Source organism: Rhizobium oryzihabitans (genome assembly GCF_010669145.1).
In the GTDB taxonomy this organism is placed as follows: domain Bacteria; phylum Pseudomonadota; class Alphaproteobacteria; order Rhizobiales; family Rhizobiaceae; genus Agrobacterium; species Agrobacterium oryzihabitans.
Genome location: NZ_CP048635.1, coordinates 1660857 through 1718328, shown reverse-complemented (window position 1 = coordinate 1718328; position 57472 = coordinate 1660857). Strand labels below are relative to the sequence as shown.

The following is a 57472-nucleotide window of genomic DNA, read 5'->3' as shown; positions in this document are numbered from 1 at the left end:
CTGATGAAAATCAAAGGCGGCGCGATCCACAAAAAGCTCTTCCACGCTCCAGATCAGCGGGTCGTCGGTCTGAGACACGTCAAAGGAAATACAGCCCGGCTCCGCCCTGGTCAGGCGGAGGTGGTCGGGAAGATGGGTTTTCACACATTGAACATCCTCCACCGATGCGCAACGCAGGAAGCCGGATAGCCTGACCGCACCCGTTCTATTCGTCATATATCCTGTATCCTTTCTTCACCCTGCCACACGAGCAGCGGTACAATCGCCTAAAATCGCCTACAATTGCGACATTGCGACAAAATCTGCCCGCTTATCCTTCCTCCGTCATCCTCGGCTCAAGCCCGAGGATGACGTCGAATATATCGGAGCCGTTATCGATCTCCGACACCTCGCTCAAAATAAATGCACTTGCGCATTTGTAGAGCAGTACACAAAAATTGTTCAACACTATGGACATGATTGTCCGGTTTTGTTAGCTTTTTTGTAAAACAAGGGTGGGGAATACAAGTTCATGCGCATCATCGATTCTGAGGCCGACGCCGTGCATTTTGCTGGCACCGATGAGGTTGCCTGTGGCGCTTGGTCGGCAGCGGCAGACGCGCATCGCGCTGATGGCGCGGCCTGAAACACCATGGACTTTGTTTTAACACTCCCATCCTTCGGTACGGCGTTTTATACTGCGCGCCTGCCCCGCACCCCTGCCCCTTCACCATTTCAGATGGCCGCGCCGGCATTGCCGCGCATGCCGAGCCGGAGACGCTGATATGACTGCCGCAAACCGCAACGCCCTCCTCTCGGTCGAAAGTCTGAGCGTTGAGTTCGGCGACAGCCGCGTCGTGGACGATATTTCCTTCACCGTGGAAGCCGGCAGGACGGTGGCGATCGTCGGCGAGTCCGGATCGGGCAAGTCGGTCACCTCGCTCTCGACAATGCGCCTTGCGGACATGATGGGCGCGAATTACCCGGCAGGTCGCATCCTGTTCGAAGGCAGGGACCTGCTGAAGGCCTCGCAGAAGGAGATGCGATCGATCCGCGGCAAGGAGATCGCCATGATCTTCCAGGAGCCGATGACGTCGCTGAACCCGGTCTTCACCATCGGTGACCAGATCTGCGAAGTGCTTGTCCTGCACGAGAAAATGGGCAAGGCTGCGGCCATGGCCGAGGCAAAAAAGTTGCTCGACATGGTGCGGTTGCCGGATGCGGCTGAGCTTCTGCACCGTTATCCGCATCAGCTTTCCGGCGGCATGCGCCAGCGCGTGATGATCGCCATGGCGCTCGCCTGTCGGCCGAAGCTCTTGATCGCCGACGAACCGACAACGGCGCTTGACGTCACCATTCAGGCGCAGATCCTCAACATCATGCGCGACCTGCAAAAGAAGCTCGGCATGGGCATGGTCTTCATCACCCATGATATGGGCGTGGTCGCGGAAATGGCCGATGACGTCGTCGTCATGTGGAAGGGCAAGAAGGTCGAGGAAGGTCCGGTCAAGGATATCTTCGCCAATCCGCAGCACCCCTATACGCGGGCGCTGCTCTCCGCCGTTCCACGTCTCGGCAGCATGACCGGCGAAGAGTTTCCCAAGCGCCTGCCGCTCACCGTGCTGCAGGATGGCCAGCCGGTCGTGGTTGGCGAGGAACGGGTGCAGAACACCGCGAAGTATGACGAGAAGCCGCTGCTTTCGGTCCGCGACCTGTTCGTTCGTTTCGATATTCGCAAGAACCTGTTCGGCAAGGCGACGCACCGTTGTAGCGCCGTGCAGAAGGTCAGCTTCGACATCCACGCCGGCGAGACGCTGGCGCTGGTCGGTGAATCCGGTTCGGGCAAATCCACCATCGGCCGCACCATCCAGCAGCTGCAATCGGCGGTGTCGGGCGAGATATCCTTCAACGGCCGCAGCTATTCTGAGATGTCGGCGGCGGAACGTTTCCGCATGCGGCAGGAAGTCCAATATATCTTCCAGGACCCCTTCGCCTCGCTCGATCCGCGCAAGACGGTCGGCTTCTCGATTGCCGAGCCGATCAACACCCATGGTTTGATCAATGATCAGAAGGCCGTACGGCGGCGCGTGGATGAACTGCTGGAACGTGTGGGCCTGAGTTCAGAACATGCGTCGCGGTATCCGCACGAATTTTCGGGCGGCCAGCGGCAGCGCGTCTGCATTGCCCGCGCGCTCGCCTCCGATCCGAAGCTCATCATCGCCGACGAAGCGCTGTCTGCGCTCGATGTCTCCATCCAGGCGCAGATCATCAATCTGTTCATGGACCTGCAGGCGGAACGGGGTCTCGCTTACCTGTTCATCAGCCATGACATGGCGGTGGTGGAAAAAATGAGCCACCGCGTCGCCGTGCTTTATCTCGGCCAGATCATGGAAATGGGTAGCCGCCAGCAGGTCTTCGAAACGCCGACGCATGATTATACGCGCCGCCTGCTTTCCGCAGTGCCGGTTGCCGATCCCCTGATCGAGCGCCGCATCGCCATGATCGAGGGCGAAATTCCCAATCCCGTGCGCCGCGTCGGTGATGAGCCCGCCATTCTCGCCCATGAGGAAATCAATCCAGGCCACTTCATCGCGAAGAGCGCCTGAATAACCGCGAAAAAATCGCAACCATCTGAAGAGGAACAGGTAGATGACAAAGATCAAAAAGGGGATGACGGCAACGTTCGTCGCGCTTGCGCTGGCCGGCACGGCCTTCACCGCAGCGCCGGCTTTCGCCGCCGGCAAGATGACCATTTCCAGCCCGCAGGACCCCGGCAGCTGGGATCCGATCGACACCTTCCTCGTGCAATGGGCGGCTGTGGCCACCAACATCTTTGACGGCCTGACCTATCGTGGTCCGGACCTGAAGCTCGTGCCCGGCCTTGCCGAATCCTGGGAAGAGCTGGATGAAGGCAAGCGCATCCGCTTCAAGCTGCGCCAGAACGTCAAGTTCCATAATGGCGAACCCTTCAACGCCGCTGCCGTCAAGTTCACCTTCGAGCGCCTTCTCGGCGAACAGGGTGCCAAGGGCCCGCAGCGCTCCAACTATGTCGCCATCGAAAGCGTCGACGTCATCGACGACTACACGGTGGACATGAAGCTGAAGGCCCCCGATCCGGTTCTTCTGACCAAGCTTGCCGGTTATGGCGGCATGATTGTTCCGCCGAAATACATTCAGGAAAAGGGTGAGGACAATTTCAACCTCAACCCCGTTGGCACCGGCGCGTTCAAATTCGTTTCCTATGCGCCGAAGACCAATATCAAGCTCGAAGCCAATGCGGATTACTGGGGCGGCGCGCCGAAGCTTTCCGAACTGGAATACCGCTTCATCGCCGAGCCCGCGACCGCCGTTGCAGAACTGCAGGCCGGCCGCGTCGATCTCGTCATTCCGCCCACCATCCCGATCGGCATGATCCCGGTTATCGAAGGCGATTCCAAGCTGGAGATCGTCAGCGTTCCCGGCCCGACGGTGGATGCGCTGCGTTTCAACACCCGTGACGGCATCACCGCCGATCCCAAGGTGCGCAAGGCGATCATCATGGCCGTCGATCGCGGCACCATCGTCAAGTCGATCCTTGCCGGTCAGGCCTCGGAAATCGCCAGCTTCCAGAGCGCGCTGTCCTTCGGTTACGACGCCGATCTGAAGCCGCTGCCTTACGATCCGGAAGGCGCAAAGAAGCTGCTCGCGGAAGCCGGCGTCAAGCCGGGTGCGGCGCTGCAGATCGATATCAGAGGCAACGACGCGACGATGAACGAAGTGGCGCAGGTCATTTCCAGCTATCTGTCCATGGTCGGCATCACCGCGACCATCAAGCCCTATGAGACCAACGTTCTCCTGAACGACATCATCCCGCAGGGCAAGACCGGCGCGATGTTCCAGCAGAAATGGGGCGGCTGGACCTTCGATTACGACAACACGGCCTATTCCATGTACCATTCGGGTGAAAAGTGGAATCCTTACGACAAGGACGAAAAGCTGGACAAGCTCCTGGAATCGCAGCGCCCGCTGACCGACCGTGCCGAGCGCGAAAAGATCCTCAAGGAAGTCGGCGCCTATGCTGCCGAGCGCGCGCTGGAAGTTCCGCTTTACAACACCAATGCCATTTACGGCATCAACAAGCGGGTCAAGGGTTTCGTGGCACCGCCGGATAACCGCCTGAAGCTGACCGACGTCACCGTCGAATAATCAGGCTTATCCTCCCTAAAAGCGCCTTGCCCGCCATTCCGCGGGCAAGGTCGGGTCTCTCTTCAAGGTAAAAAACGTGGCCGGTTTCCTCATCAAGCGATTGCTGCAGGCGATTTTCGTCGTCATCGCCATCACCCTTCTCGTTTCCTTCGCCATTCGCCTCACCGGCGATCCGGCTGTCACCATGTTCCAGGGCGGCGGCAGCATGACGGAAGACGATCTGGCGCGCATCCGCGCGGCGCTGGGCACCGACCGGCCGTTCTTCGTGCAATATTTCAGCTTCCTGAAAGGCCTGGTAACGCTGGATTTCGGCCGTAGCTTCACCGGCAGCACGCCGGTATCGCGTCTGATAGCCGACGCCCTGCCCGCCACGCTGCTTCTCGCCTTCATCTCCATGGCGGTGTCGATTGCGCTTTCCATTCCGCTCGGCATCAAGGCCGCGACCTCGCGCGGCAAGACGGCCGATCAGGTGATCCGCATCTTCTCGCTCGTCGGCCTGTCCTTCCCCAATTTCTGGCTGGCCACCATGTTGGTGCTCCTGTTCTCCATCACGCTCGGCTGGCTGCCGCCAAGCGGCATGGGCGGCTTTGCAAGCTACATCATGCCATCAGTTACCATGGGCGTGATCCTGACCGCCACCAATGTGCGCCTGGTGCGCACGGCCATGCTCGATACGCTGCGCTCGCAATATGTCATGGTGGCGCGCGCCAAGGGCCTCAGCGAAAACAAGGTGCTTTACAAGCATGCGCTGCGAAACTGTGCCATTCCGCTGATTACCTATTTCGGCCTGCAATTCGGCGGGCTTCTGGGCGGCATCGTCGTCATCGAGCGCGTCTTCAACTGGCCGGGTCTCGGCACGCTCGCCTTCGATGCGGTGGGCGCGCGCGACTATCCCGTGCTTCAGGCCGTCATCACCGTGCTGTCGCTGATGATCGTCAGCATCAACCTTCTGGTCGATATCGCCTACGGGCTTGTCGATCCGCGCATCCGCACGGAGTAATTGACGATGGCTGCCAAAACCTCGCGCCTGTCGCGCTTCAACAATCTCGAATTCATCCTCGGCGCCCTGCTTACCGTCGTCATCTGCCTTGCCGTTCTTCTCTCCGACGTGCTGTTTCCGGGCGGTGCTGAAAAGATCGACCTGATGGCGCGCCTTGCCAAGCCCTTCACTAGCGCCGCCCATCCGCTCGGCACCGATCCGCTCGGCCGTGACGTGCTGGCGCGTGTCGTGGCCGGCGGCAAGATTTCGCTGCTCGTCGGTTTCACCTCGGTCATCGGTGCCGTGGTCTTCGGCGTGATCGTCGGTCTGGTCGCCGGTTATTATCGCGGATTCTGGGATATGCTGGTCATGCGCTTTGCCGATATCCAGCTCGCCATGCCCTTCATTCTGCTCGCCATCACCTTCATCGCCATTGTCGGCGGCAGCCTCACCAACACCATCATCCTGCTTATCGTGTCGCAATGGGTGCAATATGCCAGGCTTGTGCGCGGCTCGGTGCTGACGCTTCGCGAACGGGAATTCATCCTGTCCGCCCGCGCCATCGGCGTGAAGGACTGGCGCATCATCCTCCAGCACCTGCTGCCGAACCTGATCGGTCCGGTGATCGTGCTGATGACGCTCAACGTCGCCAACAACATTCTCCTGGAAAGCAGCCTCACCTTTCTCGGCCTGGGCGTCGATCCGACCATTCCGAGCTGGGGCGGTATGCTGGCGGATGGCCGCACCTATCTGCAAACGGCATGGTGGGTCAGCGTCTTCCCCGGTCTTGCCATCCTTCTGACCGTGCTTGGCCTCAACCTTCTCGGCGACTGGCTGCGCGACAGCCTCGACCCCACCGGCAGAACCTCAAGGTAACCCAGATGAGCCAGATTTTCGACCAGACCTTCCAGCGTACTCTGGATGCGCTTCTCGCCAATGCCGCGCCCGGCCAGTCCTTCGAGGCATGGACGTTCGATGACGCCAAAAGCCGCCGCGAGGCCGAAGAAAGGCTGAAGAAAAAAGGTGTCAGTGCCCGCATCCGCAGCGCCTACAAGCCGCTTCTCTTCACCTTCCTGGAAGAGATCAATCTGCATGGCGTCGAAGCCATCGAGGTGCATTACCCGGTGCACGCCAATGCACCCGCCAATCGTTTCCGGCTGGAGGCCTATCCGCTGGCGGCACTGGTCGGCGACGCGAAGATCGATTTTATCGCCCGCGACGACGATGCCTTCCATTATGACGTGACGCTCAAGCGTGGCGACCGGACGGAGACGCTGACGGTCCTGGCGCCAAACCGCGTTCACAACGATGTCGTCGGCGAAACCAATGTCTCGCCAACCGGCTGGTTCCGTCCGGCCGGTGACGTTACGGGCGAGCGGCTGGAGACGGATTACGAGCAGCTTTTCGAAGCGGCAATCAATGCCGTTGCCAACCACGGCTGGGGCAATGAAGAGCCCTATTTCGAGGAACTGAACATCCGTGTCGCGCATCCGGCCGAAGACATGGCGCTGTCGGTTGGCGACGAGGTGGTCAGCCTGCGTGAAGCGCTGCACGAGGATTTCTATTTCTCGCTGCTGGAATTCTTTCAGAAGAAGTCCGGACGGCCGCTGGGTGACCGGGGCCTGAAACCCGGCCAGATCGTTCCGGAAATCGTCAGGAGCAACGGCGACGTTTCGGTCCGCATCGAAACCCGTGCGCTCACCACCACTTTCCTTGATGGCAAGGAGCAGCCGGTCGATACGGCCAGCGAACCGGTGGCGGCAGGCCAGATCGCCGCACTGCTGGAGAAAATCGGCGGCGAAGCCTTCGAGGCCCGCTCGCGGTCGGGCCGCGTCCTTGCGGCGCGTTATGTCGCCGGCAGCGATGCCGCGGTGATGATCAGCGGCGGCCAGCATCCCAATGAGACCACCGGCATTGTCGGCGCCATCCGCGCCGCCCGCACACTCGTTGAAAGACAGGGCGCGCATTTCACCATTTCACCGCTGGAAAACCCTGATGGTTATGCCCTGCACCAGCGGCTGCGCGCCGACAATCCGCGCCACATGCACCATGCGGCACGATACACGGCGCTCGGCGACGATCTCGAATATCGCACACGGGAAAATTCGGGCGTTCATCTCAACGAGAAGGAAATCCGTTTCAGCGCGCAGGACATGAGCGGCGCCAGCCTGCATGTAAACCTGCACGGTTATCCCTCGCACGAATGGACCCGACCGCTTTCCGGTTATGTGCCGCGCAACTTCGCCATGTGGACCCTGCCGAAAGGCTTCTTCCTCATCATCCGCCACCATGCGGATTGGGAAAGACAGGCAGAAACCCTGCTCGACCGGGTTACCCGCCATCTCGGTGCCATTCCCGGCCTCCTGGACTACAACAACCGCCAGATCGCGCTTTATGAGATCCACGCCGGCGAAACCGGTTTCCGCATCATCAACGGCTTCCCCTGCCTGTCGTCCATCGACGACCGCCACACCGTGCCGATGACGCTGATCACCGAATATCCCGATGAGACGATCTACGGCGACGACTTCATCACCGGCCATACGGCGCAGATGGAAACGGTTCTCTCCGCTTACGACGCGTGGCAGGAAATCCTGGTCGGCGAAGTGGCCTGATCCAGTAGCCGCCCGCAACGGACGGCTTACTTCTCCGGCGTGACCGCCAACTTGTGGTCACGCTGCTTCTGCAAAAGCCTCTTGCCCTTGCTCAGAATATGCAGATTGGCGGCATCAAGTTTGTTGTATCCGGCCTGAATAATATCGAGATCGGCCACGTGACCGACTGCTGCCAGTTCATGCATCACGTCGCCGATAGCGACATCGACGCTCGGCGTCGGCAGGTTCACCACATCCTCCACCGCAGCGCGCATGCCCTGCGCGTCTCCGCCCATGACGTGATACAGCGCCAGCGCCTTGCGAAGAAATGCTTCGCGGCGTTCGATCTTGTTGGTGAGTATACTTTCGCCAACGCGATTCCGCATCAACTCAACAACTCTATTTTGATATTCGCCCATCAGACACCAAATAAAGTTCACAATATGCTTCGGGAGACTACGGACAATCCCCTTAGAACTGGTTAAGGCACGTGGCTTGCGCGGGTATGACCGCCATTTTCGTGCCGGGCCGCCGAGGCCGTTTTTCATAACGGGATATTTCAGTGCGGCGTGCCGAAACGACCCTCGCCGAGATGGCTGCGGCACCGCTGCACATTGAGAATCACGGGATGATCACTATTGTGAGATCTCGCATAGGAAAGACGCGGCGGGACGGGCATTGATAACCGTCAGGTTATTTATCATCCCCCTTATTTCATTTTACTTTGGCCATCGCACTCATCAATCTGGCAGTCTGGATCGGTGGAGGGAGCCACGGATCAATTGGGAGGAAATCATGAAATTACGGATCACCGCCGCAATCGCGGCCATCTGTTTCAGTTCTGCTGCTTATGCCGAGACGATCAAGGTCGGCGTGGTTGGTCCGTTCTCCGGCCCCTTCGCATTGCAGGGCAAGAACTTCAAGGCCGGCATAGACGCCTGGTTCGCGCTCCACGGCAACAAGGTTGGCGATGACACGGTCGAGGTCGTTTATCGCGACGTGCCGCAGGCCGATCCGGCGCAGTCCAAGGCGCTGGCGCAGGAACTGGTGGTGAAGGAAGGCGTGCAATATCTCGCCGGCTTCTATTTCACGCCCGACGCCATGGCCGTTACCCCGCTTCTGAAACAGGGCAATGTGCCGATGGTGGTGATGAATGCCGCCACGTCGGCCATCGTCACGAAAAGCCCCTATGTGGTGCGCACCTCGTTCACCACGTGGCAGACGTCGAGCCCCATCGCCAAGGTTGCCTTTGATGGCGGCGTCAAGAAGGTCATCTCGCTGGTCAGCGATTACGGCCCGGGCGTCGATGCCGAGAACGCCTTCAAGGCGGCCTTCACCGCCGCGGGCGGCGAAGTTGTCGAAAGCATTCGCATGCCGCTTTCCACCAATGATTTCAGCCCAATCATGCAGCGCGTGAAGGATTCCGGCGCGCAGGGCGTTTTCGCCTTCCTGCCATCCGGCCCGACAACGCTCGGCTTCGTGAAGGCCTTTAACGACAACGGCCTGAAATCATCCGGCATCAAGCTTTTCGCGCCGGGTGACCTCACGCAGGAGTCCGATCTGCCGGCGCTCGGCGAATCCGCACTCGGCATGCAGACGACCTTCCACTATGCCGTCTCGCACGATTCACCCGAGAACAAGACCTTCGTGGAAGCTGCGGCCAAGGCCATCGGCAACCCCAAGGAACTGTCCTTCCCCTCAGTCGGCGCGTTTGACGGCATGTATGTCATCACCAAGATGATCGAGGCGACGGGCGGGAAGCAGGATGCGGAAAAGGCGGTCGAGGCAGTGAAGGGTCTTTCCTGGACAAGCCCGCGCGGCCCTGTCAGCATCGATCCCGAAAGCCGCCACATCACGCAGAACATCTATCTGCGAGAGGTCGCCAAGGGCGATGACGGCAACTATTACAACAAGGAAGTCCAGACTTTCGAAAAACAGGGCGATCCGGGCCTCGCCGCCGCGAAGTAACAAGACATAAACGGCAGCTATTAAAAAACGGTCGAACCGCTCTCGCAGCGGTTCGGTTCCGGCCCGGGTCGGGCATTGCAGCACCGGGAGGAGCTTTTTCAGCATGCAGACGGTCTTCAGCATCCTTGTCGATGCGCTTGCCTATGGCATGGTGCTTTTCATCATCTCCATCGGCCTTTCGGTGACGATGGGGCTGATGCGGGTGGTCAATCTGGCCCACGGCGCCTTTGCCATGATCGGCGGTTATCTCGCCTCCTATGCCGCCCATGGCCTCGGCCTCGGTTACGCCGCGGCAATCCTTGTCGCGATCGTCGGAACGATCGTGATCGCCATACCGCTCGAACGGTTCCTCTACCGGCGTATTTACGGTGCTCCCGAACTGACGCAGGTGCTGATGACCATCGGCATCACCTTCTGCATCATCGGCATCGCCAATTTCGTATTCGGCCCGACGCTCAAGACCATTCCGCTGCCACAGCAGCTGGCCGGCCCCACCGATCTCGGCTTTCGCGCCATCGCCACCCACCGCATCTTTGCCATCGTCAGCGGTCTCGTCGTTGCGGCGGCACTCTGGTTCACATTCGAAAAGACCGCCTTCGGCATCAAGCTGCGGGCGGCGGTGGACAATGCCGCCATGGCCGCGGCGCTCGGCGTGCGCACCGAGGTCATCTATGCCATCAGCTTCGCCATCGCCGTCGGCCTTGCCGCCATGGGCGGCGTCATCGGCGCGGAATTGCTGCCGGTCGAACCCTATTATGCGCTGCGCTACATGGTCACCTTCCTGGTGGTCGTTTCGGTCGGCGGCGCAGGTTCCATTCCCGGCGCTCTGATCGCCTGCCTGCTGCTTGGCGCGATCGACACAACGGGACGTTACCTTGCGCCGGAATATGGCGAATTCTTCTTCTATCTGGCGGTCATCGTGATCATCACCTTGTTCCCGCGCGGCCTTCTTGGAAGGGCGAAATGAGATGGCGGTGCTCATGAACGACCTCACTGAAACGGCAAAGCCCCTGAAGGCCCGCTCACCCTTGCGCGCACTTGGCGGCCCGCTCGTCATCATCGCTGCGGCCATCGCCGGATATTTCCTGTTTCCGGACAATCTGGCGCTTCTGACACGCATCATCGCGATTGCGCTTCTGGTGCTCTCGATCGATCTCGTCACCGGCTATTGCGGCGTCGCGACGCTCGGCCATGCGGCGCTGTTCGGCGCCGGCGCCTATGCAGCCGGCATTGCCGCTGCCCATTTCAATATAACCGATCCGCTTCTGATGACCGTCATCGGGGCTGCCGCCGGCGGCGTCGCCGGCCTCCTGTCCGGCACGGTTCTGTTGCGGGCGCATGGTCTGCCGCAGCTGGTGCTGTCCATTGCCGTCATCCATCTTTTCCATGAGGCCGCCAACAAGGCGTCGAACTGGACCGGTGGCAGCGATGGCCTGGCCGGTGTCTCGCCCGATGCGCTGTTCGGCACCTTCGAGTTCGATCTTTTCGGCCGCACCGCCTATATTTACGGCGTCGTCCTGCTGCTTGTCGTCTTCCTTGCGCTCAGGGTCGTCGTCAATTCGCCCTTCGGCATGCTCTGCCGTGGCGTCAAGCAGGATAGCATCCGCATTCAGGCCATGGGCGGCTCGGTCAATGGCACGATTTTGAAGATGTTCGTCATCTCCGGCATCGTCGCCGGCATCGGTGGCGCGCTGAACGCCATTTCGACCCAGGTGGTCGGTCTCGACAGCCTCAGCTTCACGCTTTCGGCGGAGGGGCTGGTCATGCTGGTTCTCGGCGGCGCAGGCTCGCTTTATGGCGCGCTGATCGGCACCGTCACCTTCATGTGGTTCGAGGATGTCGTTTCTGCCGCCAATCCGTTCCACTGGCTCACCATTGTCGGCCTGCTGCTGATCGCCGTCGTGCTCTTTGCACCGCGTGGCCTTTACGGCGCGGGCGAACAGATCATCACGCGCCTGCGGGGAGATCGCAAATGAGCGCCATTTTCGAAGTATCCGGCCTGCAGAAGAATTTCGGCGGCCTTGTCGTCACCAACAACGTCTCGCTGTCTCTTTCCCCGGGAGACCGCACGGTGCTGATCGGCCCCAATGGCGCCGGCAAGACCACTTTCGTCAACCTTGTGACCGGCAACATCAAGCCATCCGCTGGAAGCGTGCGGATTGCCGGAGAAGACGTGACCGGGCTCAGCGCCAGCCAGCGCGTGAAGCGCGGGCTTGTGCGCTCCTTTCAGGTAACGCGGCTGTTTCAGGACATGACGCCGGAGGAACATGTCGCGCTCGCCATCCTGCAACGGGAAGGCAAAACGGGCCGGATTTTCGGCCGTTACCGTGCCATGCCATCAGTCATGAGCGAGGCGCGCGACATTCTCGGCACGCTTGGCCTGCTTGGCCTTGCCGAAACCCGCGTTCGTGAAATCGCCTATGGCCAGCAACGGCTGATCGAGATCGCGCTTGCCATGGCGCTCAGGCCCAAAATCCTGCTGCTCGACGAACCCGCCGCCGGCGTTCCCTCGACGGAAACGGCGCGCATCGAACAGGCGCTCGACCGCCTGCCCGCCGACCTCGCCATATTGATGATCGAACACGACATGGATCTGGTCTTCCGTTTTGCCAAACGTGTGGTGGTGCTCGCCGCAGGCGCCGTCATCTTCGACGGTTCGCCTGATGAAGTGACCAGCAATGCCGAGGTTCGCCAAGCCTATCTGGGAAGTTACGCCGATGCCCGCAGCGCCGCTTGAAATTGCCAACCTGACCGCCGGTTATGGCCCCACCCGCGTCATCGAGGGGCTGTCGCTTTCCGTTCCCGCCGGTTCGCGTTTCGCGGTGCTCGGCCGCAACGGCGTCGGCAAGACCAGCCTGTTCGCCACGCTTGCCGGGCAGACGAAGCGCTTTTCCGGCGATATCCGCATCGGCGGGCAGGATATCGCTACTCTGCCGAGTGCGGCCCGCGCCCGCGCCGGTCTCGGTTACGTGCCGCAAACCCGCGATGTCTTTCCGACGCTGACCGTCGAGGAAAACCTCTTCGTCGGCCTCAAGGGCCGGCCGAAATCCGCCATCGAAGAAGCCTACACGCTGTTTCCGCGCCTGAAGGAAAGACGCCGCAATCTCGGCTCGCAACTCTCCGGCGGCGAGCAGCAGATGCTCTCCACCGCCCGCACCATCCTCGGCCAGCCCAAAGTGCTGCTTCTCGACGAACCGCTCGAAGGCCTCGCCCCCGTCATCTGCGAGGAACTGATGGCGGCCTTCTCCAAACTGGCGCAATCGGGCGAAATGACCATTCTTCTCGTCGAACAACGCATCCAGATGGCCATCGACTTCGCCGACCACGCCATCATCATGGAACGCGGCCGAATCGTCTGGGAAGGGCCGTCGGTCGATCTTGCGGCGAACCCGGATATTGTTGACACCCATCTTGGTGTGGGTGGGCTGCACTGAGTGCATCCGGTTGAAAACCAGAACAGTTTTCGGTCGGAACGGCTTCTAGATTAAGGGACGCAGACAGCGCCTACATCTCCCCCTCATTCCTGTGCTTGTCACAGGAATCCAGCCAACCCAAGTCCTTGGGCTGAAACGACCCCCTTCGACGCGCAGACGCGCGTCGGCTGGCAACTGTATTGTCAGGTTTTAGCAAAGACGGTTTTATCCCTGAGGATTGCGTTTGCGGCGACGAGGATTTTGCGGGCGATGGCAATGATCATGACCTTGAACGGTTTGCCCTTGGTCTGCATGGTTTGCGCCGTGCGGGCGAAGGCGGTCTTCAGCCTGTAAGCCACCAGCGCCGCCATGTAGAGGGCATCGCGCACGCGCTTTCGTCCGCCGCGAATATGGCGCTGGCCGCGTTTGATGCCGCTGTCGGCATTGAAGGGAGCAAGTCCCGCCAATGCCGCCATGGCTTTGGAAGAGCTGCCGCCCAGTTCCGGCATATGCGCCATCAGCGTGAATGCGGTGACTGGCCCGACGCCCGGAATGGAACGAAGCCTGGTGCTTTGTTCGTTCAGTTCCGCGTTTTCCCGGACATGGGCGTGACAGGCTTTTTCGATCGCCTCGATCTCGCCGTCCAGCCAGATGAGATGGCGCTCCAGACTATCGTGCTCCATGGGTTCTGCGCTGGAAAGGCGAAGCCGCTCCTGCTGGCGCATGGCAACGAGCTGATCGCGCCTTGTATGGAAGCTGGCAAGCGCCTGCCGGGCCGGATCGGGTGGTGTGCTGGTTGCGGGGCCAAGCGTTTCGCCCATGCGTGCCAGCAGGCGGGCATCGATGGCGTCGGTCTTGGCCAGGCGGCCGGTGGCTCTTGCGAAGTCGCGCGCCCGGGCGGGGTTGACCCGGCAATACGGACGCTGTTGCCGATCGAGAGCCGCGCGCAGCTGCCTGTCATAACGCCCGGTCGCCTCCAGAATGACCGTCGCCTCCTGCCCCTCCAGGCTTTGCAGCCATGCATGAATGGCGGCAGCGGTGTTGTCGATGCGGATATGCCGGGATGTCCGGCCGTCGAAAAGATCAAGATGCGCCTTGGCGACGTCGCATCCAATGAAAACAGGGTGTATCATGGCAAGCCTCATCCTGTGCTTCGAGGTCCGCGCTCACGGCCTCAATCAACTGTTCAGGTTGGGATATCAAAGGCGGACGGAGGACCAGAGCCAGCAAGCGGTCTCAAACGACCAGGATCCCGACGGCCTTCCGTCCGCTACCATTCTAGCACAGACGCAATACACAGGATCCCTGTGACAAGCACAGGGATGAGGAGAGTGTGCGGGAACCGTCAGTGGTTCGATCACAAGTCACAGGTCGTGCAAATGACTGGAGATGTCTCTCCACTCCCGGTTCGTTCGCTCGATCAGATTGAGCTTCCACTGCCGCGGCCATTTCTTGATGGTTTTTTCCCGCGTGATCGCACTCGTCAGCAGGTCGAATTCCTCAAACCAGACCAGCATTTTGACGCCATATTGTGAAGTGAAACCGGGCGTCAGTTCATTCTGGTGTTCGAAAAGCCTGGTCGGCAAATCCTTCGTCACGCCAGTATAAAGCGTGCCGTTGCGTTTTGATGCTAAAATATAAACGTAGCCCTTCATGTATAATAAGATGTATTTTATCTGAGTATACCGCAAGGGAGGACATTATACTCGCCCTCATTCCTGTGCTCGTCACAGGAATCCAGCCAGCCCAAGTCCTTGGGTTGCAAAGACTCTCTCGCCACGCAGACGCGCGTCGGCTGGATCCCTGTGACGAGCACAGGGATGAGGAGAGTATGCTGGTCACTCCCGCCCCCGCTCTCACCCATCACGCAAATCTCAAAAAACCCAATGGAATAAAAATTCCATTGCAGTTAAAGTGCACACGATTTCACTCCGCACAAAGGAACGACAATGACGGCAATCGATGCGCCAGAATCCGTAAAGGCTTTTGAGGAGCGGCTGCTCCAGGTCGCGGAGGGGTTGCCCAAGCGATTACGCCAGTGCGCCGATTATGTCGCTTCCAATCAGGATCGCATCGCCGTTTCCACCGTCGCCGAAATGGCTGAAGGCGCCGGCGTGCAGCCTTCGGCCTTCATGCGGTTTTGCCAGATCATGGGCTTTTCCGGCTTTTCGGAGATGCAGCGCCTGTTCCGTGATTCCTATGTCGGTGGCTGGCCGGATTATGCCACCCGGCTCGACCACCTGCGTGAAAAGGGCGACGAAAGCGCGTCCGGGCTGCTGGCGGAATTTGTGGAGGCCGGTCGTTCCTCCCTGGAAATGCTGCTGAAATCGGTCGATACGCGGCAGCTCGACGAGGCGGTCGCGGTGCTCGCAAAGGCGCGTACCGTGCATATCGTCGGTTTGCGACGTTCCTTTCCTATTGCCAGCTATCTGGCTTACGCCTTTGAGAAGATGAAGGTTCCGGCGGTTCTGCACAGCGCCGTCGGCGGGCTCGGCAATATCAGCGCCATCTCCCGCGAGGACGCGCTGATCGCAATCACCTTTTCCCCCTATTCGGCGGAAACCTTGGAATTGGCGGAAACGGCCCGCGCCAACGGCATTCCGGTCGTCGCCATGTCTGATTCCGCCGTCAATCCGCTGCGCAAATCCGGCGCAACGCTTCTTACGGTGACAGAGATCGATTTCGGCGCATTCCGCTCGCTTTCGGCCACGCTCTGTCTCGCCATCACGCTGGCCGTGGCTGTGGGAACCCGCAAAACTGCCTGAATATTTTTATTGAAAACGTAAAAAATAGAATTTATGATCCAAACCCATGAAACGGACATTCCATGATCGTCCGTCTCGTGACGGAGTTACGTGGGCGGAGGAGGCTCACCGCAGCGGGATGACGAAAGGTGCGGGCCAAGTCCCGCGCTGGAATGCCGCTCCACACATGTGAGGCTGACCGCCGCGATACGCGGTCCGAAGGAGGAACCTTTTGAAAAAACTTGATCTCATCACGATCGGGCGCTCGTCGGTCGACCTGTACGGTTCGCAGGTCGGCGGCCGTCTGGAAGACATGGCCTCCTTTGCCAAATATATCGGCGGCTCTCCCACCAACATCGCGGCGGGTGCAGCGCGCCTCGGCCTCAACAGCGCCGTCATCACCCGCGTCGGCGACGAGCATATGGGCCGCTTCATCCGTGAACAGCTGGTGCGAGAAGGCGTGGACGTGCGCGGTGTCAAAACTGACCCGGAGCGGTTGACCGCGCTGGTGCTGCTCGGCATTCGTGACCAGAACCAGTTTCCGCTGATTTTCTATCGTGAGAACTGTGCCGACATGGCGCTCAGCGAAGACGATATCGATCCCGCTTTCATCGCCGAAGCCGCTTGCGTCTGCGCCACCGGCACGCATCTGTCGCATCCGAAGACGGAAGCGGCCGTGCTGAAGGCGCTGAAACTTGCCCGTGAAAATGGCGCCAGAACCGCGCTCGATATCGATTATCGGCCCAATCTATGGGGCGTGGCCGGCCATGGCGATGGTGAAAGCCGTTTCGTCGAATCGCAGAAGGTCACCGCCAAGCTGCAATCCACCCTGCATCTCTTCGACCTGATCGTCGGCACCGAAGAAGAATTCCACATTGCCGGCGGCTCGACCGATACGCTTGCCGCATTGAATGCCGTGCGCAAGGTCTCAAACGCGACGCTGGTGTGCAAGCGCGGGCCAATGGGTGCGTCGGTGTTCGCCGGCGAAATTCCGGCGAGCCTCGACGATGGCGAGACGGGTGAAGGTTTTCCGATCGAGGTCTTCAATGTTCTCGGCGCAGGCGATGGCTTCATGGCCGGGCTGTTCCGTGGCTGGCTGCGCGGCGAGGACTGGCCGACGACGCTGAAATACGCCAATGCCTGCGGCGCCTTCGCCGTTTCCCGCCACGGCTGCACGCCGGCCTATCCGAGCTGGGAAGAGCTGCAATATTTCTTCAAGGCCGGCATTCGCAACAAGGCGCTGCGCAAGGACGAGGCGCTGGAACAGGTGCATTGGTCGACCAACCGCAAGGGCGACTGGGACACGATGCGGGTCTTCGCCTTCGACCACCGCATGCAATTGGAAGCCATCGCCGACGAACTCGGCGTGAAACACGAGCGTATCGGCGCTTTCAAGAAGCTCTGCCTCGAGGCCGCGCAAACGGTTTCCGGTGGCAAGGCGGGTTACGGTGTCCTCTGTGATGGACGCCTTGGACGCGATGCGCTTTTCGCCGCCAGCGGCTCGGGTCTCTGGATCGGCCGGCCGGTGGAATGGCCGGGTTCTCGCCCGCTGACGCTGGAACCAGAACTCGGCAAGGATTTCGGTGGCCTGTCCGAATGGCCGCTTGAAAATGTCGTCAAGGTTCTGTGTTTCTACCACCCCGACGATACGGAGGAGATGCGCGCCGCGCAGGAGGAGACGGTCATGCGTCTGTTCCAGGCGACACGCCGCAACCGTCTGGAAATGCTGCTGGAGGTCATCCCCTCCAAGGTCGGCCCGACCGACGATCTGACGGCCGCCCGCATCGTCGAGCGCTTCTACGAGATCGGCGTTTATCCCGACTGGTGGAAGCTTGAGCCGATGAAGACACGCGCGGCCTGGAAGAACGCCTGTGACGCCGTGCATCGCAACGATCCTTACGTGCGGGGCATCGTCGTTCTCGGTCTCGACGCACCGCAAAGCGAGCTGGAGGAGAGCTTCCGCCTTGCCGCCGGTTTCGATCTGGTCAAAGGTTTCGCCGTCGGCCGCACGATTTTCGCAGATGCTGCCCGGGCATGGCTCGGTGGCAAGATGACAGATCAGGAAGCGGTGAAGGACATGGCGCAGCGCTACACCAGCCTGTGCCGCATATGGGATGAGGCGCGCGCCAAAAAGGGAGAGGCAGCGTGAAGACAATCAGAATGACGGCTGCGCAGGCTATGGTTCGTTACCTCGCCGCGCAGATGAATGAACATGGCGAGACCTATATTGCCGGTGTCTGGGCCATTTTCGGCCATGGCAACGTCGCCGGCATCGGCGAGGCGCTTTATGGCATCCGCGAGGAACTGCCGACCTATCGCGGCCAGAACGAGCAATCCATGGCGCATGCGGCGATTGCCTATTCCAAGCAGCTGCGCCGCCGGCGGGCAATGGCGGTCACCTCTTCCATCGGCCCCGGTGCCGCCAACATGGTGACGGCGGCAGCGCTTGCCCATGTCAATCGCCTGCCGGTTCTGCTGATCCCCGGCGATGTCTTCGCCAATCGCGGCCCCGACCCAGTGCTCCAGCAGCTGGAAGATTTCGGCGACGGCACGATGACGGTGAATGACTGCTTCCGCCCGGTGAGCCGTTATTTCGACCGCATCATGCGCCCGGAACAATTGCTGACCGCCCTTCCCCGCGCCATGCGCACCATGACGGACCCGGCCGATTGCGGCCCCGTCACGCTCGCTTTCTGCCAGGATGTGCAGGCGGAAGCTTACGACTATCCGGCCAGTTTCTTTGAAAAGCGCATCTGGCGGCAACGCCGCCCCGAGCCGGATGTCGTGGAATTCGAGGCCGCCGTCGCCGCACTGAAGGCTGCGAAAAACCCAGTCATTGTTGCCGGCGGCGGCGTGCATTTCGCAGGCGCCACCGAAACGCTGAAAAACTTTGCCGAAAAACATTCCATCCCCGTGGTGGAAACGCAGGCCGGCAAATCGGCGCTCGCCTGGGATCACGATCTCAATTTCGGCCCGGTCGGCGTCACGGGTGCCGAAAGCGCCAATATCGTCAGCGAGAAGGCCGATCTGGTCTTCGGCGTCGGCACCCGCTTTCAGGATTTCACCACCGGCTCCTGGGCGCTGTTCAAGAACCCGGACCGCAAGATCCTGGCGCTCAACGTGCAGCCCTATGACAGCGCCAAGCACGATGCGATCAGCCTGACGGCGGATGCGAAAATCGGTCTCGAAAAACTGTCGTCGGCACTCGGCAGCCACCGTTTCGCGACACCGGATGCGGGCCTGAAGGCGGCATGGTTCAAGAAGGCCGATGCCGATACGGCAGCACCGGGTGAGGACAATGCCAACAGCCTGCCGACGGACATGCAGGTGATCGGCGCGGTGCAGCGCCAGTCGCGGAACAATACCGTCGTCATGTGCGCCGCAGGCACCATGCCGGGCGAGCTTCACCAGCTGTGGAAATCCAAGCTGCCGCTCTCCTATCACATGGAATACGGCTTCTCCTGCATGGGATATGAAGTGGCCGGCGGCCTCGGCATCAAGATGGCGGAACCGGACCGGGACGTGATCGTCATGGTCGGCGACGGCTCCTACATGATGATGAATTCCGAGCTTGCCACATCGGTCGCCATGGGCGTCAAGATCACGCTCGTCATCACCGACAACAGGGGTTACGGCTGCATCAACCGGCTGCAGATGGAAACCGGCGGCGCGGAGTTCAACAACCTCTACGCCCACACCAACGTCAACCCGATCGCCATCGACTTCGTCGCCCATGCCGGCTCGATGGGGGCGGATGCACGCAAGGTCTCCACCATTTCCGAGCTGGAAGCAGCGCTTGCCAGCGCCCGCGCGTCCACCCGCACGACCGTGATCGTCATCGATACCGACCCCTATCCGACGCCGCAGGCCGGTGGTCACTGGTGGGATGTCGCGGTGCCTGAAGTTTCCGAACGCGCCGAAATCGGACCGGCGCGCGCCCGTTATGAAAACCATCTCAAGGAAAGACAGTAAGATGATCCGTTACGGAACCAACCCGATCGCCTGGTCCAACGACGACGACCGCACGCTGGGCGCCCATATCAGCCTTGAACAGTGCCTCGACGAAACCGCCAAGATCGGCTTCGACGGCATCGAGAAGGGCCACAAGTTCCCGACGGAGCCGGAAGGCCTGAAGGGCGTGCTTTCGCCGCGCGGCCTGTCCTTCGTCTCCGGCTGGCATTCGCTGAACCTTTTGACCGACAGCATCGAATCCGAAAAGAAGGCGATGCAGCCGGCGCTCGATCTGCTGAAAGCCATGGGCTCAAAAGTCATCATCGTCTGCGAGACCTCCAACGCCATTCACGGTGCCGACGACACGGCGCTGGTCGACCGCCCGCGCCTTGCGGCTGAAGACTGGGCGAAGTTCGGCGCGGGTGTCGAGGCGCTGGCGGCCTATGCTGCCGAACAGGGCATCACGCTCGTCTACCATCACCACATGGGAACCGTGGTCGAGAGCGAAGACGAGATCGACCTTTTGATGAAGCACACCGGGCCGAAGACCCATCTGCTGCTCGATACCGGCCATTGCCTCTTCGGTGGCGGCGATCCCGTGCGCGTCGCGCAGAAATACATGCACCGCGTTGGCCATATCCACGCCAAAAACGTGCGGCCGGTGATTGCCGATCAGGTTCGGAACGAACGGCTTTCCTTCCTCGAAGGCGTTCGCCGCGGCGTGTTCACCGTGCCGGGTGACAGCGAGGGCGGCGTGAACTTCCCGCCGGTTCTGAAAATTGCCGCCGAGCATAATTACAGCGGCTGGCTGGTCATCGAGGCCGAACAGGACCCGGATGTGCGCAACCCATTCGAATATCAGAGCCTCGGGCTGAAATCGCTGAAGGCTTTTGCCCGGGAAGCGGGGTTGGACAAGGCTCAGGCTGCCTGAACTGAGCAGGGGGCATCAGAGTGTATACGTCTGCGGATCATATGCTCCGGTGCAGCCCCCTCCACCCTCATTCCTGTGCTCGTCACAGGAATCCAGCCGACGCGCGTCGGCGCGGCGGAAAGACTCCTCTCAGCCCAAGGACTTGGGCTGACTGGATCCCTGTGACGAGCACAGGGATGAGGGAAACGCGGGAATAGCCGCCCGATAAATTGAACGACTGACCAAAAAGGAACACCACCATGACCTCACTTCTGCGCAAGCCGGTCGCGACAAGCGGCAAGGTGCACGATATCACGCCCCAAAGCGCGGATTGGGGTTATGTCGGTTTCGGCCTCTATCGCCTGAAGCCGGGCGAAACGGCGGCGGAAAAGACCGGCGATACGGAAGTCATTCTGGTGCTTGTCGAAGGCAAGGCGACGATTTCCGCAGGGGGCAAGGAGTTCGGCGAACTCGGCGACCGCATGAATGTGTTCGAACGCAAACCGCCGCACTGCGTCTACGTGCCCGCAGGCTCCGAATGGTCGCTGACGGCCACGACGGATTGCACCGTCGGCGTCTGCACCGCCCCGGGTGAAAAGGGCAGCCGTGAGGCGCAGCAGATCGGCCCAACCGGTGTGCAGCTGACCGAACGCGGCAAGGGCGCCAATACGCGCTACATCTTCCCCATCGCCATGGAAGAGCGCGATGTGGCCGACAGCCTGCTGGTGACGGAAGTGTTCACCCCATCAGGCAACTGGTCGTCCTATCCGCCGCACCGACATGACGAGGATAACTACCCCGACATGACCTATCTGGAAGAGACCTATTATCACCGGCTCAACCCGGCGCAGGGTTTCGGTTTCCAGCGCGTCTTTACCGAAGACGGCTCGCTGGATGAAACCATGGCGGTGGCGAACGGCGATGTCGTGCTGGTGCCCAAGGGCCACCACCCCTGCGGCGCGCCCTATGGTTACGAGATGTATTATCTGAACGTGATGGCCGGGCCGATGCGCAAATGGCGCTTCAAGAACCATCCCGATCATGACTGGATTTTCAAGCGCGACAATCCGTGAGGCATGCCAGCGTCCACGGCACCCTCCTCATCCCTGTGCTTGTCACAGGGATCCAGCCAGCCCAAGTCCTTGGGCTGAGAGGAGTCTTTCCGCCGCGCAGACGCGCGTCGGCTGGATTCCTGTGACAAGCACAGGAATGAGGGGCGAAGAAGGTCCGTGCCGCGATTGCCGCAGAGAAACAAGCAATCGAACGTATTGATTTCATTCTAACAATTTAGGGAGGAAAGACAATGACCGCTCTTGGCGTTGGCCTTATTGGCACGGGTTACATGGGCAAGTGCCACGCTTTGGCGTGGAACAACGTCACCAGCGTCTTCGGCGATGTGGAGCGCCCGCGGCTGGTCACGCTCGCGGAGGTCAATCCCGAGCTTGCCGCAAAGAAAGCCGCCGAGTTCGGTTTCGCCCGCTCGACAGGCAACTGGCGCGATCTGCTTTCCGATCCCGAGATTGACGTGATCTCCGTCACCACACCGAATGCCTTTCACCCCGAAATGGCGATTGCCGCACTCGATGCCGGCAAACATGTCTGGTGCGAAAAGCCGATGGCGCCCGCCTTTACTGACGCGGTGAAGATGCGCGATGCGGCCCGCCGGTCCGGCAAGGCGGCGGCCATGGGCTACAACTACATCCAGAACCCTATGATCCGCCATATGCGCCGCCTCATCGACGAAGGCGCGATCGGCAAGGTCTATCATGTCCGCGCCGAGATGGATGAGGACTTCATGGCGGATGCCACCCAGCCCTTCTACTGGAAGAGCGAGGCCTCATCCGGCTATGGCGCGCTGGATGATTTCGCCGTTCACCCGCTGTCACTGCTGTTTTCCCTGTTCGGCCATGCCGAAAGCGCGATCACCGATATGGTGAAACCTTATGCGACACGACCGCTTTCCGGCGGTGGCGAGCGCGCTGTCGAGACGCATGATCTTGCCAGCGTTCTCCTGAAGCTCGAAGGCGGCATTTCCGCTGTGCTGATTGCCAACCGCTCGGCCTGGGGCCGCAAAGGCCGCATCGCCATCCAGATTTATGGTTCCACCGGCTCGATCCTTTTCGATCAGGAGCGGATGAACGAATTCCAGCTCTACACAACGGATGGACGCCCGGAGGAGCAGGGTTTCAGAACCATCCTCGCCGCCCCGCACCACAAACCCTATGACCGCTTCATCCCCGCCCCGGCCACGGGCTCGGCTTCAACGACCTGAAAGTGATCGAATGCCGCGAACTCATCGCCGCCATCGAGGGCAAGAAGGCGCATATCATCGACTTCGAGGAAGGGCTGAAGATCGAGCGCAGCATCCATGCCATGGCCCGGTCGTTTGCCGAAGGGCGCTGGGTGGGAAGCGCGGAGATTGCGGAATAGAACGCCCACAAAGGGCGAAAACGTCTCCTCCGTCATGCCGGACTTGATCCGGCATCCAGCCACGGCGCGTCTGCGCCGTGACAGGAGTCTTTTATGATCAAAGAGTTGATCATGCTGGACCCCGGATCAAGTCCAGGGTGACGGTGCGTGGAGGTTCCGGCCTCACCCCTTGACCGGCGTTTCCGGCACCGGCGTCAGTACCTTGCCGTCCTTAAACCAGCCGAGGATATTGTCGGCCACGAGATCGGCCATCGCATTGCGCGTCGGGATGGAGGCGGACGCGACGTGCGGCAGCAGGGAAACATTCGGCAGCGACAGGAATGCTTCCGGCACCTTCGGCTCGGCATAGAAGACATCGAGGCCGGCGGCACCCACGGCGCCACTCTTCAGAGCCTCTAAAAGCGCATCTTCATCAACGCTGGAACCGCGGCCGACATTGACGAAAACGCCCTGCGGCCCAAGCGCGGAAAGGATTTCCGCATTGATTGCCTTATGCGTTTCCGGCGTGCCCGGCACGATGCAGATCAGGATGTCGACGGCTTCCGCCATCTCTTTCAGCGAACCGTAATAGGTATAGTTGAGGCCATCGCGCTTGCTGCGGGTGTGATAACCGATCTCCACCTTGAAAGGCTCCAGCCGCTTGGCGATTTCCTGGCCGATGCGGCCCATGCCGAAGAGGCCGACCTTGCGGCCGCGCAGCGAGAATGGCGAAAGCGCAAAGGGCCCTTCACCAACCCATTTGCCGTCGCGAAGCCAGGTCTCGGCTTGGTAAAGACGGCGCACGGTATTGATCAGCAGCGCAATCGTCGTATCCGCCACTTCGTCATTGAGCACGTCAGGCGTATTGGTCACCACGATGCCGCGTGTGGCAGCGTGTTTGGCATCGACGCCATCGTAACCGACGCCGAAATTGGCGATGATCTCAAGCTTCGGCAGCGCATCGATCCACTTTGCGTTGACGACGCCGGAAACGGCGATGGCATTGACGCGCTCGGCTGCACCTTCAGGCAGAACCGGCTCGGCACCGGCGGGCACAGTCACGATCTCGACCTTGCCTTCGAGGCGTTCGAGGACGCGCGGATTGATCTTGCCGGGAACGAGAACGACGGCTTGTCTGTCAGACATGAGTGGATATTCCTCCTGATTGCATTCCAATATCACCGGAGCCGGACTTCAGGCGAACCACTCGCCATCCCGCTCCTCCGGGCCGCGATCTTTTCAAACAACGGCGGCCGTGAAAAGGGCAATAAGGGGATGCTATGGGGCAGACGGAAGTTTCATGCCTATTTTTTTGCACCACATGCACATCCGTCATGCCGGACTTGATCCGGCATCCAGCCAGCCCAAGTCCTTGGGCTGAAAGGGCTCTTCCCGTCGCGCAGACGCGCGCCGGCTGGGGATCCCGGCTCAGGGCCGGAATGACGGAAGAAGGAAACGTCGCGAACAACCAGGAACAGGCAGCCTGCCGCATCCATACTCCCGGGCGATAGACTCAGACCCGCGGCCGCACAGGCCCCGTCGACTGGCGGATGCGCATTTCCGGCTTGATGAGGTGGATGCCATCCGGTTCGTGGCTGCCGGCCAGCCTGTCCAGCAGCGCCCGCGCCGCGAGACGTCCCACCTCGGCCTGTCCGTTGGACACGGTGGTCAGCGCCGGCGTGGCGATCGCCGCCTCTTCCAGATCGTCATAGCCGGTGACGGAAATATCGACACCCGGCACCAGACCAGCACGCGAAATGCCGTTCATGAGGCCGATTGCGACGAGATCGTTCCAGCAGACGGCGGCGGTGGGCTTCTGCGGCAGGGAGAGGAAATGTACGGCCGCCTCGAAACCGCCCTGCTTCGAGCGGGGCCAGGAATACGCAGGTTCGGATCGACCTCGATACCCGCCTTGCGCAGCGCATTGACATAACCCTGATACCGGTCACGGCCGGTGGATGTCTGGTCGGTGCCGCCAACCATGGCGATGGTGCGGTGGCCAAGGCTGATCAGATGATTTGTCGCCAGCGAAATGCCGTAGCTGTCGTCGCCGCGATAGGTCGGCATATCGACGCCATCCATGGAACGGGCCACCAGAATGGCGGGCATGCCGTTTTCCTCGGCCAGCGTCATATCCTCGATCGGCGTGCCGATGGCGGGCGACATGATGATGCCATCAGAACCCAGCTGCAGCAGCGTTTCGATGAAGGTGCGCTGCTTCTCCACCGAATCGTAGTGGTTGGAAAGAATGAAGGTCTGGCGGCTGCGGTCCAGCTCGCTTTCGATGGCTTTCAGAATTTCGCCGTAGAAGGGGTTCATCACATCGTGGAACACCACGCCGACAATGCCGGAGCGCGAGGTGCGCAGGCTGGCCGCCCGGCGGTTGTAGATGTAACCGAGCGCCCGCGCCTGTTCCTTGATCTTGTCGCGCGTGTCGGAGGCAACCAGCGGGCTGTCACGCAATGCAAGGGAAATGGTGGCGGTCGAAAGACCGAGACTTTCGGCGATCGTGGACAGTTTGACCTTTTGGGCCACGGCATTCCTCCCAAACGCATGTCGTTGACGACGTATCTGTTTAAATTGCAATTAAACAATTTAAACAAAATCCGCAACCCGTTTAAGAGATACCCACAAAACAGAGTTTTATTTTAAAAATTTCAACAAAATTATTGAAGATTGGTGTCGATCGCCTTGAGAAGTTTAACCACGGTCCTGATATCCTTGGCCGAAAGCCCTTCTATCGCCCGTGCACCACAATTGGCGATGGAAACATTGATATGCTCGACGCTTTTCAGCCCCGCCTCCGTCAGCTTCACCAGCGTGACACGGCCATCCTCGTCGTCGCCGCTGCGCTCCACGAAGCCCTGGGCCTCCATGCGGCCGATGGTGCGCGTCATGGTCGGCGCCTTGACGCCGAGTTTCTGGGCGATCTGCCCGGGCGTCAGGCTGCCTTCCTGCGCGAGCGCCAGGATAACGCCGTCCTGCCCGGCATAAAGGCCGCTTTCGGCAAGGCTGTGGCTCAGCGCCGTGCGCATGGAGCGGGCGGCCTGGGTGATGGATTGCGCCAGTTCCTCAGGGTTGAAATTCTCATCCCTTTTTTTGGCGTCCTTTACCTTCTTGCCGCTCTTTTCCTTCTTCGCGCCCTTGTCCTTATGCCCAGTTTTATCCTTGCTCATATGCGAGTGCCTTTTACCCTGTGGCGGAACCGATATATGTTGCTGGAAATCCTTACCGAATGCACGTGCGGACTGCCAGATGCCAAACTCATACACGCAATATCACGACGAAAACGTAACAGACCCGCATCTTCGCGCAACAGGTGTAATTTCCGTGCTGCCTCTGGGTGCGCATGAGCAGCATGGACCGCACCTGCCCTTCGAGACCGATACGCTGATTGCCGAAGGCATCGTCTCCCGTCTCACCGCTGCCTTGCCCGCCCATCTGCCCGTCTCCTTCCTGCCGGTGGAGCCCGTCGGATATTCCATCGAACACATGGATGTGCCCGGCACCCGGACGTTGCGTTACGACGAGGCCGTTGAGCGCTGGCTCGGCATTGCTAAGGCCGAATATGAAAAAGGCGTGCGCAAATTCGTGATGCTGAACGCCCATGGCGGCAATTCACCGTTGATGACCATCGTTGCGACCGAGGCCCGCGCCCGCTTCGGCATGCTGGCCGTCGCCACCAGCTGGACCCGTTTCGGCGTGCCAGCGGATATCGTGAGGCCGGAAGACAAGGCGATCGACATCCACGGCGGCGATATCGAGACATCGGTCATGCTGGCGCTTTGCCCGGAGCGGGTGGCGATGGAAAAAGCGGCCGACTTTCCTTCCCGGCAAAGCGATTTCGCCGACCGCTTCCGGCATCTGCGCGCCTATGGGCCGCATGCCTTTGGTTGGCTGATGAGCGATCTGAACCCTGACGGTGTCGCCGGAAACGCCACTGCCGCCTCAGCCGAAAAGGGTGAAAGGCTCATCTCCCATGCGGTCGGCGGCCTTGTCGAACTGCTTGAAGACGTCCACGATTTTGACATAACGTTATTTCATAACAAAATTTGAACAAGCTGGCAGAATTCGACCAAAATCTCTTTGAACTGCCCGGACGTCGCGCCTATATGGACGACAACACTTCTTCCTTGGGGCCTTCACGGCCTTTCTCCACGCGGGGTTTTCCATGACCGAAACAGCACCAGCCAAGCCCATTCCAGTCACCGTCCTGACGGGATATCTCGGCGCCGGCAAGACGACGCTTCTCAACCGTATCCTCTCCGAGAACCACGGCAAGAAATACGCTGTCATCGTCAATGAATTCGGCGAGATCGGCATCGACAACGATCTGATCGTCGAGTCTGATGAAGAAATCTACGAAATGAACAATGGCTGCGTGTGCTGCACGGTGCGCGGCGACCTGATCCGCGTCGTGGAAGGCCTGATGCGCCGGCCCGGCCGTTTCGACGGCATCATCGTTGAGACCACCGGCCTTGCCGATCCCGTTCCCGTCGCCCAGACCTTCTTCATGGATGACGACGTGCGCGCCAAGACCGAGCTTGACGCCGTTGTCGCGCTTGTTGATGCCAAGCACCTGCCGCTGCGCCTAAAGGACAGCCGCGAGGCCGAAGACCAGATCGCCTTTGCCGATGTCGTGATCGTCAACAAGACCGATCTCGTTTCGCCGGAGGAAGTGGCCCGCATCGAGGATATCGTGCGCGCCATCAATCCTTCCGCACGCATCTACAAGACCACCCGTTCCGGCGTCGATCTCGCCCGCGTTCTCGATCAGGGCGCGTTTAATCTGGAACGTGCACTCGAAAACGATCCGCATTTCCTCGAACACGGCCATGAGGACCATGCCTGCGGTCCCGATTGCGACCACCACCATCACGATCATGACCACCATCATCATGACCACGATCACGGGCATCACCACGATCATGATCATGGGCATGACCACGGCCACCATCACCATGGCGCGGTTTCTGCAATTCACGACGTGACCGTGCAATCCGTTTCGCTGCGCGGCGGCGAGATGAACCCCGAGCGCTTCTTCCCGTGGATCCAGAAGGTGACGCAGACCGACGGTCCAAATATTCTGCGCCTGAAAGGCATCATCGCCTTCAAGGGCGATGCGGAACGTTACGTGGTGCAGGGCGTCCACATGATCATCGAGGGCGATCACCAGCGCCCCTGGAAAGACGGCGAAAAGCGCGAAAGCCGCCTCGTCTTCATCGGCCGCGAACTGGACCGTGAGAAACTGGAAAAGAGCTTCAACGCCTGCCTCGCAACGGCCTGAGGTTTTAAGGGACAGACCGGGACGCTCCTGCTGCTTCCCGGTTCCCTTCCCCACGCTCGACGTCATCCTCGGGCTTGACCCGAGGACCCATTGCCGCCAGCATGTGGATGGTCGGGTCAAGCCCGACCATGACGCCACGGGTTGAAACCGCGACAACGGGTCTTCCCGACCTGGTCAGCGACCGAAATCCACCAAACGAAAAACACATAGACGAAAGACCGATGCCCCATGCCGACTGTTGCCCCGCTTGATATCGAAGGCCACGTGGTCTCGACCCATTTTCTCGGCGACATTCCGCTGTTTGCCACCGCCGCCGGCACCATTCACCGGCTGGATGGCGGCGAAAAGGTAACGCAGGCGCATGAGGGGCTGCTGACCTGTGTTCGCGATCCCTACAGCGCCACGCTGCTTTCCGGCGGCGAGGACGGGCGCGTGCTGCGGATCGGCCATGACGGCAGCATCAGCGAGCTCGCCAATGTGCCGCGCAAATGGGTCGGCGTCGTTGCCGGCGGGCCGCAGAAGGCGGTCGCTTATGGCGTTGGCAAGTCGAGCTTCGTGCGCCTCTCCGACGGCACGGTGAAGGAATTCAAGGAAGAACGCACGGTGGAGGCCATCGCCTTTGCGCCCAAGGGCCTGCGCATTGCGGTCGCCCGTTATAACGGCGTGACGCTGCATTGGGTGGCGAGTGCGGGCGATCCGGTGGATCTGGAATGGAAGGGCGCCCATACCGGCGTCACCTTCTCGCCCGATGGCAAGTTCCTCGTCACCACCATGCAGGAAAACGCGTTGCATGGCTGGAAGATGGAAGCGACCAAGGGCGGCATGGAAGCCCGCCACATGCGCATGACGGGATATCCCGCCAAGGTCAAATCCATTTCCTGGTCGGCCAAGGGCAAATGGCTCGCCTCATCAGGCGCGCCGGCCGCCATCGTCTGGCCATTTTCCGGCAAGGACGGCCCGATGGGCAAGGCGCCGGAAGAGCTCGGCACCCGCGCCAACATCATGGTCACCAATGTCGCCTTCCACCCGGTGGAAGACGTGCTGGCCATCGGTTTCATCGATGGCATGGTGCTGGGCGTGCGCCTTGCCGACGGCAAGGAAGCCCTGCTTCGCCGCCCCGGCAAGGGCGCCATCACGAGCATGGACTGGAGCGCCACCGGCAAGCTGCTGGCCTTCGCCTCCGAAGCGGGCGATTGCGGCATTATCGACATTTCGGCGTAAGGCGGCGACCGGCGCGCAATGCGCCGGCTGATCTGCCCACTCCCCTCATTCCTGTGCCTGTCACAGGAATCCAGCCGACACGCGTCTGCGTGGCGGGGAAGAGTCTTTTCAGCCCAAGGACTTGGGCTGACTGGATTCCTGTGACAAGCACAGGAATGAGGGCGGCTGGATGAATTGCCCTTACTCGCCCACCTGACGGCGCGTGAGGAACAGCAGCAGCAACCCGGCACCGGCGCCCACCGAGGCAAGCCGGATCGAGACACCGAAGCTGGCATATTGCGCCACGAACCCCATTAGCGGCACCGCAAACAGCGCGGCAAGGAAGATGGAATTCATGTAGAGCGCCGTCGCCCGCGCCGTGCGGCCACGTGCAAAGCCCTGAATGAAGGTCAGGCTCGTGCCGGCGAAAAGGCCGTAATAGGCGCCTTCCATCGCCGCACCGAAAATCATGGCGGGCAGGGTCTGGACCGAGGCGATGATGTTGAAGGCAACGATCGCCATCACCGCCGCGATGCAGAGAAGGACACGGGCGCTGACCCGCCGCATGATCCTCGGCGCAAGCAGGATGAGCAGAACCTCCATCGCGCATTTGACGCTGAGCGACAGGCCCGGCGCGTAATCCGGCAGGCCCACTTCCCGCACCAGAAACACCGGCAGGGCAGAGGCGCACAGGGAGTGGGCGAAAGACATGCAGAAGCTCGCCGTCGCCGCCAGAAGCAGCGGCAGGTTACGCCCCGCATCGGCTTCCCCCTCCTCCCGCCGCTCCATCGGGCAAGTCTGGCCACGCGGCACGATGGCAAGCGCCAGCCCGCCCCAGATGGCGGCCATCAACATGGCATTCAGGAACACCGCCTTTGCGCCGGCGAGATCGACGATCAGATAGGCGGCGGCCGGAAGCAGCATCCATGCCAGCGACACCATCATCCGCAGGAAAGCGTTGTAGGAGGCCGTATCGAGCGCCTCTACCCGGCCGTGATACCGGCCATAACTGAAGACGAGCGTGCTGGCGGCGTTGGAAAGCCCCATGCCGGTTGCCGTTATCGCCACCAGCAGCGCCAGATGACCGAAGGTTGCCGCCGCTGCCGCGACGAAGGCGCCAAGCACGGAGAGAAGCAGCAATGGCCGCACCCGCACGCCGGCATCGACACGCTCGCCATAAATGCGGCTGGCAATGATCGAGGCCAGCATCGCGGTCACGCTGTAAAGACCGAGCGTCGCCGGCGCATGACCGAGAACCTGAATGATATAAAAGCCGATAAATGGCACGACGGCCGCATTCGTGCCGCCGGCAACGAAGACCAGTAGCGCGATCAAATAGGCCTGACGATCAAATGCGTCCGGCGAAGCGCGTTTCTGTAGCATGGGGAATCGACTGAAAGCTTGGAGGACGTGAAGCCCACCTTCACATCAAAACGGTGCGCGGTTCAAGCCTGCCCATAGCTTCATTTAAGCAGAGCACGAACAAAAAAAGGGGGCCACGAGGCCCCCTTCCAGTCTTGCGATGCACCGTTTGTTCTTGCCGGAAGCGCCATGCGTCATACACACGCAACTCGAGGCTTGTTCCCGGCTTATGTCCTGCGCGCATCGTTTCCGTCGAAAATCCCTGTCGATTTTCGATCTGGCTTATTCAGTGGCGACGCTTCTTGCCGCCGTCATTCTTGTTGTCGATGACATCGACGGAGGTCTTGTTGCCGTTGAGGATGCCGTTCAGGATACCGGTCTTGTTGCCGTTCAGAATCCCGTTATTGGACAGGATACCGCTGACACCCAGATCGATGCTGGGCGAGACGACAACGAGCGCGCCGCCCTTGTTGCTGTTTCCGGACAGGATGCCGCCCAGAAGACCGCCGGCATTGGCCTGACCAACGGAAGCGACAGTAAGAACAGCGGCTATGCAAGCAAACTTAGCAATCATTTCTCTCTCCTCTTATGTTTGATCACGCCCTCTGGCGTAGTCCAACTGTATAATTAGAGGATTCTAATTCAAGCAAAGCCTAATGTTACAATAAATAATTAACGCTAATACTCATGAATTTAATAAAATTTTACATAGCCGGGCTTGCCTCTTCTGAAGGAATTACAGTGCCGCCTTCTATCTTTTACGGCTGCGGCAGTAAAATCATGACGGAGACTTTGTTAACCATCCAACTATAAGATATTGCTTAATTAGCAACCGGAGATGCAAATGCGGCTGGGGGGATGCATCGCACTTGTTCTTGGGCTTGCCTGCACCGGCATCGTGCGGGCGGGCGAGAAGGCCGATGAACACAACATCACCTACAGATCCGGCATCTCCAGCGACACCAATTATTTCGCCGACACCAATCGCCTGAAGGCGGTGTCGCTGCGCACCGGGCTCGGGCTCAATGGAAAGATCGCTCTGGAAGGGGCGGAACTGCGGTATTCGCTCGATCACGAGGAGGTCCGCCTCCCCCGCTACCGCTTCGCCAATGAACACAACACCATTGCCACGCTGGGGCTGACCAGGCGGTTTTCCGAACGGCTGGAATGGGCGGTGGAACTGCGGGGTACGCGCAGCGATGCCGGCGATATCTTCATACACCTGCCGGAGGAAGACATTGGTTACCGGCAACTGGATCACAAGCTGGAGGCCTCCTCCCAGCTCGGCATTCTCGCGCTCGGCGGCAAGACCACGCTGACGGCGAGCGTTGCCAGCCTGATTAAGGGCAAGGCACGGTTCAAGCCCGCCTATTTCGAACCCACCCGCCTGGAGGCCAATGAAGCGCTTCTATCGTTCAAGGCCGAGCATGAAAGGCCCCTTGCCGGTGGCGAGGCCGGGCTGACCCTTGCTTATGACCGCATCCTCGTGCCGGAAAGCCAGCAGGAGAGATATGAGCGTTTTCCGGCCAGCACGCTGCGCGGCTCGCTTGCCTATGGTTACAAATTCTCCGAGCACTTCGCGGTTCTGGCCGAGGCCGGCCTGACATCCATCTCCGGCGACGAAATCAGCGACAAGGTGAAGCGCACCAGGCCCTACCTTCGGGCGGAAGCGGAAGTGAAGGCGAGTGAAAGCATCGCCTTCGGAGCGGGCTTCTCGCAGGACTATGCGCTTTTTGACCCCGATGATCCCATTGCCGAGTTCCATCGCCGCTGGCAGTTCGTCATAAAGAGCAGGCTTACCGACCGGCTGGGGCTCGATCTTTCGCTGCGGCGTGTCCACAAGGACTGGATCTATTATAATTACGACAGCAGCGAGCGCAGGCTGGTTGCCACACTCTCCTTCGATACAGGCAAAAACAGCAAGCTGGAGGTGGAATTCAACCGCCTTCTGCATGGCGAGCGCGACACCGATCTCTCCTATAGCGGCTCCAGCGTCACCTCGCGTTTCAGCGGCACCTTCTGAAACATTCGCTGGTCTGCACCGGCGCATTGTTATGGAAGAGCGCGGCAGGTCGAAATTCGGTCCCATTTTCTGCTAGAGTCAGACCTTCAAGATTCGAAGGCAGGACAGACCGGATAATGAAAAGACGTTTTTTGCTTCTCGCGGCCGGCCTGACCTCCGTTCCCGTCGCCGCCGTGGCGCATCCGCATATTTTCGCCGAAGCGCGCATGGAAATCGTCGAGGGGCCGAACGGCACCATTCAGGAAGTGCGCAACATCTGGCGCTTTGACGAGATGTTCTCGGCAAGCGTGGTGATGGATTACGACAAGAACAGCGACCTGAAGCTCGACAAGGACGAACTCGCCGAAATCGGCAATACCGTGCTGGAATCGCTTGCCGAATATTCCTACTACACCTTCATTACCGCCGACAGCAAACCGGTTGCGTTCGGAAAGCCGGAGGCCATTCACGTCGATTACAGGGACAACCAGATTCTGATGTTCTTTTCCGTGAAGCCGACCAAGCCGCTCGCCATCAAGGGCAAGCTCAGCTTCGGCGCCTGGGATCCGACCATGTATACGGCGATCGATTTTGCGAAAGACGCCGATCTGGCAACCGAAGGCAAGGATTTGAACGCCTGCAAGCACCATGTCGTCCGCCCCGATCCGGATGAAGTGCTCGCCCAGAACCAGAGCACCCTGACCGACGCCTTTTTCAACGATCCGACCGGCACCGACATGACCAAGATGTTCGCCACCCGGCTGGAGGTGACATGCTGAGCCGCAACGGGCGCCTGGCCGGCCAGCTGATGATCGTCGCCATCGGTCTCGTTGCCGTTACCGGCGCCGCCCACGCCCAGTCACCGCTCGGCATCGGTTCGGCCGAACCGTCCTTCTCCGTCGGCGGCCCCTTTGCGCCGCTGATGCAGTGGATCAATGTGCACCAGCAGATGTTTTACCGGGCGCTGACCGGTGCGTTGAAAGCCATGCGCGAGGATGGCTGGGCGCTTGGCTCGCTGATCGGCCTTTCCTTTGCCTATGGTGTTTTCCACGCTGCCGGCCCCGGCCATGGCAAGGCGGTCATCTCCTCCTACATGATCGCCAATGAAACGCAGCTGAAACGCGGCATTCTCATTTCCTTCGTTTCCGCACTCCTTCAGGGCGCGGTGGCCATCGGCCTCGTCGGCGCTGCCTGGCTGGTGCTGCGCGGTACTTCCATCACCATGACGAAGGCCACGCAGGCCATGGAGATCGCCAGTTTTGCCATGGTGGCCCTGTTCGGCGCCTGGCTGCTGGTACGCAAACTCTGGTCACTCCGCATCAGGCGCGAACCGGTCGCGATTTTCGCAGCGGCAGGGCAAGCGGCGGCAGCCAAGACCACCGGCATGGGTACAGGTCTAAGGTTTCAGGGCAAGCCGGTTTTTTCCGACCACGACCACAACGGCACCGGTGATCTCTGCACGGCCTGCGGCAAATCCCACGCGCCCGATCCCATGCTTCTGAAGGGCAAGAACTTCAGCCTGCACGAAGCATGGTCGGCCATTATCGCGGTGGGCCTCAGACCCTGCTCGGGCGCCATCATCGTCATGAGCTTTGCGCTCCTGAACGGGCTCTATCTCGGCGGCGTGCTCTCAGTTCTCGCCATGTCGCTCGGCACCGCCATCACCGTGTCGCTGCTTGCCATCATGGCCGTATCGGCCAAGGGTCTTGCCGTGCGCTTCGCCGGCCCCGGAAGCCGCAAGGCGGCGGGCATCAGCCACGCGATCGAGATCGCCGGTGCGCTGTTCGTGTTGCTGATGGGCCTGATGCTGCTCGGCGCGTCGCTTCAGCTCTAGGGCATTTCCAGTAAAACTGCGCAGCCTGCCCTAGCCGTCACGACGGCGCTGATAACGGGCGCGCAGCCAGAACAGCAGGAAGAAACACAGCACCGCCACCGTGCCGAAGGCGGCCGCAAGCCAGGGCGAGTAATTTCCCAGCCACAGCATGATTTTCGGCATGACGTAAAACACCAGCCCGAAGCCGATGATAATGAGGACAGCTGCAACGGCCGGGGACCCGTCCTTTTTCTGCGGCGTGGGCTTGTCAGGCGCTGGCATTGGCAAGCTCCGCACGAATATCCTCAAGCTTGCGCTTCTGCGTGCCGTCAGCGGAGAAATTTTCGGGCGAAAGCCAGATTTCAAAGGCCCTGCCGATCAGCGGCCATTCACCGTCGATCATCGAGAACCACGCCGTATCGCGGTTTGCACCCTTCGAGATCATATGCTGGCGGAAAACGCCCTCGAAGGTGAAACCATACCGTTTCGCCGTGATCTTGGAGGGTTCGTTGTCGTTATGGCATTTCCACTCGTAGCGACGGTAACCCAGATCCTCGAAAACATGTTTCGCCATCAGGTAATGGGCCTCGGTGGAAAGCGGTGAACGCTTCATCTTCGCACCATGGGCGACTGAGCCCACCTCGACCACGCCATTGGCGGGATCGGGCCGCATGTAGCTCGCCATGCCGACGATATCGCCGGTGGCGTTTTCAATGAAGACCAGCGTGACCCAGTTGAGCTTCTCACTCGCGCTCAACAACCAGTCGCCGAAAGCGTCGGCATTGGGAAAGGCGCTTTGCGGGAAATATTTGAGGAGCGTATTCGTCCCCTCGCCGCCAAGTGCCGCCCAGAGCCTCGCAAGATGCCTGTCGCGATCAAACGGCTCCGCCGTTACATAAAGGCCCTTCAGCGTCACCGGCTGCGGCGCCGGACATCCCCTAAAATCACTCAGATCGCGCATTCTCTTCCCCATTGTCTGGGAGAAGGATTAGGCCAAGCGGGGCGGGATGACAACCGGGAAGTGGCGTGTATTGCTGTGGCCGTCGGCAGTTGGGGTTATGCCTTGGTGGGTGCGGCTCACCCCGCTCTGCCCTGCCGGGCATCTCCCCCTCAAGGGGGAGATCAGCCAGAATGAAACGCTCGCTCCCTCGCAACGTTGAAGATGGCCGAGAGATCGTCCGGGGTGAATCTCCCCCTTGAGGGGGAGATGCCCGGCAGGGCAGAGGGGGTGAGCCACACGCTCAAACCCTCATGCTCATGCCCAAAGCACTACCTCAAACCTTCGCAGCCACCACCGTCGCCTCGATATGATCGACCAGCGCATCCGGCAACCCAAGCCGTCCGGCAAGAAGGTCGAGATAACCGCGTTCCGCCCGCGTATCGGCCTCGATGGCAAGGCGCGAGGCGGTGTAGATTTCCACCTTCTGCTCTTCGGTGCGGGCAGCGGCCACCAGCGCGTCGATATCGAGCGGGTCAGCCAGTTCCTTTTCGAGGAAACGTTCCGCTTCCGTGTCGAGGCCGGAGACCTGCACCTTTTCCATGATGTTGGCGCGCTCGTTCTCGTCAATATGACCGTCGGCCTTGGCCGCAGCAATCATCGCCTGAATGAGCTTCAGCGCAAAATCGTTGGAAAGGGCGGGAGATTGCGGATGGAAGGCGGAATCGGCCGGCGGCGCCAGAAGCTCCGGCTCGGGTTTCGGCGCGACTTCCGGCTTCTCACCGGATTTGTAGTTCTTGTAGGCGAGATAACCGAGACCGGCGATGGCCGCGACGCCGCCGATGGTGGCGACATTGCCGGCAAGCTTGCGGCCGGTCTTGGTGCCCAGAATGGCGGCGGCGAGCGCACCGGCCTTCAAGGGATTGTTCTTGGCGATATCGGCGGCCTGCCCGGCTCTGTCACGGACGCTTCCCGAAAGGCCCGGCACCTGTGAGCCGAGGAATTGTTCAAGAAGCTTCTTGGCGTCGAACATCAAAATCTCCTGTAAGGGTCAAATCTACAGGGGAGATAGGAAGTCGTGGCGCGAATACAAATGTCAAACCCGCTCACGCCTTCGTGAACGGGTTTGAAGACGTGCAGATCAGCCGCGCAGGGCTGCGGCTTCGGCGGCAAGCTTGGTAATACCAGCCCAGTCGCCGGTCGCCACCAGTTCACGCGGGGCAACCCAGGAACCGCCAACGCACACCACGTTCGGCAGGGACAGATAATCATTGGCGTTCTTGAGCGAGACGCTGCCGGTCGGGCAGAACACCGTGCCGGCGAGCGGCGAGGACAGTGCCTTGAGATAAGGCGCGCCACCGGCCTGTTCGGCGGGGAAGAACTTCAGCACCTTGTAGCCCTCGTCGCGCAGCGCCATGACCTCGCTTGCGGTGGCGGCGCCTGGAAGCAGAGGCACCTTGGAGCCGCGCGCGGCCTCGAGCACGCTTTTGTTGATGCCGGGGCTGACGATGAAGGTGGAACCCGCTTCCGCTGCCGCTTCGAAATCCTTCGCATTGAGGATGGTGCCGGCGCCGACATTGGCGCCTTCCACTTCCGCTGCGACCGCGCGGATGGCGTCGAGTGCGGCGGGCGTGCGCATGGTAATCTCGATTGCCTTCAGGCCGCCTGCGACGAGGGCGCGCGCGAGCGGCACGGCGGAAGCGGCATCATCCACGATCAGCACCGGAACGACCGGCTGGAGTTTGAGGATGGAGAGCAGTTTTTCGGAGTCCTGGGCCAAGATGAGCCTCCCTTGCGCGATTGAAACGATTGAAATCCCGTTTACCGATTAGCCTGCCCCGGCTTTGATGTCGAGGCATGACGGGGCCATTTTTTATCTAGATACTTCAATCAATTCGCTTCTTCGCGACCTCATCTTGCGATAATCTGGCGCACCAGTTTGCGGAGACAGCATGGCCAAGGAAATTGAACGGAAGTTTCTTGTTGCAGGCGGTGAATGGCGCAATGAGGTGACGCATAGCATGGCTTTTCGGCAGGCATATGTCGCCTCGCTGGAAAATCGTTCCGTCAGGGTCAGGATCGTCAACGGACGTGACGCGACACTGACGATCAAGATCGGCGCAAGCGCGCTTGTCCGCGACGAATATGAATATGCCATTCCCCTCAAAGACGCGGAAGAGATGATGGCGAGCGCACCGGGGGTGGTGATCGAAAAGACGCGCCACACCGTCGATCACGGCGGCTTCACCTGGGAAATCGATGTTTTCGAAGGCCGATATCAAGGACTGGTGGTGGCAGAGGTGGAGATGGACGACGAGAATGCCGATCCGGATCTGCCCTCCTGGCTTGGCAGGGAAGTGACTGGCGACCGCCGCTTTTCCAACCAGTCGCTGGCCATGGACAATCCGCATGGAGAATTGTCGGATGCCTTTCAGAATTGACCCTAAAAAGCCCTTTGACGACGAAATCCGTCGTGCCGGGCTGGAACTGATCGACGATGCGATAACCATCCTTCGTGACCGGCCGTCCGGCCCGCACGAAGCGGTGCATGATGCTCGCAAGCGGTTCAAGCGGCTGCGCGCGCTCTACCGCCTCGTTGCCAGGGGTGCGCCCGATTTCAGCCGTGAGGAAAACGCCCGTTTCCGCGACATCGCCCGCTCGCTCGCCTTTGCGCGCGATGCGACGGCACTGGTGGAGACGGCGGATTATCTCGAACCTTTCGCGCTCTCCGATGCGCAGGGCAAGGCGCTGCGTTCCATCGCGGCGATGCTGCGCAAGCGCCGCGATCACGCCATCGAACATGAGGCAGGCCTCGACGACGCCATTTCGGCGGCCATCGCCGGATGCGAGGCGGGACGCGAGAGGCTGAAGGCGCTGTCGCTAACGGACGAGGTGAAAGACACCACGCGGCTGGTGAGAACCAGCTGGTCAAAGCAGAGAAAACGGGCGCGCCAGGCGCTTGCCGACTGTCACGACCATGCCGACGTCGAGCATTTCCATGAATTGCGCAAGGCCGGGCAGGCCTACTGGATGCATCTCGGCCTGCTGCGCCGCATCTGGCCCTCCGCCATGCGCGCAAAAAGGGCCGATACCAAAAGGCTGGTCGACATACTCGGCCATGAACATGATCTCTCCGTCCTTGCAGCCGTCGCCGATCGGGAGCCGGAACGTTTCGGCAATGGCGAAAGGCTCGCCCTGCTTCTCGATGCGATCATCCAGAGGCAGCAGGCGCTGCGCACCGAAGGTCTTCAGCTGGCAAACGAAGTCTTCTCCGAATCCGCCGGCACGGAAAGCCGCATCGTCGGCCTCCTGTGGCGGCATGCGGGGAAATAGGAGGGAAGGCGACGAAGGGAACGTCCCACCCACTCGACGTCATCCTCGGGCTTGTCCCGAGGATTTGCAACGTTTCGATTTTGCGCGGCGTGATTAGATCCTTGGGACAAGCCCAAGGATGACGGAAGAGGGGTTTGCGGTCTCACCAACGCGGATTTAAGTGACGAACCGCCCCACATTTTGCTCCCTTTGTCCGATATCTGACGATTTTCAAAATACCGGCGATGGCGGATAAATATTGCTTTGCGGCCGCCGTCGCTGTATTTCAGCGCCCATGACCGACACCACCATTCTCCCCCGCCCGGACGTCGCCCCTGGCATTATTGGCGATTTCCTTGTGGCAGCGCTTTATCATTTCGCCCGCCTGCCGCGGTTCGAAAGCCTGCGCGAGCCATTGTTCGAGCTCTGCCAGATAAATGGCGTCAAGGGCACGCTGCTTCTGGCGGCCGAAGGCATCAACGGCACCATTGCCGGGCCGGATGCGGGCGTTCGCGCCGTGCTTGCCTTCCTGCGCGCCCAGCCGGAATTTGCCGCTCTGGAGCACAAGGAAAGCCGCGCGTCGGGCATGCCCTTCGTGCGCATGAAGGTGAAGCTCAAGAAAGAGATCGTCACCATGGGCGTGCCGGATATCGATCCGAACCGCATCGTCGGCACCTATGTCGAGCCGCGCGACTGGAACGGGCTGATCTCAGACCCCGATACCATCGTCATCGATACGCGCAACGACTACGAGACCGCCATCGGCCTCTTCAAGGGCGCGGTCGATCCGAAGACCAAGACCTTCCGCGAGTTTCCCGACTGGGTGAAGAACAATCCCGGCCTGCACAACAAGCCGAAGATCGCCATGTATTGCACCGGCGGCATTCGCTGCGAAAAGGCGACCGCCTTCATGAAGGAACAGGGCTTCGACGAGGTCTATCACCTGAAAGGCGGCATCCTCAAATATCTGGAGGAAGTGCCGGAGGAAGAGAGCCTGTGGGAAGGCGCCTGCTTCGTGTTCGACGAGCGCGTCTCGGTGGTTCACGGGCTGGCCGAAGGCGACCACAAGCTCTGCCATGCCTGCCGCAACCCCATCACGCCGGAAGTGCGGTTATCCCCGCTGTTCGAGGAAGGCGTTTCCTGCCCGAGCTGTTACGACGACCGGACAGAAGAGGACCGCCAGCGCTTCCGCGACCGGCAGCAGCAGATCGAACTGGCAAAGAAGCGCGGCGAGCGGCATCTGGGTCGGTAACGGGTCGGCAGTAAACGTAGCCGGATACCAGATGGTTAACCTTTCCTGCGTCATCCTCGGGCCTGACCCGAGGATCCATTGCGCGGTTGATTGTGGATCCTCGGGTCAAGCCCGAGGATGACCTCGAATATGGAGGAAGCGCCTGTCCGCCGCAAGCCTGCGCAAGTAAAGCCAGCTGCTTACGCCCCTGCCCGAAGCGCAAACAGCGGCGCCGTCTGCTCCTCCAGCATGGCGGTGACGACTTCGGCGGCGACCGGTTTCGAGAACAGGTAACCCTGCAATTCGTCACAACCGCACAGATGCAGGATGGCTGCCTGTTCTTCCGTCTCGACACCCTCCGCAGTGACCGGGATATCGAGCGATTTCGCCAGCGCCACCGTCGCCTGCAGCATTTGCAGAGAGCGTCCGCCCTTTTCGAGCGCCATGATCAGCGAGCGGTCGATCTTCATGCGGTCGAAACCGAAGCGGCGCAGATAGCCGACACTTGCAAAGCCGGCCCCGAAATCATCGAGCGCTATGTGCAGGCCAAGCTGTTTCAGCTTGTCGATCGCCGCACTTGCCCGTTCCGGATGCTGGATGAAATATCCCTCCGTCATCTCCAGCCGCAGCCTTTCGGTCGGCGTCTGCGTGGCGGCGAGAATATCCGCCACATGGCGGGAGAAGGCGGGATTGCGAAACTGCACGGGTGAGATATTCACCGAAAGCTTGATGGAGGGCCATTGCGCCGCCGTCTCGCAGGCCTTGTGCAGGACGATAAGGCCGAGCCGGTCGATGAGGCCGCTGGTCTCGGCAGCAGCGATGAAGATATCCGGCGGCACGAAGCCGTATCCCGGCCTCTGCCAGCGGGCAAGTGCCTCCACCCCGGTGATGCAGCGCGTGGCGGCGCTGACGACCGGCTGGTAGACCACCGTTATTTCGTCATTCAGAATGGCGTGGCGCAGATCCGCCTCAAGCTGCAGCTTTTCCTCGCGCAGCGCATCCATTTTCAGCTCGTAGGAAACGTAACGCCCGCGCCCGTTTTCCTTGGCCTGATACATGGCCATGTCGGCGCGGCGCAGCAGTTCCTCACCATTGATATCGCCGGCCCTCGAAACCGAGGTACCGATGCTGCAACCGATGCTCGCCACCCGCTCCCCGATGCTGAAGGGCTCGGTGAAAAGTTCAAGCAGCGCCTGACAGAGCTTGCGGCCCTCCGACCATACGTCATTGCCCTGAATGGCAATGGCGAATTCATCGCCGCCAAGCCGCGCCAGCACGGCACCTTCCGGCACCAGCACCCTCAGCGCCGCCGCCACACCCTTGATCAGCCTGTCGCCTGCGGCATGGCCGTAGGAATCGTTGATCTCCTTGAAACCATCGAGATCGAGGTAGAGCAGCTTGATGTCCGTCTTGTCCTGCCGGGCCTTGCCCACCATGCGGTTCAGCTTGGAAAACAGGCCGGCGCGGTTGCTGAGCCCGCTCAGGCGATCGCGCAGGGCCTCCTCCCGCGCCGCAGCCTCATCGGCCTTCAGCCGGTCAAGCGTGGCAGAGCCGATGATGAGAAGGACGAGAAAGAACGTTCCCGCAATGCCGAGCGCGGTAAAGACAACCGGGCGCGCATCATGAAAGCTGACATCTCCCGGCAGATGCGAGCGCCAGACGAGCCGCGCCAGCACATCGCCCAGCGGGTTGACGATATCCACATGGTTTTCGGCAGGCCCGTCGCCATATTCCAGTTGCAGCCCATCGATGACGTAATTGCGGGCGAGCTTGTCCACCGTCGCCTGCGTGAGATGGCGCGCAAAAATCAGATAACGCCGCTCGGAACCGACCGGCGGCAAGGCTCCCGATTTCAACCGTACCAGCGCCACGCCTGCGGCGGCGATGCCATCGCGCGTTTTGACGAAACCGGTCACCTGAGAGGTAATGCCTGGCCGCATGGACTGCACGCGCTCGATCATTTCCCTGACGCCGCCAGAGAAATAACTCTGCGACTTCCAGGAGGCTGGCTTGCCGTTCTGATAGGCCATGCGGACCTTGCCGTCCTCGTCAAGCACGACGGCGGTATCGAAAAGCTCGTTGTTGACCGTCATGTCGCCATAATTACTGGCCACCCAGTCGAAGCGATCAGGAGCATAGACATATTCGGCCGCATCATCCCAGGCGGCATAGTCATTCAGGGTCGCACCGAGCTGCTCGCGGAAGGTGACGAGGGCACCGGCCGTCGTCTCTCGCGAGCGGGCGTTGTCCAGCAAATTCGCCTTTTCCCTGACCTGGCTGAGGGCGGAGAGGACGAGCGCGGTGACGATGAGAAGCACGAGCGCGAATGTGGACAATACGACGCCCACGGCCGTTCTTCGCCCGACCGGCAGGTATTCCCCAATGTTTCGCGGCGCAATCCGCATAAAATCCCCTTCGAAAGCATCATCTTGCGAAGGAAACATTCAGAAGCCGTTAAACCGGATTGTGACGCAGCCCCAAAAAACAACGGGTATAAAACGACAGTCGGGGTAAAAACCTGAAAAATCCTTCCCCGAAATCATGGGGGGTTTTCAGAAAACGTGGTTGCACGCGGGCCCAAAAACAAAAAACCTCCCCCGTAACCGGGAGAGGTCGTCATTTTTGCCGTAACCGATAGGATTACCAGGACGGGATGACCGTGCCGTTGTACTTCTCCAGAATGAAGGCCTTCACTTCCGGGCTGTGGTAGGATTCCACCAGCGTCTTCACCCAGGGCTTGTCCTTGTCCTGCGCACGGACGGCGATGATGTTGGCGTAAGGGGACTTTTCGCTTTCGATGGCGATCGCGTCCTTCTTCGGGTTCAGGCCGGCAGCCGTCGCATAGTTGGTGTTGATGACCGAAGCGTCGGTGTCGTCAAGCGAGCGCGGCAGCTGGGCAGCATCAAGCTCGACGATCTGGATGTTCTTCGGGTTTTCGGTGATGTCGGCAGGGGTTACCTTCAGGCCGGCTTCTTCCTTGACCTTGAGCACGCCCTTGGAAGCGAGAACCAGCAGCGCGCGGCCGCCATTGGTCGGGTCGTTCGGAATGCCGACGGTCGCGCCGTCCTTCAGCTCGTCAAGGTTCTTCACCTTCTTCGAATAAACGCCCATCGGGGTGGTGATGGTGGTGCCGACGCTGACGAGATCGAACTTGCGGTCGGCGATCTGGTTGTCGAGGTAAGGCTGGTGCTGGAAGGAGTTGGCCTGAAGTTCGCCATCGTTCAGCGCCTGGTTCGGCACGACATAATCGGAGAATTCGACGATGTCGATGTCCAGACCCTTGGTCGCCGCGATCTTCTTGACCTGCTCCATGATCTGCGCGTGCTCGGCGGGGGTTACGCCGATCTTGATGGTCTCGGCCAGCGCCTGACCGGCGGTGAAGAGAGCGGCGAGCGAAGCCGCGAGGATGATTTTCTTCATGGGTGTCTCCTTGGGTTTGTTATTCTTGGGATTGTTGTTCTTGAACGGCTTTATCAGTTTTTGCGGGTCCGCTTGTCGAAGCTGCGGGCGAGCCGGTCACCGGCGCTCTGCACCAGCTGCACCAGCACGATGAGCACCAGAACCACGGCCAGCATCACGTCAGGCATGAAACGCTGGTAACCGTAGCGAATGCCGAGGTCTCCCAGCCCGCCGCCGCCGACAGCGCCGACCATCGCCGAATAACCGATGAGGCTGACGAGGGTGAGTGTCAGCGCCAGCGTGATGCCGGGCTTGGCTTCGGCCAGCAGGACTTTCGTGACGATCTGCAACGGTGTCGCGCCCATGGCGCGGGCGGCCTCGATCAGGCCCTTGTCCACCTCGCGGATCGCAGCCTCCACCAGCCTTGCAATGAAGGGCACAGTGGCGACCGTGAGCGGCACGATGGCGGCGCTGGTGCCGATGGAGGTGCCGGCCACGAGACGGGTGAAAGGAATGATCGCCACCACCAGAATGATGAAGGGCGTGGAGCGCGCCGCGTTGACGACGAGGCCGAGAATGCGGTTTGTCATCGGCGCGGGGAACAGTTCGCCCTTGCCGCTGGTGGCGAGGAAAACGCCCATCGGCACACCGATGATCGAGCCGACGATGCCGGCGACCGCGACCATGTGCAGCGTTTGCAGAAGGCCCTTCAATAGAAGGTTGAAAATCATATCAGGCGACATAACCGAGCACCTCCGTGTGAAGACCGGTCTCAGCATAAAAACGGCTGGCGCGGGCGGTGATTTCCGCTGTGGCCGGATAGGAGACAACCAGCGAGCCGAAGGGTTCGCCGGAAATCTCCTCGATGGTGCCGGCAAGGATGTTCACATCAGGGCCGATCTCGGCAACCAGACGGGCCGTCAGTGGCTGGAAAGCCGTTTCGCCGAAGAACACCAGCCGCACGAGAACGCGGTCGCCTTCCGCAGCTTCCGGCTTCAAGCCCGAAGTCACCCAATGCGGCAGCTTCACGCCGACCGAGGACGACAGTAGGCTGCGGGTCGTCTCGTGTTTCGGTGCGGTGAAGATGTCGAAGGTACGGCCTTGCTCGACGATCAGGCCCCTGTCGATGACAGCCACCTGCGAGGCAATGGTCTTCACCACCTCCATCTCATGGGTGATGAGCAGCACGGTGAGCCCCAGTTCGGCATTGATGCGCTTCAGAAGCTCGAGGATGGACTGGGTCGTCTCCGGGTCGAGCGCCGACGTCGCCTCGTCGGACAACAGCAGCTTGGGTTGCGTGGCAAGCGCGCGGGCGATGCCGACACGCTGCTTCTGACCACCGGAGAGTTCCGCCGGATAACGCTTGGACTTGTCGGAAAGGCCGACGAGATCGAGCAGCGGCGTTACCCGCGTTTCGATCTCCTTCTTGCCAAGGCCGGCAATTTCAAGCGGCAGCGCCACATTGTCGAAAGCGGTGCGCGACGACAGGAGATTGAAATGCTGGAAGATCATGCCGACGGAACGGCGAAGCGTCCTGAGGCTCTTCTCATCAAGGGCTGCAACATCGACGCCATCGACGACGACGCGGCCCGAGGAAGGTTTTTCAAGGCCGTTGGCGAGACGGATGAGGGTGGATTTGCCCGCACCCGAACGGCCGATGATGCCGGTGATGGAGCCCTTCGGCACGGTGTAATCGATGCCGGCAAGGGCTGCGAAACCGGGCTTGCCGTCGGCACCGCCGAATGTCTTGGTCACGCCTTCGAACGTGACCATCGGATCCTTGACCGCCGGTTCTGGGACCGCCTTTGGCGGGGTCGCGGGCGAGGCCGCGCTGGATTGAAAACTCATTGCAAACTCTGGGAAAACGCGTGACGGATCGGGTCTCAAAAAATCCTGTTGCGGCAGACAGCCGCTCTCTTCATGCGGCCGGATGGCACATTCGATGACAGCTGATTTTCCGGGTGACTGTCCGGGTCATTTCGTCAGGCTTTCACTCAAGAGATGCCGGGGATCGGCATTTCGATGGCGCATACTTGCCCGCAGGCGCCATCTTTTAACAGGGATGATTTTTCAATTATCTGAAATCAGAGGAAAAATCTACCGCAAAGCCGTCATTGCGGCCTTGCGGCGGTCAAGACTTTGCGAGTGCCTTGGAAATCAGACGCGGCTCGCAAATTCCTCGATCGGGCGGCGGACCTTCTTCAGGTTCACCAGCCAGTCGCCTTCCGACTGGCGATATCCGAGCGGCAGGATGGTGACCGAGCGCAGGCCCTTTGCACGAAGACCGAGGATTTCATCCAGCTTTGCCGGATCGAAACCTTCCATCGGGGTGGAATCGACACCCTCGAAAGCGGCCTGCGCCACCGCCATGCCGAAACCAATATAGGCCTGGCGGGCGGCATGTTCGAAATTCACCTGTTCGTCACGCTGCGGATAGGAAGAGAGCAGCATCTGGCGATAGGATTCCCATCCCTCATTCCGGATACCGCGTTCCTCATTGACCAGATCGAACATGTGGTTGATCCGCTCTTCGGTGTAATTGTCCCACGCCGCAAACACCAGAAGATGCGAACCCTCGGTAACCTGCGCCTGGTTCCAGGCGATCTCGCGGATCTTTGCGCGCACTTCCGGATCGGTGACGACGATCACTTCGAACGGCTGCAGACCGCTGGACGTAGGCGCAAGCCGCGCCGCCTCGACGATGCGCTCGACCTTGTCTTCCGCAACAGTCTTGGAAGGGTCCATTTTCTTGGTGGCGTAACGCCAGTTGAGTTTTTCGATAAGCATGTTCGTTTTCCCTGGGAGGACCAACCCGCCCTGCCCCTTGGATGCCAGAACGGGTGCTACGCCTTCGTAGCCCGTCTGACATAGGAGGCGGGATGGCGGACGCAAGCAGGCACCGCGGGGTAACCGATAAAAAAGTTTGGAAAACTGATAATAAGGGGAAAGAACTTTATGGCGGCGGGCGCTGGCACGTCGCCTGCTACCGGATGCGGGGCGTAAAGTTCATGCACGGCCGCCCCCCAACCCTCATTCCTGTGCTCGTCACAGGAATCCAGCCGACACGCGTCTGCGTGGCGGAAAGACTCCTCTCAGCCCAAGGACTTGGGCTGACTGGCAACTGTATTGTCAGGTTTTAGCAAAGACGGTTTTATCCCTGAGGATTGCGTTTGCGGCGACGAGGATTTTGCGGGCGATGGCAATGATCATGACCTTGAACGGTTTGCCCTTGGTCTGCATGGTTTGCGCCGTGCGGGCGAAGGCGGTCTTCAGCCTGTAAGCCACCAGCGCCGCCATGTAGAGGGCATCGCGCACGCGCTTTCGTCCGCCGCGAATATGGCGCTGGCCGCGTTTGATGCCGCTGTCGGCATTGAAGGGAGCAAGTCCCGCCAATGCCGCCATGGCTTTGGAAGAGCTGCCGCCCAGTTCCGGCATATGCGCCATCAGCGTGAATGCGGTGACTGGCCCGACGCCCGGAATGGAACGAAGCCTGGTGCTTTGTTCGTTCAGTTCCGCGTTTTCCCGGACATGGGCGTGACAGGCTTTTTCGATCGCCTCGATCTCGCCGTCCAGCCAGATGAGATGGCGCTCCAGACTATCGTGCTCCATGGGTTCTGCGCTGGAAAGGCGAAGCCGCTCCTGCTGGCGCATGGCAACGAGCTGATCGCGCCTTGTATGGAAGCTGGCAAGCGCCTGCCGGGCCGGATCGGGTGGTGTGCTGGTTGCGGGGCCAAGCGTTTCGCCCATGCGTGCCAGCAGGCGGGCATCGATGGCGTCGGTCTTGGCCAGGCGGCCGGTGGCTCTTGCGAAGTCGCGCGCCCGGGCGGGGTTGACCCGGCAATACGGACGCTGTTGCCGATCGAGAGCCGCGCGCAGCTGCCTGTCATAACGCCCGGTCGCCTCCAGAATGACCGTCGCCTCCTGCCCCTCCAGGCTTTGCAGCCATGCATGAATGGCGGCAGCGGTGTTGTCGATGCGGATATGCCGGGATGTCCGGCCGTCGAAAAGATCAAGATGCGCCTTGGCGACGTCGCATCCAATGAAAACAGGGTGTATCATGGCAAGCCTCATCCTGTGCTTCGAGGTCCGCGCTCACGGCCTCAATCAACTGTTCAGGTTGGGATATCAAAGGCGGACGGAGGACCAGAGCCAGCAAGCGGTCTCAAACGACCAGGATCCCGACGGCCTTCCGTCCGCTACCATTCTAGCACAGACGCAATACACAGGATTCCTGTGACGAGCACAGGGATGAGGAGGCGCATTGTTCGAATGCTGACCATGGCGAGAGACCGGTGCCCTAGGGCGTCGCCTCACCCCTTGGTCACCCCATGGTTTCCCTTCGGAAAGCCCGACGCCAAGGCGCTGTACCATTTGCCGCTGTTCTTCAGCGTCCGCACCTGCGTGTCATAATCCACATGCACGAGGCCGAAGCGCATGCGGTAACCCTCGGCCCATTCGAAATTGTCCATCAGGCTCCAGGCGAAATAACCGCGCATCGGGTAGCCGTCCTTCACCAGATCGGCGACGATGCCAAGGTGTTCGGCATAATAATCCAGCCGCGGCTGGTCATCCACCACGCCATTTTCGACACCCATATTGTAGCAGGCGCCGTTTTCGGTGATGTAGCAATCCGGCAGCTCGTAGCGCTTGTAGAGATCCTCCACCAGCGACTTGAGCGCCGGGGCATATACCTCCCATCCGATATCGGTCTTCACGTCGCTGATAGCGGGGGCTGGTGTGGTGGCCGGGAATTCCGCCCCCTCGGTGACGTCGTCTGCGACGCGCATCGGCGTGTAATAATTCAGGCCCCACCAGTCCAGTTTCTGGCTGATGATGGAGAGGTCTTCCGCCTCCACCACCGGCATGCGTGAACCCAGCGCTTCCATCATCTCGGCCGGATATTCACCCTTGAAGACCGGATCGAAGAAGGCGCCATTGTGGAACTGGAATGCCCGCTCAGCGGCCTTGAGATCCGCCTCGCTATCGGAGGCAGGGATGACCGAATGGGCGTTCAGGACCAGTCCTACCGGCACCCCTGGCGCCACATGGCGGGATGCTTCGACGCCGAAACCATGGGCGAGGTTGATGTGATGCATCGCTGCAAGGGCGGCTTCCATGTTGCACTCGCCCGGCGCGTGAATGCCGTAGAGATGGCTGAGCCACACCGCACACCAGGGCTCGTTGAAGGTTGCCACCGCATCCAGCCGGTCGCCGAGCCTTGCCATGACCGTCTTGGCGTAACGCTGGAAGGCATGGGCCGTGGAACGCGAGGCCCAGCCGCCGTCGCCCATCAGGGTCAGCGGCAGATCCCAATGGTAAAGCGTCGCATAGGTCTTGATGCCGCGCGCCTTGCAGCCATCAACGAGACGGTCGTAAAAATCGAGCCCCTTCTCGTTGATCGGACCGAAACCATCCGGAATGATGCGCGGCCAGGCGATGGAAAAACGATAGGCCTCGACGCCCATATCCTTGATGAGATCGAGATCCTGCTCCCAGCGATTATAGTGATCGCAGGCAATATCGCCATTGTGCCGCTCGAAGACGTGACCCGGCATGTTGCAGAAGGCATCCCAGATGGAAGGTTTGCGGCCATCTGTCCTGGTCGAGCCTTCGATCTGAAAGGAGGCAGTTGCGACTCCAAACAGGAAATCACCGGGGAAACGGGCTGCTAGCGCTTTGGGATCGGTCATCGGAGAGGCCCTTTCATCATCCATCGAGCGGGAAAAGATCAGCAGCGGTTTAGACCATGTGGGGAAATAGGTACAGAAGCGAATGAGCAAAATCTGCAACGTTTCAGCAGCGCGGCGCCGTCAATCCAAAGCGCTTTAGATGCACGGGCGCCACAACAGCGCCGCCGTGGCGGCAGAAGGGAAATGGCCCGGCAAATGCGGGTGCAAGTCAGTGTGGTGAAAGTTTTGCAATTGCCGGGCCGCATCTTCGGACCGTCGCCGGCCCTTTGGTTTCAGCCTTTTCACGGCACCTACCGGTTCAGCCCCTCCCGCCTCTGGCCCGGCGGGATGCCTTTCCGGAACATGGTCTGCCAGAACCATGCTTGTCGATGCCGGCCACCGTTCCGCGAAAGGCGCCGCGCGTATCGCCCTTCCGTTCCGGTTGCAGGGGAATGATGCGACGGAATGGGCGGGTGGGGATGGAAGGGGAAATGTTTTGCGGTAAGTGATTGGCGAGGAAGGGTGTCGGAGGAAAGAGTGTCCTCGCCTGACAGAGATGACGCTCAACTTGACTCGCTAACTCGACGTCATCCTCGCGCTTGACCCGAGGATCCACAACCCGGCGCACCATGGATCCTCGGGTCAAGCGCGAGGATGACGTCGAGTATGTTGCGACAGAATAACCAAACCGAAACGACGAAAGCGGGAGATGTTCCCCGCCTTCTTTTTTGGAAACAAGGATCCGGTCAAACGTAACGGTTGACCACGTTCTCCAGATATTCCTGACGACCGGATTTCGGCTCGGGATTGATATCCTCGCGCTCCACCAGTGCCGCGATCTCGTCGAGCTTCAGCTCGCCGCGCAGCATTTTCTGGGCTTCAGCCGAATCCCACCCGGCGTAACGTTCCGCAAGCGGCTTGGACAGCGCGCCGTCCTCGATCATCTTCGCCGCCGCCTTCAGGCCACGGGCGCAGCAATCCATGCCGCCGATATGGCCGATCACCAAATCCTGCGGATCGAGCGACTGGCGGCGCAGCTTGGCGTCGAAATTGGTGCCGCCATTCTTGAAGCCGCCACCGGCCAGCACGTGGTAATAGGCAAGCGCCATTTCCGGCACATTGTTGGGGAACTGGTCGGTATCCCAGCCGGACTGGTAATCGTTGCGGTTCATGTCGATGGAGCCGAAAATGCCGAAGGCATTGGCGAGAGCCAGTTCATGCTCGAAGGAGTGGCCGGCGAGGATGGCGTGGCCCTGCTCGATATTGACCTTCACTTCCTTTTCCAGACCGTTCTTCTGCAGGAAGGCATAAACGGTGGCGACGTCATAGTCATACTGGTGCTTGGTCGGCTCCTGCGGCTTCGGCTCGATCAGGATCGTGCCTTCGAAACCGATCTTGTATTTATATTCCACCACCAGATTGAGGAAACGGCCCATCTGGTCCAGCTCGCGGGAAAGATCGGTGTTGAGCAGGGTTTCGTAACCCTCACGGCCGCCCCACAGAACATAGTTCGCGCCGCCAAGCTTCTTGGTAGCGTCGAGGCAGGTTTTCACCGTGGCGGCGGAAAAAGCGAAGACATCCGGGTCCGGATTGGTGGCCGCGCCCGACATGAAGCGGCGGTTGGAGAAGAGGTTCGCCGTTCCCCAGAGAAGCTTCACGCCGGTCTGAGCCTGTTTTTCAGCAAAATAATCAACGATCTCGCTAAGGTTCTTCGTGTTTTCAGCGAAGTTTTTGCCTTCCGGGCGCACATCCGCATCGTGGAAGCAATAAAACGGCGAACCGAGCAGCGAGAAAAATTCGAAGGCGACATCGGCCTTCAGCTTGGCGGCCTGCATGGTGTCTTCGAACCACGGACGCTGAAACGTCTGCCCGCCAAAGGGATCGCCGCCCGGCCAGGTGAAGGTGTGCCAATAGGCCACCGCGAAACGCAGATGATCCTCCATGCGCTTGCCGGCGACAATCTCATCGGGATTGTAATGGCGGAAGGCGAGTGGGTTGGTGCTGTCGGGGCCTTCATATTTGATCTTGCCGATATCGCCGAAAAAACCTGTGCTCATGGTGATCCTCCTTGGTGGGTTTGGATGGTGTTCGAAAATTTCAAGGCCGTTGCGCGTGGCTTACCCCCTCTGTCCTGCCGGACATCTCCCCCACAAGGGGGAGATCGACTCGCCGCCGCGTCCCGTACTCACGCGATGCTGCGGATGGAGCGAGAGGTAGCATCTTGCTGATCTCCCCCTTGTGGGGGAGATGCCCGGCAGGGCAGAGGGGGGTAAACCGCACACTCCGCGTCTCAATGCGAGAGCGACCGAATAGCCGGGTAAAGCGCATGATACCGCCGGTAAGCCTCCTCATAGGCATCACCAAGCGCCGCCACCGGCTCAATCGTCCGCGCCGTCTGCGGCTGGGTGCAGACCGCGACTGGATCGGCACCGGTTGCGGCGATGAGGCCGAGACGAGCTGCGCCGAAAGCCGCGCCGAAATCACCTTCCGCCGGAATATCCACGGGCACACCGAGCGATGTGGCGATCGAGGCCAGCCAATAGGCCGAGCGTGAGCCGCCGCCGATGGCGGTGACGCGGGAAATGGAGGTGCCGGCCGATTTCAGCGCTTCCAGATTGTCGCGGATGGCGAAGGTAACCCCTTCCAGCACCGCCTGCGTCAGCGCCTTGCGGTCGCTTTCATGGGAAAGGCCTATGAAGGAACCACGAATGGCGGCGTCATTATGCGGCGTGCGTTCGCCCGAAAGATAGGGCGCGAAGGTCACGCCGGTCGGGGCCAGAAGTTCGTCGCCCAGTTCGCCTGTCAGGTCGGCTGCGGACTTGCCGGTGAGGCGCGAATACCAGTTGAGCGCATCGGTGGCGGACAGAATGACGCCCATCTGGTGCCAGGTGTTGGGCAGCGCATGGCAGAAGGCGTGAACGGCGCTTTCGGGCTTCGGCAGATAGGAGGCGTTGGCGGCAAACAGCACACCGGAGGTGCCAAGCGACACGAAGGCGTGGCCTTCCTTCACCGTGCCCATGCCGCAGGCGGAAGCCGCATTGTCGCCGGCACCGCCGGCAACCACGACCCGGCCAGAAATACCCCATTCGGAGGCGAGTTCGGACCGCAGCACACCCGCTTCATCGGTGCCTTCCACCAGCGACGGCATGTGTTTTTCATCCAGCCCGGTGGCGGAGAGAAGCTCGGCAGACCACTTGCGCGCGCCGGTGTCAAGCCAGGAGGTGCCGGCGGAGTCGGACATTTCGGAGATATATTCGCCGGTCAGCCACAGCCGCAGATAATCCTTCGGCAACAGCACCTTGGCCACTTTCGCGAAGATTTCAGGTTCGTTCTTCGCCACCCAGGCAAGCTTCGGCGCGGTGAAGCCGGGGAAGACGATATTACCGGTGATCTTGCGGAAACGCGGATCGGCGTCGAGTTCGGCAGCCTCGGCGTAAGAACGCGTATCGTTCCACAGAATGCAGGGACGCAGCACCTTGCCGGCCGCATCGATGAGCGTCGCGCCATGCATCTGGCCGGAAAGGCCGATGCCCCTGACGGCGGCCAGCTCCTTTGGGAACTTCTGCTTCAGCCCGGCGACCGCGGTCTGGGCGGCAGCGATCCAGTCGGCCGGGTTCTGTTCCGACCAGCCGTGATGCGGGCGCGAAACATCCAGCGAGCCGTTGGCCGAGCCGATGATCTTCTGATCGCCGTCCATCAGCAGGGCTTTGATGCCGGATGTTCCAAGATCGAGACCGAGATACATGTATTTCTCCATTCCGGCGCTCCATGCGCCAAAGTTCATGCGGTTTTCTCAGGGCAGATTGTCCCTGAGGAATATGTCGATACGGATACGTTCCTGCGCCGCGATGACGGACTGGCCATCGGCGCGCGCCTTCAACACGCGGATGGCGCTGCGCACCTCATGGCCGGCATCCTGGTTGAGCACAGCGTCGAGCACCCCCTCCCGCAGTGCATTGGCGGTGTTTTCCGTCAGTTCATGGGCGATGACGGAAAGCGGCCTCTCGCCACCCGCGGCTCTGAGCGCCCGGATAAGGCCGCGATTGCCGGCGCCGAGACTGTAGATGCCGGACAGAGCGTTGTTGCCCAGCGCACCGGCAACCAGCGCCTCCACCGCCGCAGGGTCATCCTTACCCTCCAGCACCGGCAGAAGCCGCAATTGCGGAAATTCCGACTCGATGACGGTGCGAAAACCTTCCAGACGCTCACGATGGTCACGCACCAGCATTGAGCCGGCAACAACGGCGATATCGCCGCCGCGCCCGGAGAGGAACCGCCCCATCAGGCTCGCCGCCGTGCGCCCCGCCGCGACATTATCAACGCCGGCATAATGGTCGCGCCGCGAGCCGGACAGATCGGAAACCAGCGTGACGCTGGCGATGCCGTCATCCGCCAGCCGGTCTGCCGCTTCGGCCACATCTTCTGAATCGGTGGCGACGAAAGCGACGCCCGACGGTTTTTCCCGTCGCGCAACCTCCAGCGCTTCGGTCAGCGCCGCGGCGTTGAAGGGCGGCACCTCGATGATGCGGATTGCCGTGCGTTCCAGATGGGCGCGGCTGGCTGCGGCCCGTACCTCGGCCCGCAGCGTCGCCATGAAGGAATTGTCGTTGCCGGGCAGGATGAAGACCAGCGAATAGTTGCGCCCCTTGGCCAGATTGGCGGCGGCGATATCGCGCACATAACCAAGCTCGGCAATCGCCGCCTCCACCCGCGCGCGGGTCGCCGCATGCACGCCGGGGCGCATGTTCAGCACCCGGTCTATGGTGGCGAGGCTGACGCCCGCCCTCTCGGCGATGTCGTGAACTGTCGGCTTCATGGTTCCTCCCCTCGCCTTTGAATATCCAGCTTTGAGGGCGAGGTAAACCGAAAAATGATGTACGTACCTCATATTTTGCCGAAAGCCGGGACCATGAATTGGGCGTGGTTCCTGTGACGACATTGCGACTGGTTTCTTCTCCCCGCCGGGGAGAAGGTGGCCCGAAGGGTCGGATGAGGGGGCAAGCTCTCCGAATATCTCTGCCCTTGCCCCCTCATCCCGCTGCCGCGGACTTCTCCCCGGCGGGGAGAAGAAACAAGCGGCAACCGCTCGCTCCATATTCAAAACAAAAAAGGGGCCGTCATTTCCGACGGCCCCAGCTCTGCGGTGGATGGGAGGGGATTCTTGTTAGTGCGCCGCGTCTGGCGGCGGCGCTGCCTTGGGTTTCTGGATCAGGATCGTCATGAAGATCAGGCTGCCGAACAAAAGCGTCAGCGCAAAGAACACATCCGCGAAGGCCAATATCCATGCCTGCTGCGACACCATGCCGACCAGTTTCTTGATCGCGACGGAGGCGCCGTCCAGCCCGTAGGAATCATAGTTGGCGCCGACATTGTTCAGCCATTCCAGCGCCTGCGGGTTGGAATAGCTGACATGTTCAGCCAGCCGCACATAATGATCGTCGGTGCGCTGCGACAGCATGGTGTTGATGACGGCAAGTCCGACCGCGCCGCCGAGGTTGCGGGTGAGGTTGAACAGGCCGGATGCATTGCGGATGCGGGCGGGCGGCAAGGTGCCAAGCGCGATGTTGTTGATCGGCACCATGCACATCATCAGCCCGAAGCCGCGCAGGATCTGCGGGATCAGAAGTTCATAGAAATCCCAGTCGGTGGTCACATAGGTCATGATCCATGTGCCGCAGCCGAAGCTGATGAAGCCGATCGCCATCATCACCCGCGGATCGAGCTTGGTGGAGACCTTGCCGGCGATCGGCGCGGTGAAGAACATGGCAAGGCCTGACACGAACATGGTCTCGCCGATCATCAGCGCGTCATACCCTCTCACCCGGCCAAGATAGAGCGGGTAAAGATAGGTCAGCCCGTAAAGCCCGATGCCCATGACGAAGGAAAACAGCGAGCCGATGGAGAAGTTTCGGTCGGCGAAGGCGCGGATATCGACGACAGGGAATTCCACCTTGAAGGCGCGCCAGAAGAACACTACGGCACCGATGACCATGGCCACCGATCCAAGCACGATATGCTCGTCGTTGAACCAGTCCTTGTTATTGCCCTCTTCCAGCACATATTCCAGCGAGCCGAGGAAGACCGCCATGGAGATCAGCCCCCACCAGTCGAACTTCTTCCAGAGCGACTTTTCCGGCTTGTCGAAATCGATCAGGCTCCAGGTCAGGATGGTGACGATGATGCCGGGGATGATGTTGACGAGGAACAGCCAGTGCCAGGAAAAGGCATTGGAAAGATAACCGCCGACCGTTGGGCCGATGGTGGGCGCAAGCGTGGCGACGAGACCGATGATCGGCGAGACGACCGAGCGCTTCGAAGGCGGGAAGATCGTGAAGGCGGCGGCGAACACGGAGGGGATCATGCCGCCGCCGATAAAGCCCTGGATCGCGCGATAGACGATCATCTGGTCGATATTGGTGGCCGTGGCGCAGAGCGCGCTCGAAATGGTGAAGCCCGCCGCGCAGGTGGCAAAGAGCACACGCGTGGACAGGATGCGCGCCAGCGTGCCCGACAGCGGGATCATGATGACTTCGGCGATCAGATAGGAGGTCTGCACCCAGGCGATCTCGTCCGACCCCGCGCCGAGACCGGCCTGGATTTCCGCCAGAGAGGCGGAGACGATCTGAATATCGAGAATGGACATGAACATGCCGAAGACCATCGCGAAAAACGCGATGAGCCTGCGCCTGTCCATCGGGGGATCGGCGGGGATGGACGCCCCGCCCGTACCGACAACCGTAGCCGCCATGATCTTGCCCTCAACGACGCATCAGCGATGCGCCTTACTTGGCTTCCGGGTTAACTTGCGCCGTTTTGGTGGCTTCAGGCGCCGTACGGGTGTCAACATCGACAACGACGCTCAGGCCCGCGCGCAGATTGTGCTTGGCAAGGTCTTCCTTGGAGAAGACGATACGAACAGGCACGCGCTGGATGACCTTGGTGAAGTTGCCCGTCGCATTTTCCGGCGGCAGCATGGAGAAGACCGAACCCGAGCCGGGCGAAATCGACTGCACCGTGCCTTCAATGGTCGCATCGTCAAAGGCGTCCACATGCACGCGAACCTTCGAACCCGGAACCACGCGCGCAAGCTGCGTTTCCTTGAAATTGGCGTCGATATAAAGCTCGTTCATCGGCACCAGCGATGCCAGACGCTTGCCGACCGAAACCAGATCGCCGTTCTGAACCGCCAGATTACCGATGACGCCGTCATAGGGCGCCTTCAGAACCGTGAAGGACAGGTCACGGGCGGCCTTGTCACGGGAAAGCTGCAGCGAACGGACGGTGCTTTCCGCCTCCTCGCGCTGGGCGCGCAGGAGTTCGATATTGGCCTTTGCCGAAGAAATCGCCGCCTCGCCTGCGACAACATTCGCCTTGGCCTGATCGAGCGCAACCTGGGCGCTATCGGAAGCGGCAACCGTGCCGACATCCTTCGCCTGCAATTCGCTGGCGCGCTTCTGGGTGATTTCCGCGCCGCGAAGGGCGGCATCCAGTGCGCCCTTCTGGGCAACGGCCTGCTCAAGCGATGCTTCGCCGCCGACGATCTGCGCATCAATGCGCTTCAGAGATAGTTCCTCGGTGCGGATCTGCGCTTCGGCCTGCTCAAGCGCGATGCGATAATCGCCGTCGTCCAGCGTCACCAGCGGATCGCCGGCCTTGACTTCCTGGTTTTCGACCACGTTGACCTTGGCGATATAACCGGAAACCTTGGGAGCAATGACCGCAATGTCACCTTCTATATAAGCGTCATCCGTCGAGACCATGAAGCGACCGTCGACCCACCAGTTGTAACCATACCAGCCGGCACCGGCGAGAAGGGCAATGGCGATGACAGGCAGAAGCTTCGAACGCTTCTTCTGCTTCGGTGCGGCGGTGGTCTGTGCTGGGGTCTGCGGCGGGGCCTCGACCGGCTTTGCCGGAGAGGTCTCGGCCTTGGCGGAAACATCCGCCTCTTCCGCATCGTTGACGGCGCGAACCGCGCTATTCTTCTGGGCCGACATGAGAGCTTACCGTGATAGATTGAAGAAAGTTTTTCGAACTGAACCGTTCGGTTCGATTGACATAATCTCTTTCCTGACACATATCAAGTGTTATCGAACCGATTGGTTCGACGTCTGGTTAATTTTTTTTA

48 protein-coding genes and 2 pseudogenes (1 of these 50 running past the window's edge) are annotated in these 57472 nt (G+C 60.6%); 25 read left to right on the top strand and 25 right to left on the bottom strand.

Annotation, left to right across the window (positions count from 1 at the left end; translation table 11 throughout):
* Positions 1–216, bottom strand: the 5' portion of a protein-coding gene (locus G3A56_RS24490; protein WP_082184852.1) for a putative quinol monooxygenase. The gene continues 78 nt to the left of window position 1, outside the view; only the first 216 of its 294 coding nucleotides appear in the window; the start codon lies at positions 214–216; its stop codon lies beyond the left edge, outside the window.
* 548 nt (positions 217–764) lie between these two features.
* Between G3A56_RS24490 and G3A56_RS24485 the strand changes: the two genes are divergently transcribed.
* The 5 genes from G3A56_RS24485 (at position 765) to G3A56_RS24465 (ending at position 7758) form a co-directional block, all read left to right on the top strand.
* Positions 765–2585 carry an ABC transporter ATP-binding protein gene (locus G3A56_RS24485; RefSeq protein WP_082184853.1) on the top strand — a complete coding sequence of 607 codons (1821 nt, stop codon included), beginning with the start codon at positions 765–767 and terminating at the stop codon, positions 2583–2585.
* Between the two features lie 43 nt (positions 2586–2628).
* Positions 2629–4164: an ABC transporter substrate-binding protein gene (locus G3A56_RS24480; RefSeq protein WP_082184854.1), complete on the top strand. Its 1536-nt coding sequence runs from the start codon at positions 2629–2631 to the stop codon at positions 4162–4164.
* Between the two features lie 76 nt (positions 4165–4240).
* A complete protein-coding gene (locus tag G3A56_RS24475; protein ID WP_164056857.1) occupies positions 4241–5164 on the top strand; it encodes an ABC transporter permease in 924 nt (307 codons plus the stop codon).
* Positions 5165–5170: 6 nt separating this feature from the next.
* A complete protein-coding gene (locus tag G3A56_RS24470) occupies positions 5171–6019 on the top strand; it encodes an ABC transporter permease (RefSeq protein WP_004430999.1) in 849 nt (282 codons plus the stop codon).
* A gap of 5 nt (positions 6020–6024) precedes the next feature.
* Entirely contained in the window at positions 6025–7758 is a 1734-nt protein-coding gene (locus tag G3A56_RS24465) for a M14 family metallopeptidase (protein ID WP_082184855.1), read from the top strand.
* A gap of 26 nt (positions 7759–7784) precedes the next feature.
* Here the strand turns inward: G3A56_RS24465 and G3A56_RS24460 are convergent, their stop codons facing one another.
* Positions 7785–8156: a hypothetical protein gene (locus G3A56_RS24460; RefSeq protein WP_035243172.1), complete on the bottom strand. Its 372-nt coding sequence runs from the start codon at positions 8154–8156 to the stop codon at positions 7785–7787.
* Positions 8157–8532: 376 nt separating this feature from the next.
* Between G3A56_RS24460 and G3A56_RS24455 the strand changes: the two genes are divergently transcribed.
* The 5 genes from G3A56_RS24455 (at position 8533) to G3A56_RS24435 (ending at position 13139) form a co-directional block, all read left to right on the top strand.
* Entirely contained in the window at positions 8533–9705 is a 1173-nt protein-coding gene (locus G3A56_RS24455; protein WP_003499193.1) for an ABC transporter substrate-binding protein, read from the top strand.
* Between the two features lie 103 nt (positions 9706–9808).
* Entirely contained in the window at positions 9809–10672 is an 864-nt protein-coding gene (locus G3A56_RS24450; RefSeq protein ID WP_082184856.1) for a branched-chain amino acid ABC transporter permease, read from the top strand.
* Position 10673: 1 nt separating this feature from the next.
* Positions 10674–11681, top strand: coding sequence for a branched-chain amino acid ABC transporter permease (locus G3A56_RS24445; protein ID WP_082184857.1), 1008 nt, complete (start codon positions 10674–10676; stop codon positions 11679–11681).
* Positions 11678–12442, top strand: coding sequence for an ABC transporter ATP-binding protein (locus tag G3A56_RS24440; protein ID WP_003499190.1), 765 nt, complete (start codon positions 11678–11680; stop codon positions 12440–12442). Before G3A56_RS24445 ends, G3A56_RS24440 begins: the two co-directional genes overlap by 4 nt.
* Entirely contained in the window at positions 12423–13139 is a 717-nt protein-coding gene (locus G3A56_RS24435) for an ABC transporter ATP-binding protein (protein WP_082184858.1), read from the top strand. The genes G3A56_RS24440 and G3A56_RS24435 overlap by 20 nt, the downstream gene beginning before the upstream one ends.
* Before the next feature lie 182 nt (positions 13140–13321).
* On the opposite strand, the gene G3A56_RS24430 is transcribed toward G3A56_RS24435, so the two are convergent.
* The gene (locus G3A56_RS24430) at positions 13322–14251 is read right to left on the bottom strand and encodes an IS110 family RNA-guided transposase (protein WP_082182843.1); all 930 of its coding nucleotides are present in this window, start codon (positions 14249–14251) and stop codon (positions 13322–13324) included.
* 231 nt (positions 14252–14482) lie between these two features.
* Positions 14483–14773 carry a GIY-YIG nuclease family protein gene (locus G3A56_RS24425; RefSeq protein WP_082184859.1) on the bottom strand — a complete coding sequence of 97 codons (291 nt, stop codon included), beginning with the start codon at positions 14771–14773 and terminating at the stop codon, positions 14483–14485.
* Between the two features lie 294 nt (positions 14774–15067).
* Between G3A56_RS24425 and G3A56_RS24420 the strand changes: the two genes are divergently transcribed.
* From G3A56_RS24420 to G3A56_RS24395, 6 genes and pseudogenes are all read left to right on the top strand, one after another.
* Positions 15068–15883, top strand: a complete 816-nt coding sequence (locus G3A56_RS24420; protein ID WP_082184861.1) for a MurR/RpiR family transcriptional regulator — start codon at positions 15068–15070, stop codon at positions 15881–15883.
* A gap of 211 nt (positions 15884–16094) precedes the next feature.
* Positions 16095–18011, top strand: a complete 1917-nt coding sequence (locus G3A56_RS24415) for a bifunctional 5-dehydro-2-deoxygluconokinase/5-dehydro-2-deoxyphosphogluconate aldolase (RefSeq protein WP_082184862.1) — start codon at positions 16095–16097, stop codon at positions 18009–18011.
* Complete coding sequence (gene iolD / locus G3A56_RS24410) at positions 18008–19834, top strand: 3D-(3,5/4)-trihydroxycyclohexane-1,2-dione acylhydrolase (decyclizing) (protein ID WP_082184863.1); 1827 nt, start codon at positions 18008–18010, stop codon at positions 19832–19834. The genes G3A56_RS24415 and iolD overlap by 4 nt, the downstream gene beginning before the upstream one ends.
* A gap of 1 nt (position 19835) precedes the next feature.
* Positions 19836–20744, top strand: a complete 909-nt coding sequence (gene iolE / locus G3A56_RS24405; RefSeq protein ID WP_003499179.1) for a myo-inosose-2 dehydratase — start codon at positions 19836–19838, stop codon at positions 20742–20744.
* A 239-nt stretch (positions 20745–20983) separates the two neighbouring features.
* A complete protein-coding gene (gene iolB, locus G3A56_RS24400; RefSeq protein WP_137039646.1) occupies positions 20984–21796 on the top strand; it encodes a 5-deoxy-glucuronate isomerase in 813 nt (270 codons plus the stop codon).
* 230 nt (positions 21797–22026) lie between these two features.
* Positions 22027–23153, top strand: a pseudogene (locus G3A56_RS24395) (Gfo/Idh/MocA family protein).
* A 162-nt stretch (positions 23154–23315) separates the two neighbouring features.
* Here G3A56_RS24395 and G3A56_RS24390 read toward each other — a convergent pair.
* From G3A56_RS24390 to G3A56_RS24380, 3 genes and pseudogenes are all read right to left on the bottom strand, one after another.
* Positions 23316–24278 (bottom strand): 2-hydroxyacid dehydrogenase, encoded by a 963-nt coding sequence (locus tag G3A56_RS24390; RefSeq protein WP_082185976.1) that lies wholly within the window; start codon positions 24276–24278, stop codon positions 23316–23318.
* A gap of 367 nt (positions 24279–24645) precedes the next feature.
* A pseudogene (locus tag G3A56_RS24385) lies at positions 24646–25667 on the bottom strand (LacI family DNA-binding transcriptional regulator).
* Positions 25668–25798: 131 nt separating this feature from the next.
* Complete coding sequence (locus G3A56_RS24380) at positions 25799–26308, bottom strand: MarR family winged helix-turn-helix transcriptional regulator (RefSeq protein ID WP_003499167.1); 510 nt, start codon at positions 26306–26308, stop codon at positions 25799–25801.
* A 79-nt stretch (positions 26309–26387) separates the two neighbouring features.
* Here G3A56_RS24380 and G3A56_RS24375 point away from each other — a divergent pair, with 79 nt between their 5' ends.
* The 3 genes from G3A56_RS24375 (at position 26388) to G3A56_RS24365 (ending at position 29640) form a co-directional block, all read left to right on the top strand.
* Positions 26388–27188 carry a creatininase family protein gene (locus G3A56_RS24375; RefSeq protein ID WP_082184866.1) on the top strand — a complete coding sequence of 267 codons (801 nt, stop codon included), beginning with the start codon at positions 26388–26390 and terminating at the stop codon, positions 27186–27188.
* 115 nt (positions 27189–27303) lie between these two features.
* Positions 27304–28419 carry a CobW family GTP-binding protein gene (locus G3A56_RS24370; protein ID WP_082184867.1) on the top strand — a complete coding sequence of 372 codons (1116 nt, stop codon included), beginning with the start codon at positions 27304–27306 and terminating at the stop codon, positions 28417–28419.
* Positions 28420–28647: 228 nt separating this feature from the next.
* Entirely contained in the window at positions 28648–29640 is a 993-nt protein-coding gene (locus G3A56_RS24365; protein WP_082184868.1) for a WD40 repeat domain-containing protein, read from the top strand.
* Between the two features lie 180 nt (positions 29641–29820).
* Here G3A56_RS24365 and G3A56_RS24360 read toward each other — a convergent pair whose 3' ends face one another.
* Entirely contained in the window at positions 29821–31002 is a 1182-nt protein-coding gene (locus G3A56_RS24360) for an MFS transporter (RefSeq protein WP_082184869.1), read from the bottom strand.
* A 265-nt stretch (positions 31003–31267) separates the two neighbouring features.
* Positions 31268–31555 (bottom strand): hypothetical protein, encoded by a 288-nt coding sequence (locus tag G3A56_RS24355; RefSeq protein ID WP_003499157.1) that lies wholly within the window; start codon positions 31553–31555, stop codon positions 31268–31270.
* A gap of 270 nt (positions 31556–31825) precedes the next feature.
* On the opposite strand from G3A56_RS24355, the gene G3A56_RS24350 reads away from it, so the two are divergent.
* The 3 genes from G3A56_RS24350 (at position 31826) to G3A56_RS24340 (ending at position 34817) form a co-directional block, all read left to right on the top strand.
* Positions 31826–33004 carry a hypothetical protein gene (locus tag G3A56_RS24350; RefSeq protein WP_082184870.1) on the top strand — a complete coding sequence of 393 codons (1179 nt, stop codon included), beginning with the start codon at positions 31826–31828 and terminating at the stop codon, positions 33002–33004.
* A 116-nt stretch (positions 33005–33120) separates the two neighbouring features.
* Positions 33121–33762 carry a DUF1007 family protein gene (locus tag G3A56_RS24345; protein WP_003499153.1) on the top strand — a complete coding sequence of 214 codons (642 nt, stop codon included), beginning with the start codon at positions 33121–33123 and terminating at the stop codon, positions 33760–33762.
* Positions 33756–34817, top strand: coding sequence for a nickel/cobalt transporter (locus tag G3A56_RS24340; RefSeq protein ID WP_082184872.1), 1062 nt, complete (start codon positions 33756–33758; stop codon positions 34815–34817). The genes G3A56_RS24345 and G3A56_RS24340 overlap by 7 nt, the downstream gene beginning before the upstream one ends.
* A 30-nt stretch (positions 34818–34847) precedes the next feature.
* On the opposite strand, the gene G3A56_RS24335 is transcribed toward G3A56_RS24340, so the two are convergent.
* From G3A56_RS24335 to G3A56_RS24320, 4 genes are all read right to left on the bottom strand, one after another.
* Entirely contained in the window at positions 34848–35078 is a 231-nt protein-coding gene (locus tag G3A56_RS24335) for a hypothetical protein (RefSeq protein ID WP_003499149.1), read from the bottom strand.
* On the bottom strand, positions 35065–35757 hold the full coding sequence (locus G3A56_RS24330; RefSeq protein WP_082184873.1) for a GNAT family N-acetyltransferase: 693 nt from the start codon (positions 35755–35757) through the stop codon (positions 35065–35067). The genes G3A56_RS24335 and G3A56_RS24330 overlap by 14 nt, the downstream gene beginning before the upstream one ends.
* Positions 35758–36070: 313 nt before the next feature.
* Positions 36071–36766 (bottom strand): tellurite resistance TerB family protein, encoded by a 696-nt coding sequence (locus tag G3A56_RS24325; RefSeq protein ID WP_082184874.1) that lies wholly within the window; start codon positions 36764–36766, stop codon positions 36071–36073.
* 108 nt (positions 36767–36874) lie between these two features.
* Positions 36875–37513, bottom strand: coding sequence for a 2-dehydro-3-deoxy-phosphogluconate aldolase (locus G3A56_RS24320; RefSeq protein WP_003499143.1), 639 nt, complete (start codon positions 37511–37513; stop codon positions 36875–36877).
* A 172-nt stretch (positions 37514–37685) separates the two neighbouring features.
* On the opposite strand from G3A56_RS24320, the gene G3A56_RS24315 reads away from it, so the two are divergent.
* The 3 genes from G3A56_RS24315 to trhO all read left to right on the top strand — a co-directional run bounded on the left by G3A56_RS24315 (position 37686) and on the right by trhO (position 40297).
* Positions 37686–38174, top strand: a complete 489-nt coding sequence (locus G3A56_RS24315; RefSeq protein WP_082184875.1) for a CYTH domain-containing protein — start codon at positions 37686–37688, stop codon at positions 38172–38174.
* Complete coding sequence (locus tag G3A56_RS24310) at positions 38158–39066, top strand: CHAD domain-containing protein (RefSeq protein WP_003499138.1); 909 nt, start codon at positions 38158–38160, stop codon at positions 39064–39066. The genes G3A56_RS24315 and G3A56_RS24310 overlap by 17 nt, the downstream gene beginning before the upstream one ends.
* 274 nt (positions 39067–39340) lie before the next feature.
* Positions 39341–40297 (top strand): oxygen-dependent tRNA uridine(34) hydroxylase TrhO, encoded by a 957-nt coding sequence (gene trhO, locus G3A56_RS24305; protein WP_082184876.1) that lies wholly within the window; start codon positions 39341–39343, stop codon positions 40295–40297.
* 179 nt (positions 40298–40476) lie between these two features.
* Here trhO and G3A56_RS24300 read toward each other — a convergent pair whose 3' ends face one another.
* The 12 genes from G3A56_RS24300 to G3A56_RS24245 form a co-directional block, all read right to left on the bottom strand.
* Positions 40477–42720: a bifunctional diguanylate cyclase/phosphodiesterase gene (locus G3A56_RS24300; RefSeq protein WP_164056856.1), complete on the bottom strand. Its 2244-nt coding sequence runs from the start codon at positions 42718–42720 to the stop codon at positions 40477–40479.
* Positions 42721–42916: 196 nt separating this feature from the next.
* The gene (locus G3A56_RS24295) at positions 42917–43696 is read right to left on the bottom strand and encodes a MetQ/NlpA family ABC transporter substrate-binding protein (protein ID WP_003499132.1); all 780 of its coding nucleotides are present in this window, start codon (positions 43694–43696) and stop codon (positions 42917–42919) included.
* A gap of 53 nt (positions 43697–43749) precedes the next feature.
* Positions 43750–44418 (bottom strand): methionine ABC transporter permease, encoded by a 669-nt coding sequence (locus tag G3A56_RS24290; RefSeq protein WP_035226075.1) that lies wholly within the window; start codon positions 44416–44418, stop codon positions 43750–43752.
* Positions 44408–45523: a methionine ABC transporter ATP-binding protein gene (locus G3A56_RS24285; RefSeq protein WP_175414398.1), complete on the bottom strand. Its 1116-nt coding sequence runs from the start codon at positions 45521–45523 to the stop codon at positions 44408–44410. Before G3A56_RS24285 ends, G3A56_RS24290 begins: the two co-directional genes overlap by 11 nt.
* A 309-nt stretch (positions 45524–45832) precedes the next feature.
* Positions 45833–46462, bottom strand: a complete 630-nt coding sequence (locus G3A56_RS24280) for an NAD(P)H-dependent oxidoreductase (protein WP_082184878.1) — start codon at positions 46460–46462, stop codon at positions 45833–45835.
* Positions 46463–46804: 342 nt separating this feature from the next.
* Entirely contained in the window at positions 46805–47734 is a 930-nt protein-coding gene (locus tag G3A56_RS24275) for an IS110 family RNA-guided transposase (protein WP_082182843.1), read from the bottom strand.
* A 251-nt stretch (positions 47735–47985) separates the two neighbouring features.
* Positions 47986–49365 (bottom strand): GH1 family beta-glucosidase, encoded by a 1380-nt coding sequence (locus tag G3A56_RS24270; RefSeq protein ID WP_082185979.1) that lies wholly within the window; start codon positions 49363–49365, stop codon positions 47986–47988.
* A 725-nt stretch (positions 49366–50090) separates the two neighbouring features.
* Positions 50091–51401 carry a xylose isomerase gene (gene xylA / locus G3A56_RS24265; protein WP_082184880.1) on the bottom strand — a complete coding sequence of 437 codons (1311 nt, stop codon included), beginning with the start codon at positions 51399–51401 and terminating at the stop codon, positions 50091–50093.
* Between the two features lie 233 nt (positions 51402–51634).
* Positions 51635–53089 carry a xylulokinase gene (xylB, locus tag G3A56_RS24260; RefSeq protein WP_082184881.1) on the bottom strand — a complete coding sequence of 485 codons (1455 nt, stop codon included), beginning with the start codon at positions 53087–53089 and terminating at the stop codon, positions 51635–51637.
* A gap of 48 nt (positions 53090–53137) precedes the next feature.
* Positions 53138–54160, bottom strand: coding sequence for a LacI family DNA-binding transcriptional regulator (locus G3A56_RS24255; RefSeq protein WP_082184882.1), 1023 nt, complete (start codon positions 54158–54160; stop codon positions 53138–53140).
* 348 nt (positions 54161–54508) lie between these two features.
* Positions 54509–56092 (bottom strand): DHA2 family efflux MFS transporter permease subunit, encoded by a 1584-nt coding sequence (locus G3A56_RS24250; RefSeq protein ID WP_082184883.1) that lies wholly within the window; start codon positions 56090–56092, stop codon positions 54509–54511.
* Between the two features lie 34 nt (positions 56093–56126).
* Positions 56127–57341: an HlyD family secretion protein gene (locus G3A56_RS24245; RefSeq protein ID WP_082184884.1), complete on the bottom strand. Its 1215-nt coding sequence runs from the start codon at positions 57339–57341 to the stop codon at positions 56127–56129.
* Positions 57342–57472 lie beyond the last annotated feature (131 nt).

What these genes read in the sequence shown, in the direction of transcription:
- G3A56_RS24485 (WP_082184853.1), top strand. Translation starts at nt 765, where the DNA reads ATGACTGCCGCAAACCGCAACGCCCTCCTCTCGGTCGAAAGTCTGAGC.
- G3A56_RS24480 (WP_082184854.1), top strand. Translation starts at nt 2,629, where the DNA reads ATGACAAAGATCAAAAAGGGGATGACGGCAACGTTCGTCGCGCTTGCG.
- G3A56_RS24470 (WP_004430999.1), top strand. Translation starts at nt 5,171, where the DNA reads ATGGCTGCCAAAACCTCGCGCCTGTCGCGCTTCAACAATCTCGAATTC.
- G3A56_RS24465 (WP_082184855.1), top strand. Translation starts at nt 6,025, where the DNA reads ATGAGCCAGATTTTCGACCAGACCTTCCAGCGTACTCTGGATGCGCTT.
- G3A56_RS24460 (WP_035243172.1), bottom strand. Translation starts at nt 8,156, where the DNA reads ATGGGCGAATATCAAAATAGAGTTGTTGAGTTGATGCGGAATCGCGTT.
- G3A56_RS24455 (WP_003499193.1), top strand. Translation starts at nt 8,533, where the DNA reads ATGAAATTACGGATCACCGCCGCAATCGCGGCCATCTGTTTCAGTTCT.
- G3A56_RS24450 (WP_082184856.1), top strand. Translation starts at nt 9,809, where the DNA reads ATGCAGACGGTCTTCAGCATCCTTGTCGATGCGCTTGCCTATGGCATG.
- G3A56_RS24445 (WP_082184857.1), top strand. Translation starts at nt 10,674, where the DNA reads ATGGCGGTGCTCATGAACGACCTCACTGAAACGGCAAAGCCCCTGAAG.
- G3A56_RS24440 (WP_003499190.1), top strand. Translation starts at nt 11,678, where the DNA reads ATGAGCGCCATTTTCGAAGTATCCGGCCTGCAGAAGAATTTCGGCGGC.
- G3A56_RS24435 (WP_082184858.1), top strand. Translation starts at nt 12,423, where the DNA reads ATGCCCGCAGCGCCGCTTGAAATTGCCAACCTGACCGCCGGTTATGGC.
- G3A56_RS24430 (WP_082182843.1), bottom strand. Translation starts at nt 14,251, where the DNA reads ATGATACACCCTGTTTTCATTGGATGCGACGTCGCCAAGGCGCATCTT.
- G3A56_RS24425 (WP_082184859.1), bottom strand. Translation starts at nt 14,773, where the DNA reads ATGAAGGGCTACGTTTATATTTTAGCATCAAAACGCAACGGCACGCTT.
- G3A56_RS24420 (WP_082184861.1), top strand. Translation starts at nt 15,068, where the DNA reads ATGACGGCAATCGATGCGCCAGAATCCGTAAAGGCTTTTGAGGAGCGG.
- iolE (WP_003499179.1), top strand. Translation starts at nt 19,836, where the DNA reads ATGATCCGTTACGGAACCAACCCGATCGCCTGGTCCAACGACGACGAC.
- iolB (WP_137039646.1), top strand. Translation starts at nt 20,984, where the DNA reads ATGACCTCACTTCTGCGCAAGCCGGTCGCGACAAGCGGCAAGGTGCAC.
- G3A56_RS24390 (WP_082185976.1), bottom strand. Translation starts at nt 24,278, where the DNA reads ATGTCTGACAGACAAGCCGTCGTTCTCGTTCCCGGCAAGATCAATCCG.
- G3A56_RS24380 (WP_003499167.1), bottom strand. Translation starts at nt 26,308, where the DNA reads ATGAGCAAGGATAAAACTGGGCATAAGGACAAGGGCGCGAAGAAGGAA.
- G3A56_RS24375 (WP_082184866.1), top strand. Translation starts at nt 26,388, where the DNA reads ATGCCAAACTCATACACGCAATATCACGACGAAAACGTAACAGACCCG.
- G3A56_RS24370 (WP_082184867.1), top strand. Translation starts at nt 27,304, where the DNA reads ATGACCGAAACAGCACCAGCCAAGCCCATTCCAGTCACCGTCCTGACG.
- G3A56_RS24365 (WP_082184868.1), top strand. Translation starts at nt 28,648, where the DNA reads ATGCCGACTGTTGCCCCGCTTGATATCGAAGGCCACGTGGTCTCGACC.
- G3A56_RS24360 (WP_082184869.1), bottom strand. Translation starts at nt 31,002, where the DNA reads ATGCTACAGAAACGCGCTTCGCCGGACGCATTTGATCGTCAGGCCTAT.
- G3A56_RS24355 (WP_003499157.1), bottom strand. Translation starts at nt 31,555, where the DNA reads ATGATTGCTAAGTTTGCTTGCATAGCCGCTGTTCTTACTGTCGCTTCC.
- G3A56_RS24350 (WP_082184870.1), top strand. Translation starts at nt 31,826, where the DNA reads ATGCGGCTGGGGGGATGCATCGCACTTGTTCTTGGGCTTGCCTGCACC.
- G3A56_RS24345 (WP_003499153.1), top strand. Translation starts at nt 33,121, where the DNA reads ATGAAAAGACGTTTTTTGCTTCTCGCGGCCGGCCTGACCTCCGTTCCC.
- G3A56_RS24340 (WP_082184872.1), top strand. Translation starts at nt 33,756, where the DNA reads ATGCTGAGCCGCAACGGGCGCCTGGCCGGCCAGCTGATGATCGTCGCC.
- G3A56_RS24335 (WP_003499149.1), bottom strand. Translation starts at nt 35,078, where the DNA reads ATGCCAGCGCCTGACAAGCCCACGCCGCAGAAAAAGGACGGGTCCCCG.
- G3A56_RS24330 (WP_082184873.1), bottom strand. Translation starts at nt 35,757, where the DNA reads ATGCGCGATCTGAGTGATTTTAGGGGATGTCCGGCGCCGCAGCCGGTG.
- G3A56_RS24325 (WP_082184874.1), bottom strand. Translation starts at nt 36,766, where the DNA reads ATGTTCGACGCCAAGAAGCTTCTTGAACAATTCCTCGGCTCACAGGTG.
- G3A56_RS24315 (WP_082184875.1), top strand. Translation starts at nt 37,686, where the DNA reads ATGGCCAAGGAAATTGAACGGAAGTTTCTTGTTGCAGGCGGTGAATGG.
- G3A56_RS24310 (WP_003499138.1), top strand. Translation starts at nt 38,158, where the DNA reads ATGCCTTTCAGAATTGACCCTAAAAAGCCCTTTGACGACGAAATCCGT.
- trhO (WP_082184876.1), top strand. Translation starts at nt 39,341, where the DNA reads ATGACCGACACCACCATTCTCCCCCGCCCGGACGTCGCCCCTGGCATT.
- G3A56_RS24300 (WP_164056856.1), bottom strand. Translation starts at nt 42,720, where the DNA reads ATGTTTCCTTCGCAAGATGATGCTTTCGAAGGGGATTTTATGCGGATT.
- G3A56_RS24295 (WP_003499132.1), bottom strand. Translation starts at nt 43,696, where the DNA reads ATGAAGAAAATCATCCTCGCGGCTTCGCTCGCCGCTCTCTTCACCGCC.
- G3A56_RS24290 (WP_035226075.1), bottom strand. Translation starts at nt 44,418, where the DNA reads ATGTCGCCTGATATGATTTTCAACCTTCTATTGAAGGGCCTTCTGCAA.
- G3A56_RS24285 (WP_175414398.1), bottom strand. Translation starts at nt 45,523, where the DNA reads ATGAGTTTTCAATCCAGCGCGGCCTCGCCCGCGACCCCGCCAAAGGCG.
- G3A56_RS24280 (WP_082184878.1), bottom strand. Translation starts at nt 46,462, where the DNA reads ATGCTTATCGAAAAACTCAACTGGCGTTACGCCACCAAGAAAATGGAC.
- G3A56_RS24275 (WP_082182843.1), bottom strand. Translation starts at nt 47,734, where the DNA reads ATGATACACCCTGTTTTCATTGGATGCGACGTCGCCAAGGCGCATCTT.
- G3A56_RS24270 (WP_082185979.1), bottom strand. Translation starts at nt 49,365, where the DNA reads ATGACCGATCCCAAAGCGCTAGCAGCCCGTTTCCCCGGTGATTTCCTG.
- xylA (WP_082184880.1), bottom strand. Translation starts at nt 51,401, where the DNA reads ATGAGCACAGGTTTTTTCGGCGATATCGGCAAGATCAAATATGAAGGC.
- xylB (WP_082184881.1), bottom strand. Translation starts at nt 53,089, where the DNA reads ATGTATCTCGGTCTCGATCTTGGAACATCCGGCATCAAAGCCCTGCTG.
- G3A56_RS24255 (WP_082184882.1), bottom strand. Translation starts at nt 54,160, where the DNA reads ATGAAGCCGACAGTTCACGACATCGCCGAGAGGGCGGGCGTCAGCCTC.
- G3A56_RS24250 (WP_082184883.1), bottom strand. Translation starts at nt 56,092, where the DNA reads ATGGCGGCTACGGTTGTCGGTACGGGCGGGGCGTCCATCCCCGCCGAT.
- G3A56_RS24245 (WP_082184884.1), bottom strand. Translation starts at nt 57,341, where the DNA reads ATGTCGGCCCAGAAGAATAGCGCGGTTCGCGCCGTCAACGATGCGGAA.